Source organism: Exiguobacterium sp. ERU653 (genome assembly GCF_018617775.1).
Taxonomy (GTDB): domain Bacteria; phylum Bacillota; class Bacilli; order Exiguobacteriales; family Exiguobacteriaceae; genus Exiguobacterium; species Exiguobacterium marinum.
In genome coordinates, this window is record NZ_JACSKV010000001.1 from 1,437,925 (window position 1) to 1,495,595 (window position 57,671).

Sequence of the window (57,671 nt, forward strand, 5' to 3'; positions counted from 1 at the left end):
GGTCCGTACTGTTCGTCACCATCGGCGAAAGGTCAAGACGTGCCGCCACTTCTTCCGCGACAGCGCTACAAACGAGCCCTTTCCCTTCCGTAATCAAAAAGTTCATCGTCTCAGGTGTCATCTTGTCTCCTAGTACGACAAAATCTCCTTCATTCTCGCGGTCCTCGTCATCCACGACGATGATGGGACGTCCTCGTCTCAATTCCTCAAGCGCCCGTTCAATCGAATCAAACATTACCATCCCGCCTTTCCATATCCTTGTTCCGCCAACGACTCGAGTGTCATCTTCGACTGCCCGATTACTTTTTCCATATATTTTGCTAACAGATCACATTCTAAATTGACCAAATCACCAGTTTGTTTCGTTCCTAGAACGGTCTCGCTATACGTATGGGGAATTAACGATAGTGTGAATCCTCGCTCCGACACGTCAAACACGGTCAAGCTCGTTCCGTCTACGGAAATCGAGCCTTTCGGTACGATGTAGGAGAGAAGCGTACGTTCACATCGGATGTCGACATACACCGCATTCGCGAGCTGTCGTTTCTTCGTGATTCGTCCGACCCCGTCGACATGGCCGGATACGAAATGCCCGCCGAATCGTCCGTTCGCCGGCATCGCCCGCTCGAGATTGACACGTGTTCCCGGTTTGACCCCATCTAAACTAGAGGCTTTCAATGTCTCCGGCATGACGTCGACAGAGAACGTCGCGGCATCGAACGTCGTCACCGTGAGACAGATCCCATTCACGGCGATACTGTCCCCGAGCTTCACATCATCGAGCACTTTCTCAGCTGACAAGACGAGTCGTAAAGATGGCCCGTTGCGCTTGACCGTTTTGACCGACCCGATTTCTTCTACGATTCCCGTGAACATCAGAACGCCCCCTTTCGAAGGACGACTTTCAAGTCGGGTCCGACCGTTTCGACCTGATGAATCATAAAACGGGAGATGTCCTCAATCGAACCAACCTGTTGTGAGCGATAGACGCCATGTTTCCCGCCGAACACTCGTGGTGATTGATAGGCGACCCATTCATCCACGTAGCCTCCGTCAAGGAGTGATGTGACGAGCGTCGGACCGGCCTCAATCAATACACGCCCGATTCCATTCGCGTATAGTGTTTCGAGGACCATACCGAGCGACGTATAATCGAATAATTCGACGCCGACAGCTTGAGCTCGTTCACGTCGCTCTGCTTCATCAGACGAAGTGAAGAGGAGCACCGGGACGTCTTCTGCGGTCCGGGCCAGCGTACTGGCGAACGGTAATCGTAGGTCACGGTCGAGCACGACCCGTTTCGGTTGACGCGTCTCATGACCCAATCGAACCGTGAGCGACGGATCATCCGCAAGCACCGTGCCAATCCCGGTCAAAATTGCATCGACGGTGGCACGTAGTTCATGCACATCACGACGGGCTTCCGGGCTTGTCACCCATTGACTCTCTCCCGTCTCCAAGGCGACTTTCCCATCGAGGCTCGTCGCCGTCTTCAAGATGACATACGGTCGTTTCGTCTCAAGCGACCGCAAGAACGCGGGATTCAATGCCCGCGCCTCCTCCTCAAGCAGACCGACTTCGACCTCGATACCGGCCGTTTGAAGACGAATGATCCCATTGCCTGCAACGAGCGGGTTCGGATCCTTCATGGCGACGATGACACGTTTGATGCCCGATTCCACGATCAGATTTGCGCACGGCGGCGTCTTGCCTTGATGCGAGCACGGTTCGAGCGTGACATATAATGTCGCCCCGTATGCAGCGGGACCAGCCATCCGGATGGCATGGACCTCTGCATGTGGTTCGCCCGCCTTGAGATGGGCACCCATTCCGACGATGCGTCCGTCTTTGACGAGCACGGCGCCGACGAGCGGATTGACACCGGTTTGACCATCGGCTGATTTGGCCAATTGAATGGCCTGTTCCATGTACTGTTTCATCTTTCTCCCTCCTTTTTCCGTACAAACAAAAGACCCTAAGGAAAGGTCCTTAGGGTCTTGGTGGGAGGGTTCCGTCGCTTTTGGGCAAGCCAAATAAACGTTTTCTATACAGAAAAGCGTACGACGAAGCACAGGTCACGCGGACCTGTTTTTTGTTCCTTCTCCCATCCAGACTATACTGTCGGCTCTAGAGTCTCACTAGATCCACCGTTCGCACACGTGCGCCCGGGTCACGGACTTAGGGCATGGGCCCATCACCGCCGGTTGGGAATTTCACCCGACCCCGAAGGAATATTTGTTTGTACAGATTTACTGTATCGCAATTATTTTTATTACGCAAAACAAAAAACGCCACTCGTGAGAGTAGCGTCCCGATTATGCGAGAAAGAGGACGACGAGAAGTCCAACAATCCAGCAATAATATGAGAAATATTTCAATTCGCCTTTCGCCATGATGTGTTGGAACCACTTCAACGAAATGGCCGTCAACACGTAAGATGCGATGAATGCCAGGATGAGCGGACCGAACAAGTCACGCGTCTCCGGATTCGTAAAGAGCGTCGGACCATCCAAAATCATCGTCCCGAGACTGATTGGGATGAACAGGAAGAACGAGAAACGAAGTGCCGATTCTTGCTTGATGCCGAGTAACATCGCCATGACGATCGTCGCCCCGGACCGACTGATTCCGGGAATGAGTGCCACGGCTTGCGCGAGCCCGATCAATACGGCGTCACGAAGCGTGATGCCACCGTCTCCTTTGTTCCCTCGCATGTTTCGGATGAACCAAAGGGCGAGTCCCGTAATGATGAGCGTATACCCGACTGTCGCCACGCCACCGAGCACTTCTCCGATCCAGTCCCCGAAAAGGACACCAAGGACACCGGCTGGCACCGTTGCAACGAGTAGTAATCCGATGAACTTCACATCGACCATCGTCTCGTCCGTTCGGTCTTTTTTGAATAAGAAGGTCCACAAACTCACGATGAGGCGAACAACATCTTTTCGATAAATCGTTAAGACAGCGAGAAGCGAAGCGAAGTTTACGAAAACTTCAAATGACAATCCCGGCAAGTCAATGTTAAATAGTTCTTGGAAGATAACGAGATGTCCACTCGATGAAATCGGAATCGGCTCAGTGAAACCTTGAATCAATCCAAGCAACGTATAAAATAACCAAACTGTCATAGTGATGATCCTCTTTTCTGTTTTTCACTCAATGCGGCTATTTTAGCAGAATCGGACTTTCATTGACCAGTCGTTTAATTTTTTTTGAACTAATTTCATAATTCGATTGATTAGTCTGAAAATTAAATTTATTATAGAAGGGTACTCATCTGGAGCGAAGGCGATGACCCCAACTCTCCAGTTGGGTACTTTTTTATAAAATATGACAATTTTGGATGATTAAAACTTTATGTTTACATTTCTCACGATATTCGATTTAATTTGTAATAGAGCTGTTACCATTTTTTGAAATTATCAACAGAGTCTTTAGTCCTACCTAATTCTTAGGAATTGTTTAAAAAATTTCAAATTCACGTTAATAAATCCGAAAAACAATCCGATAGTATGATTGTAGAAGCATTTTTTTCATCTTTGTCGGTTCAGATTTGAGTCCACGGAAGGAGGAACCATCATTGAATCAAACGCTATCCACTAAATCCCATCACTTGTCCACCGAACAGCAAAGGATGATCCATTGCATCCGCCTTCTCGGGGACTTGCTGAAGGAACGTCCACGCCGGTCTGTCTACCGTCGCTTCGCGATGGAACAGAAATGGCCATCCCCTGAATCCATCATTCGTCAGTTCGGGTCATGGGCTGAGGCACTTGCCATCGCAGGCTATGAATGGCATGGAGAATCTACTGTCGAATTGCCAGACAAAATGCCGAAGTATACACGTGAGGACATCGTCGAGACGCTCGCACTTTATTCGCGAGACATGGGCTCGATTATCACCTTGAAGAAGTATCAGCAATGGCGAAAGCTCCATCCGAAGGCACCGAGCCATTATCATATCGTCAAAACGTTCGGTTCGTGGCATGATGCCTGTGCCGAAGCGGGCCTTGAGGCGAGTGTGACCTATTCGAAAACAGAACTATCCGATGCTCTTCGTGAAGCCATTCAAGAAATGGGATTTTCGCTTTCATTCGAAGCGTATCGTGAATGGGCGAAGCGGAATAACAAACCTTCAACAAAAGCCATTTTACATCGCTATGGCTCCTGGTCAGCCGCTGTTCATGCGGTTGAATCTGAACTTTATAATACGAACTCATAATCATTTCATACAAAAGGAGGATCCCCGTGCGGAGGTCCTCCTTTTATCTGACTTCTGTCGATAGGTCGCGATAGTGGGCGACCCGGTCACGTCCATTGAATTTTGCCCCGACATACATAGCCCTGTCCGCATGCCTCAATACCGTATCGAGGTCTTCATACTCATGAATCGTTTCAATCCCAATACTCGCCGTCACGGTGATTCGCATTCCTTCTGTCCCAAAATCATGCTGTTTCAAGGTTTCCCGTATCTTCTCACCGACTAGATGGGCTGCCTCCTCATCCATTCTCGGGAAGACGAACACGAATTCTTCTCCTCCGTATCGTGTCACCAAATCCGTCGCCCGGACATTTCGTGTGAAGAGTTGACTTGCTTCAATCAACACCTCATCTCCGAACGCATGTCCATACGTATCGTTGATTGACTTGAAGTGATCTAAATCGATGAGGAAGAGCGAGAGTGGATAAGAGGCGACATCGTTTAATCGTTCTTTTGTCCAACTCCGTAATGCCCGCTGATTATGTAATCCAGTCAGTGGGTCCGTCAAACTCTCCTGTTGCAAACGATTGCGTTCGTCGATTCGCTCGATTGACCACGATAACGTTTTAAGGAGCCTGTTCACTTCGACGGCAATCGGTGTCTCGTATGCCCCGTTGGCTGTCGTCGATACCATGCAGCTGACAGCCGTTTCTGCTCCCCAAACCGGTGGAATGACAAGCGCCGAGTGATGCAATTCCTGTTGTTGTCGTTGCAGCTCAGGATGCCATTCATGTAACGAGTCGTAGACGAAACACGACTCATCTACATCTTGATAGCGCTCGATTATAAATGCGTCCGGCACACTAGGGATGATGCGACCCATCATGTCATAAAACGTCCGTTCCCCTTTTCTGTTGACTTGAAGCCAACCACGCTCTACTTCAACAATGTCACGTAGTCCGTTCCAAAATTTCTCAATCAACAGCTGCTCGCTATTTACTCGATATAACTGTTCCTTCAAACGTTCGACCTGGTCGACTTTGGATTTCGTCTCTTCCGTCTCCGTCGCTTTTGACATTGTCATTTTTAAAATGGACAAGACGAAGAACGTGACGATAAAGCCGACATAATCGAACAATAAATATGCCTCAATCGCAATCATCGTAAATAACAATTCGAGCGATACGACAAGCCAGTCGAAACGAATCAGACGGAACATGATCGGTAGCGGGATTCGTTCCCCGACCATAAAGTAAGACAGGGCAAAACTCATCGTGAGCATGAAAAAGAGCATTCCTAAAAATGCGAGCATCGCTACGCCTTGTTGAATCAAGTGAACAGATTCTCCGATTCGTCCTCCAAGTCCAATATAGGTGAGTCCCGGTAACAAGACGAGGAGACTTTCAATCACCGTGTTGAGCGGATAAAAATGCAAGAATCGTCTGCGTCCGACCTTGTGATTGAAGGCCCGTGCCTGAAATGTAAGAAGGAGTAACTGCCCCATCAGGAGAGCTGGAGCAAGTCCATACAGGAAAAAAGTGATGAAGACGAACATCTCATGAAACGTGAAATGCAAATGTCTACGTTTGAGCGGGTTCATGACAAACAACGCACCAAGCGTATAAATAAACCAAAACAACGGCCAATCGAACGAATCAAGGTGTTGGATGGTCAAATAAGTCACACCCGTGAAGACGAGCATCCACGCGAGCCAGCTCCGAACCAGATACTTCCGAAATCGCATCGTCTCCCCCCTCTTCTCGTTCATTTTTTCTAGTATGACCCGTAATGCAAAAACATTCCAGCAATTGTTTGAAAGTTGAGACAATGAAATATTGAAAAGATTCCCAATTCAATGTTTCGCTAATATTGATGTCGGCAACAACCTTTATAAAAGGGGGCTAACCATGGACTTTTCTCTATTCCTGATTACGTTTTTGTTCATCTATTCGCTTACCATCACATTTCTCTATTTACGGAAACAGAAGAATACGTAGAAAGGGCGGCCCTCACAGAAGGACCGCCCTTAACCATTACTTCGCTTTAACATAAGAAATTCCGATTGACCCGGAGCCCGTATGCGCCCCGAGAAGTGGTGCGAGCGTATCGACTCGGATCGGAATCGTGTCACCGAGTCGTTGTTTCCACTCCTCAGCAAGTTCAGGGACGTTCCCGTGAAAAATCGAAACGTCTTGACACTCGCCGCACTCGATTGCCGCACGCAACACTTCGAACAAGTGAGCCTGTGCTTTCTTGTATGTGCGAACCGTTTGATACGGAACGATCAACCCATCCTCAAATCGTAGTACCGGTTTCAATTGAAGCATGTTCCCGATGAGCGCCTTCGATTTGGAGATTCGTCCGCCTTTTTGCATTTGCGTCAAATTTTGAATTGTCAATTCGATGCGGACGTCCTCGACGCGCACCTTCATGTAGGCTTCTACGTCTTCGAGCGCATCGCCTCGTTCGACCCGTTCAATCAACTCCTCAAGCATGAGTCCCATCGTGTAGATGCCTGCCCGTGAATCGATGGCGAGTAATTTAAAGTTCGCAATCTCGGCCCCTTGTACAGATGCCGAATACGTCCCGCTTAAGTCCGATGACAAGTGAATCGCGATTCCCATGTCATACTCTTCTTTCAATTTTTCATAGAGCGTGACAAATTCTCCGATTGCAGGCTGACTCGTCGACACGCGCTCCCCCGCATCGATCCACTCGTATACGGTTGTCGCATCGACTTCGATTCCGTCTTTATACGGTTGATCCCCTTTGACGACGTAAAGTGGAACGATATGGATGTCAGGATGTTTCGTTAAAGCATCCGGAAGGACAATTGTGCTGTCTGTAATATAGGCAATCTTCATGAAAAGTTCTCCCTTTAAAAAGTTTATTAGTACCTGGTTATATTATTTTATCACAGGTGAAGCGGTTTCACTATTTTTTCAAAACATCCTATGTGCTTGATGACCAATCTTTTCTCGAAAAGGGTACAGTATGTATAACGAATGAAGGAGGTGTGTTTAATATGATTCAACTACAGAACGTCAATAAAATCTATAAGACAGGCGATGTGGAAACAGCCGCCTTGAAAGACATCGACCTCACCATCCGTGATGGCGCGTTCGTCGTGATTCTTGGTCCGAGCGGAAGTGGGAAAAGTACACTACTCAATGTCATCAGTGGGCTCGACACCGTCACATCCGGCAAAATCACGTTCGGGGACACCATCCTGACTGATTTGTCTACTGAGCAGATGACGTCATTTCGACGCGATCACCTCGGCTTTATCTTTCAACAATACAACCTCCTTCAAAACTTGACCGTCTATGAGAACGTGCAACTCGGATCCGATCTATCGAAAGACCCACTCTCGATCGATGACCTGCTCGAACAGGTCGGACTCGCGGCAGCACGTGATAAATACCCGTATCAATTGTCCGGTGGCGAACAGCAACGCGTCTCGGTCGCCCGTAGCCTTGCTAAAAATCCGGCCCTCGTCTTTTGTGACGAACCGACGGGGTCGCTCGACGAAGAAAATTCGAAAAAGGTGCTTGAGCTGTTAGAGCGTTTGAACGAGACATACCAAAAAACAATTGTCGTCATCACGCACAACAATGGCATCAGTGAGATGGCAGACGATGTCATCAAGATGAACTCCGGTCGAATCACTGAAGTGACCCACCATGACATCCGGGTCGCGGCACGGGACATCCATTGGGGATAAGGAGGTGGTGATATGCTTTATAAAAATGTGTGGAAGACATTAAGTAAAAAATGGATGCAACTCCTTGCCATTGCTATCATCATCGTCATGAGTTCGCTCACATACACGATGATGTTTTACGGCATCAGCGGAATCGAGGTCCCGACCGAAGAATATCTAGAGCAATCGAACCAAGAAGATTTCGCCATTGAGATGCTCAACCGGGTAACGGAAGAAGAGCTGCGTGACCCCGATGTCGCCGCCCTAGCAAGTACAGGTACTTTCACCTTATCCGACATCAAACGAGCCGATGAGGGCGTCTTCAACCGTCTCATCACCTCACGAATTGATGCGGTCGAAAAAGAAATGCCGGATGCGACGATTGAACTGCGCGATTTGAAAGCCATCACGTACACACTCGATGGTGCCGAACATCGCGGACTGTTAATTAAAGAATCGGACACGATCAATCGCTCCTACCTTGAAGCAGGTGACAGACCGAACACGAACGACGAGGTCGCCCTCAATAAAAAATACGCAGAAGAGAATGGAATTGAAGTCGGGGACATGATCGATCTCGGTCGACCGTTCACAGTGAGCGGGTTTGTCCTCTTCCCCGACTACACGCTTCCACTCTTCGATGATAATTTATTCAATCTTGACCCGGGTTCGCAAACGCTTCTTCTCATGACGGATGAATCGTTCGAGTCAATTGTCGGACAAGAGTCATTCCGATTATCAGGTGTGACCGACCAAACGGTTGAGACCGACCTCGAACTACCTTTTGTCGTCTCGGTCATGGAAACCGAGAACATCATCCGAAGCGGCGCCATCTATAGTGAAATTTCATCCGGGAAGGCGATGGCCCTCGGACTCAGTTTGTTTATCGTTTCAATCGCCGTCATCATCGTCGCCATTCTAATCTCGAATATGCTCGAGGCCGAACGTGGTCAAATTGGACTGTTAAAAGCAATCGGATATAGTCGCCGTCAAATCGCCGCGCCTTATCTAGTGCTTATCTTAATTTTCGCTTTCTTCATGCTCATCATCGGTTATTTCCTCGGACTCTATTTCGCAAATCCATTAAAAGAACTGTATCTCGACTTTTATCTCTTGCCGTCCATCACGATTGCCCAAAGTCCGCTTGTCTTTTTGACGGCTGTATTTGCCCCACTGTTCTTCTTCGCGCTTGTCGCGGGCGGGGTCATCTATAAAATCATGGGAGAGAGCGCCCTCGCCCTCCTGTCACCGCGAGACAATGTCTCGCTCAATCGACTCAGCCGTCTCGTCAGTCGACTGTTGAAACAGGCGAGCGGCAAGACGAAATTTAAATATTTGTATGCGGTTAAGAGCACGGGGAGCTTCTTGATTTTCTTCCTCGGCATCTTGTTCTCAACAATCCTCATCATCTTCGCCCTCATGATGAACGGTGCCGTCGACCGAATGACCGTGGGAGGATTGAACGATGCCGTCTATGAATATGAAGCCTATACGGATTCGACACCGACTGTAGAAGAGGGTCAAGAGCCGTTCCTCACCTACCCGTTCGCCTTTGTCGAAGACAAACTCATCACTTTGAAAGGGTTGAGTGACGACAACACATTGTTTCCGCTTCAGAATGAGGACGGGGACAAGTTGGTACCGGAATCCGGTGGGTTGATCGTCTCTTCCTCGCTTGCCCTGAAACTTGGTCTTGAGACCGGACAAGAAATTGACGTTGACCTCGACGGAGACACGCTGACGTACCCGATCATTGGCATCGCCGATGAATTTTCCGGAGACTTCGCCTACCTGCCCCGAACAGAATTGAGTGAACTGTTAAGTGACGGAGTGACAGATAGCCTGTTCAACGGGATTTATGCGACGGAGCGTCCGAATGAGTCGGATTATCCGACCATTTTGTCCCGCCAAGGATTGATTGAACAGTCCGAGTCGATCAATCAATATATGAACTTCATGATGAACGTCTTAATCGGCGGAGCATCCCTCATCGCCTTCAGTATCCTGTTCGTTCTGACGGCGCTCACGGTCGAGAAGAACTACTACGTGATCTCGCTTTTAAAAGTGATGGGGTATCAGAAACGAGAAGTCCGCTCGATGATTTTGAACAGCTACTTCATCTACGCACTCGTCTCTGCTCTCTTGAGTATTCCGATTGCCCTGTTGACACTCCGAGTCATCATCGTCGTTTTCGCAGAAGATTACGGGCTCGTTCTTCCGCTTGAATTCGAATGGATTTATATCGTCTACACGCTTGGCGCGGTCGCTCTCCTCTTCTTCATGAGTACGTTCGTCAGCCGACGGAAGATCGATCAAATCCCACTTCAGGAAGTATTAAAGTCATATCAAGAATAATTTATGCCAAAATAGGGCATAATAGAGGATAGACCAGACCTCTCTTGAGGAGGGGTCTGACTTTTTGCAGAAAAGGATGATTGACATGAATCGTACACAAGTTATGCTCGCCATTCCCGGAAACTGGTCTTCCGTAGAAGGCGTAAGCGAACAAATCAGTTTACATAGTGAAGGCTACACAATGGCCGGTCTGCTGTTGCTTGAAGACGAAACAGGAAAAGCGTTCACCGTAGAAGCCGTAGAACGTGACCCTGCTCTAGCCGAGGCAATGATTCACGCGAGCTCCGGCGGGTTCACACCGAAAATCGCGAAAGGACTCGCACGTCACACACACGTCGTCTACTTGATTGTCGACGTCAACGATTTGACAGACGTCGCTGCGGCACGTCGAGCCGCGAACGCCGTATTAAACGCAGGCGGGCTCGGTGTCATGGTCGAATCGGCCGGCGTCGCCTACTCAAAAGAAGAATGGCAGGAGTCAAAAGAAGCAGATCTCGCGCTCGACTATTCACTCCTCACCGCAATCACAGAAGAAGAGAACGCCTATATGTCATGGGGAATGAAAGCGTTCGGTCATGCAGATGTGGCCGTGCCGATGACACTCGATATTGAAGATGCCATCCACGTGATTCACTCGTTCAACTTCCATCTCATCTCAGGAGGAACGATGTTCGGTGATGGTGACCGATTCGCTTTCGAAGACGGTCGTGCCTTCACGGTCGAAATGGGCGAAGACGAGCGGACGACGATTGACAACTTGTTGCATAACCCGTTCGGCTTGATTTACCTCGTGCCGCAAGCAGCAGAATAACCTGTCGGAGTGCCGTTAACGGTGCTCCGTTTTTAATTTTCAATATTTTCACCTCACTAAAAAACCTTCATCCGATGAATGGATGAAGGTTCATGTTCATGCTTGTCTCATTTCTTGCATACGTTCGAGTTGATGCGTCAGTTCACCGATTGGGACAAATCGTGCCCGGCGCAGCATCTCTTTCCCATTGATGAAAAAGAGGACGACCGGTACGGTGAAAATGGAGAAAGTTCCTGCTATTTCAGGGACTTCGTCCGAATCCACCGCGACTGATTCGATTTCAGGGAACTGTTGGAGCATCTCTTCGATTTGAGGTTTCAGCGCATGACAGACACTGCACCCTGGATGAGAGACATAGACGAGCAGTTGTTCCACGCCCGCAATCCGTTCATTCAATCCAGTCAAGGTTGTCATTGCTTCCATCCTGCATTCCTCCTATTTGTTAAGCGTCGAGCCACAAGACACCGACAGTTTCAAAGCCGGCATGTACCGCGATGGATGGACAGAATCGTGTCCGTACCACTTCGAGACCCGATAATTTCGACTCGATGAGCGCGACAAAGTCGTCTTGCATCTTTGGTGAGAGTGCCGTCTGGACGAATACACGATTGTCTTTCACACCGTTCTCCGCATGACGACGTTCGAGTTCGCCGACCATCTCCGCATACGCCTTCTTCAACGAACGTGCCTTTTTAAACGGAATGACTTTTCCTGTCTCATCGAGCGTGATAATCGGTTTGATGTTCAAGATGTTCGCAAGGAACATCTCTCCGGAAGAAACTCGACCGCCCCGGCGCATCGTTTCCATGTTGCCGATAATCATGAAGAAGTTCTTCTTGTCGCGCCATGCCTCGAGCAGTGCGACGATCTCTTCGACCGACTTGCCTTCTTGTTCGGCGGCCTTACCGATTCGGACGAGTTCTTGTTGCGCTTCGAGCGCAGCATGCGAGTCGATCGTATATACTTTGAAGTCAGCCGCTTCTGCCGCTGCTTTTGAGTTTTTCGCTGTGCTGCTCAATCCGTTCGAACAATGGACGGCGATGGCACAATCGTACCCTTCCTCTTTTAAGCGCTCATAGCGCCCGATGAAATCTCCGAAAATCGGTTGTGACGTCTTCGCTTCTTTCTTTTGGTCAATCATATACCGATGTAAGTCTTCAAGCGAGAGATTTGTTTCACTATAGCCGTTACCGTCCACAATCAACTGAATCGGAACGATATCTACACCGAGTCGTGCTGCTTCTTCTTGGGAGAAGTTGGCCATGCTGTCGGTAATCCATGCGATTTTTGTCATAACTAAAGATCCTCCAATGGTCGTTCATTTTTGTCCAATCTCATTATACCTTATTTTTTGCCCCTATTCCTAGCCGACTGAATGAGACGAAAAAACAGAGCGACACGCGGTCGCCCTGCCTCTCTTCACTTCGTCGAAATCAATTTCGTATGGGCGAATTCGTCATGCGGCAACTCGAGGTCCTTGTTTGACTTCATCTGTTGGAGTGCCCGAATTAAGGGAATCCCGAGCGTCGCCGGATAGACGACATCTTTATACAGCGTCCGTTTGATGACTTGTTCAAAGGAAAGCGGTCGTCCATCTGCACTCACGACCTTGATTCCAACGATACGGTCACCTAGTGTCTGACCGTTTCGATACAGCATACAGTAGACTTCTCCGGCCATCGTCACAACGGTCGGGAAGTAGTACCGTTTTATTTCTTTGTCCGGCCATACTTTTTTACGGATGGCCTTTTCAATCAGCTTGGCCGGTGTCTGAAAGACGACTTGGTCGATTTGACCGGCAACGGCTCGTTTCCAAAGCGGGACTGCCACAGTAATCATCCTTTCTCTCGCGGTTCTAGCCTTTCAATTCCTCTTTTATCGGCTGACGAAACCCTGAGAAGGGACATCCGCTTCTCGCAAACAAGTTCGGTGTTTTGATAACGTCATCATAATGCTCGTGGAAGACGTGCGTCGTCGCTGGGGATAAAGGCGGGATGAGCCAACTCCATTGTCCGGTGACGTCACGCCCCGCTTCTAGCTCATTTTTTTCGAACCGTTTGAACTGTTTAGCGGCGGTATGATGATCGACGATCGTAACACCCGCTCGTTCAAACGATTGCAGGACGGCGATATTCAATTCAACGAGAGCCCGGTCACGCCAAAGTGAGCGTTCTTTTGTCGTCTCAAGCCCGAGCGACCGTCCGACAAGTGGCAACAAGTCATAGCGGTCCGTGTCTGCTAAATTGCGCGCCCCGATTTCCGTCTCCATATACCAACCGTTGAATGGGATCGACGTAAACCGAAGCCCACCGATCTCAAGCTCCATATCGGTGATTGCCGGAAGAGCATGCCATTTGATCGCTCGCCCGTCAAACAAGTCAACGTCTTCATGTTCGATGTCCACCTCGAGCACTGCCTCACTTGGCAATTCGTAGAGACGAACATCCTGACCATCTGTGATCATGAGCGGAAGAACATCAAACGGAGTCCCGGAACCGACCCATCCAAGTTGTTCGGCCCGTTTCGTCATCGTGACAGACATCGGGTCTCCGATAATCCCGTCTGGCGTCTCATATCCCGCGTATCGAATCAGTTGTGCATTTAACAATTGGAACTCGTTCGGAAGGACCGTCATCGTCGAACGGATTTTCCCCTCGTTCGTGGCGAAATGAAGGTGATCGACCAGTCGAGCGTAGACATCGTCAAACGTATCGGCATCACGGGCGTCAATCACATGAAGCGTCTGCCAAAACAAACGTCCGATGCAACGATTCGAGTTTCGCCACGCCATCTTGGCCCCTTCCGACAACTCTTCTGTCGTCAACGTGTAAGTACCTGTTCGCTCAATTTCATCTTTTATTTGTCTTAGGCGTTCAGAAGGGTCGTCATGCCATTGTCGCATCCAGTCGCTCGCTTGGTCGTATAGGTTCATCTCATAAGTCTCCTCACTCATTCTCTTTTTCTCCATCTTAGAGAAAAGAAGACCCTTGTTTCAACTATCTATTCTTTCGCGTGACAGTCTCGATCTGTATGACCGTCTTTTTTTGAGCGCAATGTAAAACATCCTTCATCTTGTGTCGGTCCCCTAGTGAACTTGCATATCCAAAAAACCCCACTCGTTAAAAGTGGGGTCAACGTTTACTTGCGTTCTAAAACAAACGTTTTATAGGCTGGAACACGAATCTTACCTGATACGTGCTTGATTGTTTTCGTTCCGGCACGGTTACCATCGACAATCACGTTCCACTTCCCTTTCGGAAGCGTGATTCGGACATTTGTCGGGTTGGCGTTATGCGTGATGAACAAGTCATTCTTTTGACCAGGTGCATCTTCATCAATCGTGTACGTGATGACGTTCGCTTCCGCTTTATGGAACCTCAAGAATTGTTTCACGTCGCTCGCTTTCGTCATCCGGAGACCAGGGTTTGCCTTACGCATCTCAATCAACCCTTTCATGTACTGGACGTCCGCCTTGCGGTCTGCTGCCCGTTTCCAATCGAGTTGGTTGATCGAGTCCGGTGATTTGTACGAGTTGTGATCCCCTTCCTTCGTGCGCATGAATTCTTGCCCAGCGTGAAGGAATGTCGTCCCTTGACTCGTTAGTAGGATACTTGATGCGAGCCGATGCATCTTCGTTTTATTGAATTCAGATGCGATCGGGTTCGTCAACTCCAACTTATCCCAAAGGGTGTGATTATCGTGGGCTTCGACGTATGTGATGGCTTGCGTCGGTTCTTTTGTGAATCCTTTAATCGTGTCGCTATAAGCGATTTCTCCGACGATTCCCGTCTTCACGCGATTTTCCATGCCTTCTTTTCCGTTGACGAAACCTTTGTCCTCATCGTAGAAGACGCTCCCCTTCAAGCCGTCACGGATATTGTCGTTGAAGTGTGCGACTCCCGGCATGTCGTAGGCGTTCTTTTGATTTGCTTTTAATTCGGCATCGAGTGGTGTGCCGAGGTCCCATCCTTCTCCGAAGACGAGGATTGACTTGTCGACTCGATTCAACTCCGAACGAACTTTGTTCATCGTCTCGACGTCATGTATGCCCATCAAGTCGAAACGGAATCCGTCCCAATGGTATTCTTTCGCCCAATAGACGACCGAGTCGACGATGAGTTTTTGCATCATCGCTCGTTCGGACGCGGTATCGTTCCCGACACCCGTCCCGTTGGCGAAGTCCCCACCTTCTGTATAACGATAGTAGTAACCCGGTACGATTTTGTGCAAGTTCGACGCTTGGGCATCAAACATATGGTTATATACCACGTCCATGACACCACGTAGGTTGTTGTCATGTAAACCTTGAATCATCTGTTTCATTTCCGTGATGCGTACTTTTGCATCGTAAGGGTCCGTTGAATACGACCCTTCTGGCGCATTATAGTTTTTCGGGTCGTATCCCCAGTTATATGTCGCCATCGGATTCGTCTCATCGACCGATGCCGTGTTGAAGTCATAGACAGGAATGAACTGGACATGAGTCACGCCAAGGTCTTTGACGTGGTCGAGTCCTGTTTTCGTCGCCGTCTTTTTACCGTCGATGAGGAGACGTGTTCCTGGTTCGATGACACCGAGGTATTTCCCTTTGTTTTTGATGCCTGAGTCATACTTATCCGTCTTCACATCAAAGATTGAAAGGTCACGGACGTGTGTCTCATAGATAATCGCATCCGTTGACTGCTTCAACTTCGGCTTCATCGAGTTCCATCGTTTCGGGTCCGTTTCTTTCAAATCGACGACGACGCCTTGATCACCGTTCACACCGACAGCCGTCGCATACGGATCGACCGCACGAACCTTACCTGTCGCATGTGTCACTTGGTACGTATAGCCGATGCCGTCAAGGTCACCGCGTACTTCCGTCACCCACGTGCCACGCTCACCGCGTTTCATCTTGATGGCTTTTTTCATATCTTTATCGTTCGTTGGTCGGTCTGTCGGCATATTCCAAAGCTCGAGCTCGACTTGTTGAGCCGTCGGTGCCCAAAGAACAAACTTCGTTTTCGATTTTTGGTACGTGATGCCGAGTTTACCATCGTACGCATATTTCGCGTCGAATTCTTTCGAGCGAAGCACCTTGCCGGCTTGGAGTGTCTGTTCGCCGTATTCCGGATGCGACGCTTGAATAATCTTCGCTAAATCGATGTCTTCTGTAAATTGAATCGTGACCGACTTGTCTCCGGTCTTTTCAATCGACTCAACCGTTGCACCGTCTACGCTCAATTCATCGATGAACGCGTCCGTAATGGCACGGTTCGTCGTGAGTGTCGCTTGTCGGAACGTATCCGCCGAGAACGCGACGAGTTTAGGGGAACGGTCGATTTGTGGCTCTGAATAATAGATGGTCGAATCTCCTTCAACGAGCCAAATCTCTTTCGCTGTACCGAGAACAAAACGGTCTTCGCCGTCCTTTTCCGTCCATTCTCCTTTTTTCGTGATTAAACCCATCAATTTTTTCGATTCCGGGTTGGCGAGTTTCACGTTCGCGATGGCGCCGAATGCATCGGTCTCATCGAACGTGATGTTCTGTCCGTCCCCGCCGTCCGGCCAAGCCCACAGACCCCAGTCCGTGTATGTATTATCGTAACGGAAATAGTGAACTTTCATGTCGATTTCCGTTGAGACCGTCTCCCCGTCCGGGTTTGACGTATAAATCGTCGGGTCGCCTGACTTGATCCAAACTTCCGCGACACCGTCTTGGATCATATCGTTCGTGATGAAGCGGTCATTCTCCGACCCTTTATCTTTGTCCCAATTGTCCGTTCGGACGATGAGACCGATTTTTTCAGGTGAGTCGACCGGGAATTCATAAGCCGCCACCTTTCCAAATGAATCTCCCCCATTAAACGTGAAGCCTTTATTCGGGAAGTAATCTGGGCCATTTGCCCAAAGCCATAAGTTCCAATCCTTTTCATTATCCGGCGCCTCTTGATAATGGACGACGACTAAAGTCGACTCCCCTTTATCTAAAGCGGACGCCGGCATCGGAAACATTGACAGAATTAGTGCAAACGTTAGCACAACTGCCCATACGGGTTTCCATTGTTTTTTGACCATGAGGGTCCCTCCTTGTAGCACTATTTTAAGAAAACGCTTACACAAAAATTGTAAACGGTTTCCTTTAACGAAGCAATGTTATTTTAGAAAAGAGTCAATTGGCATCAGTTGACGGGAATGTCACCTGAGGAATATGGACTAAAGAGAGTTCTGTTCACAAAAAAGACGTCCGCATGATGACTCGGACGTCTTCTTGTTTAGTTCCCGTACTTTTTGAATAACTGATAGTTTTTGTTACCGCCCGACAAGTTGTACACGTCGGTGAATCCGAGGTTACGGAGCACGTTCTGTGCCGCGTTCCCCGTCACTCCACCGTTACAGTAGACGACGGTCGGTTTGTTTTTGTCCATGTCATTCGCCGCTTCCCGGAGATTACCGAGCGGGACGTTGACCGCACAATCGACACATGCCTTCTCGAACTGTGCTGCTTTACGCGTATCGATGATTTGCATGTCTTCGCCTGCGTCGATCCGTGTCTGAAGCTCGGCCGGTGTGATGAGTCGTGCCGCCTTGTCGATGCTGTTCGAAAGGACCATCCCCGTATACATGACCGGATCTTTCGTCGTCGAGAACGGTGGTGCGTAGGCAAGGTCGAGGTGGAACAAATCATCTACTTTTGCCTTGAGCGTGATCGCCGTGACGAAGACGTCGATTCGCTTGTCGACCCCTTCGAATCCGACAATTTGGACGCCGAGCAGTTGACGTGTCGCACGGTCCGCGACTGCTTTAATCGTCATATCTTTTCCACCCATGTAGGCTGGTTTATCCGGTTTCGTATTATGAAGCACCTCAATATCGTACCCGAGTTCACGCGCTTCTTTTTCGGCGAGACCCGTCTGCGCCACGGCAAGTCCGAACACTTTGAAGATGCCCGTACCGAGGATGCCGCGATGTTCGAGATGTCCTCCCGTGATGACGTCTCCTGCGGTCCGCCCCATCTTATTCGCTGTCGAACCGAGCGGGCGCCAGATTGGTTTACCTGTCACGATGGAGAAGCTCTCCGCGACGTCACCGGCGGCATACACGTCTGAGACGTTCGTCTCCATCCACTCATTGACAGCAATCGCACCCGTTTCACCCAATTTGACACCCATTTGCATAGCGAGTTCGACGTTCGGACGGACCCCGACCGATAGGATGACGAAATCTGTCTCAATCGTCTTCCCACTCTCGGTGACGACACGCTCCACATGACCGTCACCAATGAGTTCCGTCACCGTCTCACCGAGCATGAGCTCAATCCCGTTCTGTTCGAGATGCTCCTCGACGCGGCATGCCATGTCCTTGTCGAGTGGGGGCATGACTTGCGTCACGCGCTCGATGATAGTGACCTCCACACCGCGAAGTTTCAACTGTTCGGCCATCTCAAGACCGATGAAGCCGGCCCCGATAATCGTCGCATGTTTTGGGTCTGTCGAATCCACGAACGAACGTGTAGCTTCCGCGTGTTGGATGTTTCGAATCGGGAAGACGTTGTCCGATTTCACTCCAGGAATCGGTGGGACGATGCTTGTCGCCCCTGTCGCGAGGACGAGGACGTCATACGAGTCCGTGAACGTCTCACCGGTATCTAAGTTTTCAACCGTCACCGTTTTCGCATCCTTGTCGACCGCTGTCACGTTATGTCGTGTCATGACGTCGATGTTATACCGCTTCTTAAAGAAGGCGGCGTCACGCGGCGTCAAGTCATCACGTGATTCGACTTCTCCACCGACATAGTAAGGAATCCCACATCCCGAATACGAGATATCGTAATCCCGGTCGTAAATCGTAATCTGTGCATCTTCGTTGTTACGACGTGCCTTTGCTGCAACGGATGTCCCCGCTGCGACCGAACCGATAATCACTAATTTCATAAAAACAACTCCTTAATAAAGTAATAAGCTGATATACAGACCAAATAGTGTAATGGCGAGTGTAGGAATCGTCAGGATGATCCCGACTTTAAAATATTCACCCCATCCAATTCTCAACCCTTTTGTCCGAAGTACGTGGAGCCATAATAATGTCGCGAGCGACCCGATCGGCGTAATCTTTGGACCTAAGTCTGAGCCGATGACATTCGCATAAATGAGCGCTTCCCGAATCTGGCCGGTCGTATTCGTCAAGTCGATGGCGAGCGCATCAATCATGACGGTCGGCATGTTATTCATGACTGAGGACAAGACGGCAGCCAAAAATCCCATTCCGAACGTCGCACTGAAAGCATTCACCGCAAACCAGTCGATAAAGTTCGCAAGCACTTGTGTGAGTCCGGCGTTCTGTAATCCATAAACAACGACGTACATGCCGAGCGAGAAGAAGACGATGGCCCACGGTGCTCCTTTGACGACTTGTGTCGTCTCTACCGCAGCTGAACGGTTCGCCATCACCAAGAAAAATAGGGCGATGACAGCGGCGACGAGTGAGACCGGGATGCCAATCAAGTCACTCGTAAAGTAACCGATGACGAGTAACGCGAGCACGACCCACGATAAGCGGAACATCGTATGGTCTTTGATGACTGACGCAGGTTTAGCCAATTGAGATGCATCATACTGTTTCGGGATGTCTTTTCTGAAGTACAAATACAATACGAGTAGACTGCCCGCAACCGCAAAGACGTTGACGAACACCATCCGTGCCGCATACTCGGCGAACCCGATTCCGAAGAAGTCGGCCGAGACGATATTGACCAGGTTCGACACGATGAACGGCAAACTCGCTGTATCGGCGATAAATCCAGAGGCCATGACGTACGCCAAGACGACCGCATCCGGCAGTTTGAGAGCCCGGACCATCGCTAAGACGATCGGCGTCAAGATGAGCGCCGCCCCGTCGTTTGCAAATAGTGCCGCAACGAGCGCACCGAGTAGCGTGATGTAGACGAATAACTTCACTCCACCACCTTTTGCGATTCGGGCCATATGTAATGCGGCCCATTCGAAAAATCCAATCTCGTCTAAAATGAGCGAAATGATGATAATCGCGATGAATGTGAACGTCGCGTTCCAAATGATACCCCATACTGTTCCGACATCATCAAAATTGACGACGCCCAAAATGAGGGCAATGACGGCCATCCCCATCGCCGAGTAACCGATGCCGAGGCCTTTCGGTTGCTTAATGATGAGGAAAAGCGTCACCACAAATATAAGACTAGCAATCCATTCCAAAACGTTTCCCTCCAACTTTTCAATTCATCAAGTGTCACATGAGACATCACACGTACACGCCACTTCAGTCAGTTCCACTTGTTTCAATAGGTCGACGACGAGCGGATAAAACGGGCTCGTCTCGTTCAATCGATAGTGAATCCACTGTTTGTCCCGGCGCTCTAATAAAAGTCCCGCCTGACGCAACATTTTCAAGTGACGGCTGATCGCCGGTTGCGAGATGTCGAAACGATCGACGAAGCTACAGGCACACTGTTCGCCTGCTTCCATCTGTTTCAACATCGTCAACCGGGTCGGGTCACCGAGCACCTTGAGTACTTTACTCAGTTCATCTACAGCGTACATATTTGTTCCCCACCTCTCATATAACTCTTCCGTTATATAACCTGTACGTTATGAAAATAACATAGTTTTTAACACGAAGCAATTGTCATTTCGGGTTGAATTCGGTATGATGAAACACGTTGAAAATGTCAGAATCCATTATTTTGATTTTCGTGAGACTCGAAAATCAAATCATCATATTATAAAGAGAAAGGTGTGTTCTTTTGGAAAGATTGAATACGTTGAAACACGAATGGCTCGGAAATGTCCGAGCCGACATTTTAGCCGGGATTGTCGTCGCCCTAGCGCTCATCCCGGAAGCCATCGCCTTCTCCCTCATCGCGGGAGTCAACCCGATGGTCGGACTGTATGCCTCATTCATTATCGCTATGGTCATCTCAATCGCCGGAGGCCGTCCTGCGATGATTTCGGCTGCAACTGGTGCGATGGCGCTCGTCATCGTTTCACTCGTCGCCGACCATGGTCTCCAGTACTTGCTCGCCGCTGGTATTTTGACCGGGATCATTCAAATCGTTCTCGGCTACTTCGGCATCGCCCGGTTGATGAAATTCATTCCGCGCGCCGTCATGGTCGGTTTCGTCAATGCGCTCGCCATTTTGATTTTCCAGGCACAATTGTCAAACTTTGAAGGCGAAAGCTGGATCATCTGGGCGATTGTCGCCGCATCACTCGCCATCATCTTCTTGTTCCCACGTGTCACGAAAGCGATCCCGGCTCCGCTCATCGCGATTGTCGTCATGACCATTCTCGCGATTACATTCGGACTTGATACGAAAAATATTGGAGATATGGGGACGATTTCAGCTACGCTTCCAGACTTCTTGTTCCCGGATGTGCCGTTCACGCTCGAGACACTTATGATAATCTTGCCGTACTCGATTTCGCTCGCCTTTGTCGGATTGATTGAATCGCTCTTGACGGCGCAAATCGTCGATGACATGACGGGTACAGATTCCAACAAAAACCGCGAATCACGCGGACAAGGAATTTCGAACATCATCGCCGGATTCTTCGGTGGGATGCCAGGATGTGCGATGATCGGTCAATCTGTCATCAACGTTTCGTCAGGTGCGCGTGGTCGTCTGTCGACGTTCACAGCCGGACTTGCACTCTTCATCATGATCATGACGATGAGTGATGTACTCATGCTCATCCCGGTCGGTGCGCTCGTCGGAGTCATGTTCTTCGTATCGTATGCAACATTTGACTGGGGCTCGCTCAAAGCGATGCGCACCGCTCAAAAGTCGGATACGGTCGTCATGCTCGTCACGGTCCTCGTTACCGTCTTCACACATGATCTGTCCCTCGGGGTACTCGGTGGAATCTTGACGGCTGCGATTTTATTCGCCGCCAAAATTTCAAAGATCGACCTCGGTCGCCAAGTTACTTCAAACCGCGTAGATTATACAGTCAACGGACAGCTGTTCTTCGCTTCGACGTCTGAATTTGTCAACCAGTTCGATATTACAGAAGATATCGACGTAGGAATCAACACAGTCACAATCGACTTTGCGAACACGCATCTTTGGGATGATTCGGCCATCGGTGCCATCGATAAGGTCGTCTTTAAATACCGAGAAGTCGGAATCGAACCGGAACTTCTTAACTTGAACAAAGACTCGGAAAAACTGCTCAACACTCTCGCGCTTCACTTGAAGCAACAAGATACGAACGCCGGTCACTGATTCGTCATTTCCCCTGTTCGGCAAATCACCTATACTAAAAGTAGAACGTGCGAAAGAGGAGGAGTTTTCATGGGAAAGGTATTTTTAGCGGCAGATGGTTCTGCCCACTCGAAACGTGCGCTTGAAAAAGCGATTCAACTTGCAAAGGCGTCGAATGCGTCAATCGATATCGTTCACGTCATCAGTGCGAAAGAATCGAAGGAAGCGGCTCTCAATTCGACAGGTAAAATCGATTTGGAGACGAAGCGTAAACAGATGCTCAAGCCATTGTTTGACTTGGCGGAAGCGGAAGGAATCCATTACGAATATATTGAGCTCCGAGGCGAACCGGACGTTGAACTCGTCAAATATGCGAATCACGAGCCTTATGAATATGTCGTTGTCGGCTCGCGCGGCTTAAATACGTTCCAAGAGTTCGTGCTCGGTAGCGTGAGTCATAAACTCGCCAAACGCGCGCTCGCTCCTGTCATCATCGTCAAATGATCCGTTTTCCCCATCTCCATGCGAGATGGGGATTTTTTGTGTCACATACAGGGGACCTTTCGTTCGTGTAGAATGAGTTAAAGATCGTTTACTTCAAAAGGAGGTTCTCGCTATGGATATCACAAACGACCCGAATACACTTTTACTCATCCTACTCCCTGTCTTGATTTTGCAACTCATCCTGCTCGTTGTCGCTTTGATCGACCTATTCAAACGCGACGTGACGAACGGCCCGAAATGGGTATGGCTTCTCGTCATCGTCTTCATTAACATTCTTGGACCGATTGTTTACTTCTTATGGGGACGGGCAAAACGATGAAGGTCACACACATTTCGAAACACTTCGGATCGTTCAAAGCACTCGATGATGTCAGTTTTGAGTTGCGCCCTGGATGCACGTCCTTACTCGGTGAGAACGGAGCGGGTAAGACGACGCTTTTAAACCTGCTCGCCCGTGTCACGAACCCTACAAGTGGTGACGTGAGCGGTCACGTACAAACACGCATCGGTTATTCGCCGCAACGTCCGGCCCTCTACCCGTCTTTGACTCCCGTCGAGACGATTCGATATGCCGCCGAGTTGACAGGTACAAAGCACGTCGACCCCGTCAAACTGTTAAAACGTGTCGGTCTCGAACCGGTCGACCGACCGGCTGCAAACCTATCCGGAGGGATGCGCCAACGACTCGGCATCGCACAGGCGCTCGTGCATGACCCGGAATTATTGCTGCTCGATGAACCCGTCTCCGCACTCGACCCTCGCGGTCGTCGGGAAGTGCTCGATTTATTGAGCGATTTGAAACGGGAGCGAATGATTCTCTACTCTACGCACGTTCTCCCGGATGCCGAAGAAGCGAGCGACTGGGTGCTGCTGCTTCGACAAGGCAAATTGCTCATGGAAGGCACCGTGACCGACCTGCTCGGTTCGAAATCGACCATCGAGTTACGACTCTTCGACGACGAAACGAGTGGAGCGGACTGGAACCAACTAGAAGGTGTGACTCAGACAATCCAACACGGTTCAACGTGGGTATTCGAATCATCGGACCGAAAGCTCGCCGAGCGAGCGATTTTGCGACGCGTCTTGGAACTGAACGTCGTCATCCAATCGCTACACGTCGGGCATCCGTCTCTTGAGTCCTTATTTTTGGAGGTGAACGCCTGATGCGTACAGCAATCTTCAAACAAGAATGGCGCGAAGCATGGTCGAACAAACGACTCATTTGGATTCCCGTCGCCCTTATGCTCCTCGCCTCGATGCAGCCGATCACACTCTACTTCTTACCGGATATCCTCGCTTCCGGTGGGAATTTCCCTGATGGAACCATCATCGAGATCCCGATCCCAACTCCGGAGGAAGTCTTAATCTCAGTGAGTGAACAGCTTCGTCAAATCGGACTCCTCATCGTCTTATTGTCGGCGATGCATACGTTCAGCCATGAACGGACGAATGGGACACTCGCATGGCTCAAGTCATTACAAATCCCGACATCACGTATTGTCATCAGCAAATGGGCCCATTATGCCTTATTGACGGTCGGCGGTATTTTGCTCGCACAAACGGCAGCAGCATACTATACAGTGATTCTATTTGATGCATTTGACTCGGTCGATTTTCTCGTGTCGACGGCACTTCTCGTCTGTCATTTCATCGTACAACTATCTATCTTCTTTTTCATCGCGGCACTTTTAGAGAGCGGCGTGGTTGCGGTCGTCTTGACGCTCGGACTCCACTTCGTCATGTCCCTCTTAATTGGTTGGGTCGACCTTGATTGGATGCCATGGATGCTCGGACCGCTATCGAGCGAGGTGTTACTGACAGAGGTGGATCTCGTTTGGCCGCTCCTGACAGGAATCCTCGTTGTCGTCCTCTCGCTTTATGTGGCGTCGAAACGTCTTCGCTTCATGAGTCATTCGGCGTAAACGTCTGACCTTGTAAATGATTCATTTGCCACTATCTTCCCTTGGATAAAAATGGTTATATTATTTTATATAGGATTTTTTGAAAATCGGGAGGCATAACAATATGAACTGGAAGACGACTACAATGTTCAGTTTAATTGCTGGAACCCTCTTTACCTCTCCTCTATCGACTCATGCTGAAGGGTCATTTCAACAGACGGACGACGGCATCGTCTACACCTCGAGTGACGGGACGGTGTTGACGGGTTGGCAAGAAATTGAGGGTCATACGTACTATCTGAACGATGACGGAACGCTCCTTACAGGTTGGCAAGAAATCGAAGACGCTACATATTATTTTGAGGCAGACGGCCGACTCATCACCGGCCCTTACACTGTCGACGGCACGACATATACATTTGACGAGAACGGGAAGCTGCTCATCGGATGGCAGGAACGGGATGGTCTCGTCTATTATTACGATAAAACCGGTCAACCGGTTACCGGTTTCCAGACAATCTCAGGCAAGCGGTACTACTTCACCGAGGAAGGGGTCCGTCTCTCGGGATGGCAACAGCTTGGTGACGCCAAACATTACTTCTTCCCGGACGGCACAATCCATACGGGCATGTACACAATAGACGGAAAAAAGTACTATTTGATGGAGCATGGCGAAATGGCGACTGGTTGGAAAACGATCGGCACGCGTCGCTACTACTTCGGGGATGACGGCAAACGTCGTCAAGGACTCGCCCGCATCGGCGAGAAAATGTATGGCTTCCATCCGTATTATGGATATCGTCTCGAGGGACTTCATCGTATCAACAACCGGCACTATCTGTTCGGAAAATACGGTGACCGTAAGTACGGTCTCCAACGCATTGACGGTGTCATGTACGGCTTTCACCCGACCTACGGCTATCGTCTTGAAGGAATCCATAAATTAAACTCACGTTATTATTCGTTCGACTACTACGGTCGACGCGAATATGGATTCCAGACGGTTGATGGGAAGAAGGTCGGGTTCCATCCGACATACGGTTATCGGCTGCAAGGGAAATTCCGATTGGATGGAAAAACGTATCATTTCCACTCGACCGGCGTCCCCGAAAAAGGCTGGAAATTGACGACCCAGTACGAATATTTCGCACCTGCCTTAACGAAAAAGACGGACTGGCAAGCCATTAACGGGAAGTGGCATTACTTCGACACGTTCGGAAAAATGTATCAAAACCGCCGCGTCGGTAACGCCTCGTTCGATGCGCGGGGCGTCTATTCTCAAGCGCTGTCCATCTATAAAATGAGCGTCCCACTCTATCGTCAGTTCCCGATGGGGTACCCGTCTGGCTGTGAGTTCTTCTCCCTCAAGATGGCACTTGAAGAGAAAGGCCGTGCCGTCGGCGCATCCACCTTATACAACGAGATGCCAAAGAGTATGTGGAACGCTCGCTACGAGAACAGACTATACCGTTGGGTCGACCCGAACGTCATGTTCACCGGTGACCCGAAACGGACGCTCGGCAAATATAAAAACTATGGGATTTATCCAAAAGGTATGATCGGATTTGCCAGCAAATATCGTCCTGTGAAAGACTTGTCCAACCAAGGACTCGGTTCGATTGAACGGGAATTGTCGATGGGCAACCCGGTCATCGTCTGGGCGAGCGTTGACTTCAACAAGCCGTACGGCTACTTCAACTGGTACACCGCCTCGAACAAGAAGTTCACCGGCTACGTCAACTATCACGTCATGTTGGCGACCGGCTATGACAAGTCAAACTTATACATTAACGACCCGTATCGCGGTCGCTTGGTCATCCCGAAATCAAAAGTGAGCGCCGTCATGGGCGCGACGGGATGGAAGGCGCTAGCGGTCAGGTAGTCACGAAAGGATGGGCTCACGAAGAGTCTTTTTGTAATGAAATGGTAAAACTAAAAATCAGCCGTACAATATAGAATATAAGGAGTCCCACAAAAGGAGTCGATCAGTTGAAAAAATACATACCTCTACTACTCACGATGATTCTGACCCTCGGTATCATCGAATCACCGCTCGGTACGAATCGGGTGCACGCTTATTACGAGACGTCGATCAACACGACGGGTTACGTGACAAAAATCAGTCAACTCAATGTCCGACAATCCCCTTCATTGAGCGCGAAGCGTCTTGCACTCATCCCACGGGACGGATCGATGCGTGTCCGTACTTCGTTTCAATTGGACGGCGTACGTTGGTATAAGATTCAATGGGGCAGCGGCTACGCCTATTTGCCGGCAAAGTATGTCCGGTTGTCCACTGCCGAGGTGAAGTTCACGAAACCGACGTATGTCAAACCGTCGAGCGTCTACTTAAAGTCACGTCCGTTGACGACATCCTCGAACGTCAAATTCGTTCGTCAAGGCACCGAACTCGAGACCGTCTCTTACCGTTATACCGGTACGACACGATGGTATAAGGTACGTTACGGAACGTACACGGGGTATATCCTCGCCAAACACGTCCGTTTCACATCGCCCGTCAACGTATTGACCGAGACGAATAAAGAGCGGGATGTTGCCGGCCTCTCTCTTCTCGCTGCTTCGAGCGAGGCGAATCGTGTCGCCCAAGTCCGGGCGGAGGAGATGGCACGTACCGATCAATTCTCGCACACGCTCAACGAGAACGGCACACCAGGCGATACGTTAGACGCTTACGGCGTCTCGTACCGTGGCTGGGGCGAGAACATCTATAAAGGGTCAAGCGATCCGGCCCGTGCGGTCGATGCTTGGATGAACAGTAGCGGACATCGCGCGAACATCTTGAAGGCGAATTACACCCATCTAGGAATCGGCAAAGCGACCGATGCCCAAGGGTCTACCATCCATGTCCAAATCTTTTTGACGAAATAACCGATGAAGGGACAGTCACCTCGTGGCTGTCTTTTTTTAGCCAAACAAAAAGAGCGGATTCTCATCCGCTCCGAACGATACGATTCTCACACCTCATGCTCCTTCACAAGCACACGAAAACGCGGTCGGACGGTTAACTCGATTGACGTCACGGTCCGCTTCCGGTCTTCCGCGAGTACGATCAACAACTCCGCATGGTCCCGCCGGTCTTCTAAAATCTCGACTTTGCTGACCGTTCGAAGCAGTTGATAATAGACCAATTCCCCATCCTGATTCTTGACACTGATTTCAAACTCGTGATAGCTCGGGGATATTTTAAAGTAGAACGTCTCTTCTTTATTCGTGAATCGAAAAATCGACTCGTCATAGTAAAACGGTAACGTCGAATCCATCCGTTTCGGTTCGACTGTACAAAACGCGGAAAGCACAACTTCGTCTGGGAACAATGCCCCCTCTTGTTTATTGAATTGCCATCCTTTCATCCCAATCCCTCATTTCAACACAATAATTATCTGAATACTTAGATTATTACATATTTCGATGAATCCGGACAGGTAAATTCATGACAATCAGCGAAAACCATTGGGTAGCATATTGAGAATTATTTTATATAAGAAAGGAGTACACACATGCCAATCATCTCGCTCGACCATGTCACGAAACGATTCGGGGACACGACAGCATTAAATGACCTCAGTCTCCAAGTCGAAGAAGGTGAACTATTCGGCCTGCTCGGTCCGAACGGTGCCGGTAAGACGACCGCCATCTCTGTCATGTTAAATCTGTACGAGGCAGATTCCGGGTCGATTCATATATTCGGACAATCGATGCCAAAAGACGAACTGGCCATTAAACGCCGTGTCGGCATTGTGCCACAACACGTCTCTGTCTATGATCAGCTAACTGTCTATGAAAACATCCAATTCTTCGCCGAACTGTATGGATTCAGTCCAAAAGAAGCGAAACAAAAGACCGAGTCCGCCATTGCCTTCGTCGAACTCGATGCTCACCAAAAGAAACGTCCACCTGAATTATCCGGTGGTCTACTCCGCCGCCTCAATATCGCCTGTGGAATCGTTCATGAACCTGAGCTCATCTTCATGGATGAACCGACCGTCGCCATCGACCCGCAGTCGCGTAACACGATTTTAGAGAATATCCGTGAACTGAATCGTCGCGGGGCCACCATCATCTACACCTCCCACTATATGGAAGAGGTCGAGCTCCTTTGCGACCGAATCGCCATAGTCGATGAGGGGAAAATCATTGCCGAAGGGACGCAAGACGAGTTGAAAGACCGTGTGATGACACTCGAGACGGCCCGAATCAAAGTCGATGCGCTTACTCCACACTTGCTCGAACGACTTGACGCACTCGAACATGTTCAAAAAGTGGAGTACGCAGAACCGTACATCGAAGTTTCATTAGATAAAGATACCCCGCTCGCACCGCTCCTTGAGACGCTACATCATGAACATGTACACTTCACATCCATCACGGTCGACCGTCCTTCCCTCAATACCGTCTTTTTGGCATTGACCGGGAAGACGCTTCGAGAATAGGAGGGCTTCTCATGTGGACTTTCATCAAATACGATGTGAAACAGCGACTAAGGGACCGCACCACGATCTTTTGGATGCTCATCTTCCCACTCATTCTCATCTTCGGCCTCGGGACGATGCTCTCGGCCGTCTTCAGTGACACGTTCAAATTGCCGGTCACGAATGTCGCCTACGTCGAATCGTCGACCGATCAGTACCGCGAGCCGCTCGAGAACTTTTTAAACGAAGAGGATATTCAGGCGTTCATCCGTCTCGTCCCATACGAAGACATCAAGTCTGCCGAACGTGGCGTGAACGACGGGGATGCAGATGTCATCTTACAGCTCGACAGGAGGGACATCACGCTCTTTTATGAAGAACCGACGACTGTTGAGTTCGACGTCTTAGATGCCATCCTCGGGCAATATACGGCAATTGCCAATCAACAGATTACGCTTGCAGAAGCAGGTGTATCGGCCCCGTACGAGAATGAAACGTGGCTTGATACGGAGAGTGTCGACTTAGCTGGACGCACCCCGACCTCGCTTGAATATTTCACCGTCACCATCTCCATCATGACGGCTCTATTCGGATCGTTCTATATCACGGCGATGGCACGAGAAGAACAGCCAAACACCGGAAGTTATTTACGCATTCAGGCGGCACCTGTCCGCACAGTTCAATATCGGCTCGCGCGGACGTTCAGCCGCTATGTCATCATTTTGCTACAACTCATCCTCCTGTTTTGGTTCAGTCATTTCGTCTATCGGACCTTTGATTTAGAAAACGTTCAATTCGGATATTTGATCCTCTCCTGGTTTGGGTTGACCGCATACGGGGTCACCATTGGATTTGTCATCGTCAACCTTCCGAAGTTGAGCACGACGACGAAAGATGCGATCGTCAACGGCTTCGTCGCCATCATCATGATCTTATCAGGCGGCTACGTCCCCGGCTTTGATCAGGTGACGCTGAACTATGCACCGTGGACCGCTTATGTGTTCATGCCGATCTTTATGCGGGACGGGATGCTGCCCGTACTACTTCGCGAAGGTGACATGAGTATGTACTGGCAGAGCCTCGGACTGCTCGGAATTCATTTACTCGTCTTGATTGCGGTCAGCTATATTCTCTCGAAAGGGGTGAAACGTCATGGTGCTCATTAGACACGTAGCCAAACGAATGCTAAGGAAGAAAGGACTATGGGTATTCACATTCGTGTCAATGTTCGGTTTCGCACTCATCTTGTCCTTTGTCGGGGGAACGTCAAGCCTGAACGCATCCATCGGTGTCGTCGACCAAGACGGCGGAATCCTTGCCGAGCGTCTGATCGAGGAAGCCGAACGGTTCGGTCGAGTCACCTTGCTTGAAACGAATGAAGAGGACGTTCTGTTAGAGGGGGAAGACATCGTCCTCCTCATCCCTGAGAACTTTACAGAACGTGCCTTCGCTGGCGATATGCCCCGGCTTTCCTTCTCCGCGATTGCCGGGAGTGACGCATCTTTGATTGAACAGGCTTTGAACGGTCACTTGTCGCGCGAACGTCAACTGCTTGAAGCGAGTGAGTATGATGAAACCACGTTCGAACAACTTGCGTCACAAGAAACGACGAACGGCTACACACTCTCGAATGAACCATTCCAAGACAGTGTCGCCACGACCGCCCGTACCCAAGCCTTTTTCGGTCTGTTGTCATTCATCATGATGTCAACATTTCTCCAATTCATCCCGATGTTTGTCGCAGACGACCGGGACGAGAAGATTTATGCGCGTTTGTTCGCTACACCTGTGACACCTCGGGGCTATTTCGCATCCCTTCTCCTCGCCTTTTATCTCGTCGGCTTCGTCTATGTGATGCTGTTGATTGGTGTGAGTCTCGCCCTATATGGCCAGGACGTATGGACGCATCTCCCGACCATATTCGCATTGTTCGCATCCTATCTGCTCGTCTGTCTGGCGTTCGGTGGTCTCATCGCTGTATTTGCGACGAATCGGGAGAAGGCGAATATCTTTCAAATCTCCGTCACGATGGCATCCGCCATCACCGGCGGGGCATTTATTAGCCTTTTGTGGCTACCGGATTCATTGAAGCTGGTCGGTCGTTTCTTACCGACGTATTGGTTGAACAACGGCGTCATCACGATGTACGAGGGGCAGTTCCCCTTCCTCTCCATCCTCGTCATGATTGGTATGACCGGACTTGTTTTCCTGTTCACCATCCTTGTGTTGAAAAAACGACCACTCACCATCTAAAAAAGCGAGGTCTCCTATTCATCTGGAGACCTCGCTTTGCTTTATTGTTGGAGCGTCGGAACGACTTTTTCAAAGAAGACATCGACGAGTGAAGGGTCAAACTGCTTGCCCGCCTCTTCAAGGATGACAGCGAGCGCCTCATCAATCGTCTTCGCTTGCCGGTAAGGTCGGCCTGTCACCATCACATCGAATGTATCAGCGATGGAGATGATGCGGGAAGCGAGCGGGATTTCATATTCACTCAATCCTTTCGGGTACCCCTCCCCGTCCCATCGTTCATGGTGCGCCAAAACGATTTCAGACAAGGCGATGTATTCAGGTACTGTACTTAAAATGTTGTAACTGATCTCGGGATGACGTTTGATTTCATGCCACTCGGATTCGGTCAACGCACCTGATTTGTCCAAAATATCGTTGCTGATCGCCACTTTCCCGATGTCATGCAAAATGGCGGCCGTTCGAATCTCATTCACCTCGGCACTCGTGAACCCCATCGCCTCGGCGAGTTGTCCCGCTAAATTGGCGACACGTTGAGAATGTGCCTCCTCCCGTGGAATCTTCTCGTATAATGTTCGCATGATAATCTGAATGGAATGGTGGCGTCGACTCTGCTTTTCAGAAACCTTATGGTGGTACATCCGATCTTCTGCTAAGTTAAACACCTCGGTCAATTCGATACTCATATCGTGTTTGACCGCTTCACCGAATGAGGCGGAGATTGGTAACCCTTCCACAGTCTTGTCGAGGAAGAGACGATCGAGACGGTCCGACAGTTGTTTCGCCTCATCGAGCGTCGTATTTGGAGAGATGACGACAAATTCGTCACCACCTACACGTGCCACTTCATCTTTTGATCGCAGTTCATTACGTAAAATGTTCGCTGCTTCGACAAGTAACTGGTCGCCGACTAAGTGCCCAAACGCATCATTCGTGAGCTTTAACCCATTAATATCGATGACGATGAGGGAGAGTGGATAGTACTGCTCATCATCATAACGCTCCAACGCCTCTTCAAAGTAACGTCGGTTTTTGATACCCGTCAACTGATCGTGATAACTGAGGTATTCAATCTCTTTCTCGTATGTTTTCTTCTCCGTGACATCCCCGATATAGCCGTGCCACAACACATGCCCGTCTGCAATTTTCTCCGGCCGGGATGACCCTAAAATCCAAATCGACCGACCATCCTCGGTCAACACACGAAACTCTGCATCCCAGATTGTCAAATTACGGTAAGATTCATCGATTGATTGCATGACATTCGGATAATCATCCGGATGCATTCGTCGAAACACTAGACTCGCATCTGCCCGTACCGCATCTGCCGAAATCCCTATCATATCTTCAAATCCTTTGCTGAAAAACGGGAAGTTGAAACTACCATCAGGCAACAACTCGAACTGATAGATGGCACCCGGGACTTGATTGGATAGCTCCGTCAACAGACGATCTCGTTCGGCTAATTTTTCTTCTAACTGAACCCGATCCGTCACGTCTTTAGCGACCGCATAAATATAATCCCCTTGAAGTTTGCAGTGCCACTCAATGGAACGATACGTGTCATCAATCGTCCGGAAGCGATTGACAAAACGGAACAACTCTCCCCGTTCCTCCAGTTCCGCAAACGCAGCATCCGTGATGACGTCATCGTCCGGATGAATCAGACTAAGAAATTCGATGTTCTCCAACTCATCAAGCGAATATCCTAAAACTCGCTCCCATGAGTCATTTAAATGGAGTGCTTGTCGCGTATTGAATGCCATGATGCATTCCAAGTCGAGAGTGGCGAACCCATCGAACATCGACTTTTTCGTCTCACCCACTTGATGATCCGCTTTTACTAACTGTTCTAGGACATGGACGAGATACAATTCGACAAGTCCTAGGCGGTTCGCCACTTTTCCTTCTTGCATCACAATCGTCAAGTCACCATATAGAACTCCATCTTTTTCAATTTTGAATAGAACGACCTCTCCGAGCGAGAAAATCCGAAGCAAGTTTTTGACGAGGCGTTTTGGAAGCGCACCGTCAATCAACGGATCGATTCCATCAAATACAAGCGGATTTGGACGATTGAACAGTTCTCGCCGTTTCTCGGTCATCGGCCACTTCTTCCCGACCGGGTGGAAACCGAGTACATCGAGACTTCTCTCTAACATTTCATCCATACCCGATAAGGCGACCGTTGTGTACGACACTCCATCTTTCTCAATCAAATTGAGCGCGACCGCTTTCGCACCTGTGAAATCGCGAATCTGGTCGAGAAATTGTTGATTCATCAATAAATCACTACCAGTCGAGACGAACCGATGGGACACGTTCACAAGTTGCTTGAGCGCATTGTTTTCCTGGACGTGGGGCGTGATATCATGAAACATGACGGACACAAAGCCTTCACGTTCACTAAATACGGACATTTCGAACCATGATTTATTTCGTCGAGAGAAATGTTCAAACGTCACCGTTCCACCTTCGCTAACGACATGTGCCACTTGAATCATCCATTCACGTTCGCTATATTCAAAGTCTTTTAGGGCGCTAGACACTTTTTTTCCGATAAAGTGTTTCCGTTTTGCTTTCATAATCTTCTCAAAGGCAGGATTCACTTCAAAGAACTCATAGTCAGTCGGTTCCGAAGCATTGTCGTAAATCACTTTAAACTCGACATAGCCTTGGGGCATATGGCGCAACAATGTATCGTATGAAGAATGAATAGGTTTTGTCACGTCACTTCCTCCTCAGCAATTAAAATCTCTCCCTTAGTTTATCTCATTTGTGATACTTTCCCTATTTTTCACGAAGTCATTCCCAACTATCCATTTTTAATTTTTTGTAAACTGCACGTCGTTCCCTTGCCTCTCTCTAACACGTTTGATAGACTGATTTCGAAAACCGATATCGAATTTCGATAACAAGGAGTTGATACGTATGGAAGACCGCGTCCTACGGAAGTTATTTCTCGGATTCATCCATATCCATATTTTGCACCACGCCGCGGAACATCCCGTATACGGGGCATGGATGGTCGATGAACTACGCGAACATGGATATGAGATTAGTGCCGGTACGCTCTATCCGATTTTACACGGGATGGAGAAAGAGGGACTCTTGATTCGTGAAATTGAGACGGTCGATGGACACGTCCGCAAAAATTACATGACGACAGAAAAAGGGCTCTCCGTATTACAAGAAGCCCGTCAAAAAGCATACGAGTTATTCAAAGAAATCAAGGAGTGAAGATATGACGACACAACGTGTGACGTTCAAAACGATACTAGAAATTTTATTCGTTTCGACTCGGCTCGGCCTGACCTCGTTCGGTGGCCCGGTCGCCCACCTCGGTTATTTCCATGAGGAGTACGTAAGAAGACGGAAATGGATGGACGAGAAAGCATATGCCGACCTCGTCGCTTTGTGTCAATTTTTACCGGGACCGGCGAGTTCACAAGTCGGAATTGGAATTGGGATCGTCCGTGGGGGTATTTTAGGTGGAATCACCTCGTTCATCGGATTCACGACCCCGTCGGTGATCGTCCTCATGCTGTTCGCCTTACTGTTGTCGGGACTAGACGTCTCCGATGCAGGATGGCTATACGGCTTGAAAATCGTCGCCGTCGCGATTGTCGCCCACGCCATCTTAGGAATGGCGAGCAAATTGACACCAGATACGAAGACACGGACAATCGCTTTTTTTGCCCTAGCCGGTGTTTTGCTTTGGCAGACGACATTCAGTCAGGTGCTGTTCATTCTCCTCGCGGCACTTGCAGGATTCCTTTTATTCAAGCCGGACCGTCTCGACGCAAAATCGAGTATGTTCCCGATCTCGAAACGACTCGGGGCCATTTTATTGTCGGTATTCGGAGCACTTCTCGTCATCTTGCCGATTTTACGGGAGACGTTCGAGAATCAGACCATCGCCTTGTTTGACAGTTTTTACCGGGCCGGAGCTCTCGTCTTCGGTGGCGGTCACGTCGTCTTGCCATTACTCGAACGTGAACTTGTCCCAGCTGGCTTCCTCAGTGAAGAAGCCTTTCTAGCGGGATACGGTGCAGCTCAAGCCGTCCCTGGACCGCTCTTCACGTTCGCTTCTTATCTAGGAACGGTAATTAACGGCGTACCGGGTGGAATCCTCGCGACGTTCGCCATTTTCCTGCCGGCATTCTTGCTCATCCTTGGGGCACTCCCGTTCTGGGACGCGCTTCGTCACAACCCGAAAGTCGCCGGCGCCCTCATCGGGGTCAATGCGGCAGTAGTCGGAATCTTGATTGCGGCGTTTTACAGCCCGATTTTCACGAGTACCGTCAACGATACGATCGACTTCGTCTTTGCCGCCTTCTTGTTCGTGATGATTGCCTATTGGAAGTTACCACCGTGGGCTCTCGTGATTGCCGGGGTGCTTGGTGGAACGTTGATTAACATGATGTAGTGACAAAGGGACCTTGTGTCCCTTTTTTCAATGGATATGACGTTACTTGATTGTTAATCTTTTGAAACCATTCCCTCTCCCCCACTCGTTATACTGAAGAATGGATTCTAAAAAAAGGGAAATGTCCGCTTTAAACTAGAAAGGAAGTGGGGGCATGAAACCACTCAAACATACAACGTATATGCCTGGTCTCGACGGCTTGCGCACGTTCGCCGTTCTGGCTGTGATTTTATATCATTTAAATGTACCTTACATATCCGGGGGATTCCTCGGTGTCGATGTCTTCTTCGTCCTATCCGGTTATTTGATCACCGGTATCTTGATTCGTGAATGGACGAAGACCGGCACGATTGACTTAAAAAAGTTTTACATCGCACGTTTTCGCCGTCTGTTGCCGGCACTCATTTTGATGCTGTCGCTCGTGATGACGTATGTCACGCTCTTTGACCGTTCCTTACTCGATACCGTGCGACAAGATTCACTGGCCGCGCTCGCTTATGTGAATAACTGGTGGTATATCTTCCATGAAGTCTCGTACTTCGAGAGCTTCGGTAAGCCGTCACCGCTCCAAAATTTATGGTCTCTTTCAATAGAAGAACAGTTTTATGCGGTCTGGCCGTTACTATTACTCGTCGGCCTCACATTCCGAAAACGGTTGCTTCAACTGCTTGCCGCGCTTCTATTCGTCTCCGCTGCCTGGATGGCGTTCCGCTATGTACCGGACGCAGACCCGAGCCGCGTCTACTACGGGACAGACACACGGTTATTCGGTCTTCTCATGGGAGCCATTCTCGCATTCGGTTGGAGACCGAATACATTTAAAGAAGTGATTCCGAACATCGGACGGCACATTTTAAACGTAGTCGGTGCAATCTCATTGATCGCAATCATCGGGATCATCGTCAACGTAAACGCCTACGACACGTTCCTCTATTATGGTGGATTCTTACTTGTCGCGTTCTTATCCGCCCTTTTGATTGCCGCTGTCGCTCATCCGGCGACGATCTGGTCACGGTTATTTGGAAGCGCTTGGCTTCGTATCATCGGTACGCGGACGTATGGAATTTACTTATGGCACTATCCGGTCATCATCTTGTCCACACCACTGGAGCGACTCGGAACGTTTTCGCCACTACTCGCGGCTGGGCAAATCGCACTCACACTCTTGATTGCCGAATTATCGTACCGCTTCATCGAAACACCGATTCGCCGGAATGGATTCATCGCTTCGTTCCGTCAACTCGTATCGACACCGACGCATCCGAGTGCTCGCTTCGCTGCCACAGCCTGTGCGACCGCGCTCTCGCTTGTCCTCGTCGGAAATCTGACTATTTTGGCGTTCTCTGAATCAAAACCGGCTCAAGATGAGATTCCGGTCGTGAAAGTGCCGATGCCAAAAGACGAGACCCCGGACGTTCCAAAAGAACCGGAATCCGAAGACGCGAAAGAAGTACCGTCAGAAGATGAACCAACAGAAGAGAACAAGCCGTCACCTGAAGCACCGGACGAACGGACATGTCCACCGGCCCTCGCGATTGGCGACTCGGTCATGCTCGGGTTGAACGAATATTTGGCAGATGCCTTCCCGAACATGAAAATCGACGCTGAAATCGGACGACAAGTTCGAGATGCGATTCCGCTCGCGTCCGAGTATCAATCGTATAACGCCCCTGGTCATGTTGTGTTCCTTCACCTCGGGACGAACGGCGCGTTCAAAATGGAGCAGCTCGACACACTGCTCAAGCAGTTCGAGCGAGCAGATGAAATCTATTTGATCAACACACGCGTCCCTCGTCCATGGGAGAGCGAGGTTAACGAAAAACTTGCCCGGGCAAGTGAACTTCATGATAATGTTGCCCTCATCGATTGGCATCAGAAGTCAATCGGAAAAGAAGCTTATTTCGAAAGTGACGGGGTCCACTTGAATATTAAAGGGGCCGAGGCGTTCGGTCACGTGCTGAACGAAAAAATCGGCTGTCAATCCAACTAGGCTCTTGCGGGTGCAAGGGCCTAGTTTTTGATTGACTCAAATACATAATCTCTCGTTTCAGAACCATCGTAAAAGAGGTAAAATAATACTAAAAAATGGAAAGAGTGATTTGAATGAATAAATGTACAGCATGCGGTGCGACGCTAAAACGGGGACAATCTCACTGTTCGCAATGCGGAACAAAAATAGAGGCCGCAACATCCGGCCGCCCTTCTCTTTGGAAATGGGGAATACCAATCGCACTAGTCGTATTGATTGGAGTCGGTGTGTGGATCTGGTCGGAGTGGAATGAGCCTCTCACGTCGAAGGAAGCAACAACGGCTAAAGACGTACAACAATCATTTTCCGCTTCGACGGAGGAAGAAGAGTCCGAAGCGGCACCTGAAGTCGAGGAAGAAGCCTCCTTACCGGATACGGATACAGAAACCGGCGTGTTTTATGACCCTATTTCTTATGGAGATGTCGACCTATTCATGTATTCTTTTATTGATGCATTCACAAGTGCGACCTATTCAAAAGACACATCCGAAGTAGAATCATTTCTTGCTGAGGGGTCGACGTTCCAAGCACAAACACTCGATTACTTGAACAACACGCTCTTCGCCAAAGGAATCGAGGAGGACCAACTAAATACGGAGGTCATCTCGATCAAAGTAAACGGAGAGAACCGCGACTCCATCGAAGATGATGAAACTGCGACGGTCACCACCAATGAAGAGTATCGCATCATCAAAGATGACTCTAGTGTGAGAGCGACGTTTGAAACGACGTATGCGGTCCGATATGAGGACGGGAAAATGAAGATTGTGAAAAACCTAGGTTCCAAAGAGTTATCCCGTGAAGAAGAGTACTAAAAACAAGCACGGACATGAAACTGTCCGTGCTTCAGGCTGTTGACTAACATGAATAATATCGCTCGCCTTTCCGGCGCCCACGCTTTCCGCAGGCAATCCCGGAGCCGCATCGCGACTTGGGTCGCTGCTGGGTCTCCGTTGGATTGCTTTCCTGCAGGAGTCGGGGCGCCGTCGGGCGAGCAACGCAAACGGTCGTCATCTGGCGGCCGTTTGTCTTTTTCTGAGGCCTCGACGGCCGAAGAAAAAGCCCGGTACATACTTCGAATCGGTCCAAAAGGGGAAAGGGACGGTAAACGCCGAGCCCACCCGTCATCAAAAGGAGGAATCCGATATGTACCGCGCCCATCCCGAGAAACGACATGAAGCGATCCAGACGAAGACCACGTTGGACCAGCTGGTCCCGCAGGATCATCTCGTCCGAAAACTTGACCGCCACATCGACTTCTCGATCGTCCACCGCCTCTGCGCCCCGCTCTATTCGAACACCGGGACGCCCGGCATCGATCCCGAAATCATCATCAAGATCATTCTCCTCGGGCCGCTGTTCAACATCCGTTCCGTGCGTCAGACCGTGAAGGAGGTTCAGACGAACCTCGCCTATCGTTGGTTCCTCGGTCTCGGCATCGACGAGAAGGTGCCCGACCATTCGACGATCAGCCAGGCCTACCGGCGTCGTTTTCACGACAACGACGTGTTCCAGGAAATCTTCGAGGATATCGTGCGGCAGGCTGATGCGCTCGGCTTCATCTCCGGTCGGATCCTGATCACGGACTCGACGCACATCCGGGCGAACGCGAACAAGAGGAAGTTCGACAAGGTCGAGGTCGAGCGGGTCGTCGGCGAAATCGAGGAGGAGCTCCTTCCGAGGGTGAACGAGGAGCGTGCCGAGCGCGGAAAAAAGCACTGAAGCCCAAAGGGGCCGGGAAAGAGCGTCGGCTTGTCAAAGTGAGCCGGACCGACCCGGAATCGGGATACATGTATCGTGACCAGAAGCCGGAAGGCTTTTTCTGGCTTTCGCATCGGACGGTCGATGCCAAGCACAACTTCATCGTCGACGTCCACGTCACGCCCGGTAACGTCTCCGACAGCACGGTCTACCTCGACCGAATCACCCATATCCTCGATCGCTTCGACTTCCCGCTCGAGGCGGTCGCGCTAGATGCCGGGTATTACACGACCGAGATCGCGAAGGCGCTGACCGAACGCGGCATATTCGCCGTCATCGCCCGCCGGCGCTTCGGCGGGAAGAAGGGGATGTTCCGCAAGTCACGGTACACCTACGTCCCGGAAGAGGATGTGTACATCTGTCCGGCGCGTCAGCGCCTCACCTACCAGACGACGGACCGACACGGCTACCATCACTACGTCTCAGACCCCGCCGTCTGCCGGAACTGCCCGCTCCTTTCGAAATGTACATCCAGCAAGTCACACCGTCGCGACATCACCCGACACATCGATGAACCCTACCGCGAAGCGTTGAACGCGAATCGCCTCTCGGTTTCCGGACAATACCTCTATCGGCTCCGTCCACAGACGGTCGAGCGCTCGTTCGCCGACGGGAAGGAGCTCCACGGGCTCCGCTTCACGTTTTACAGGGGAATCAAGAAGGTCCAGCGCGCCAATCTGGTGGCAGCCACCGCACAAAACATGAAGAAACTGGCCAACCTGTTGGCCAGAAAGGACAGTCTACATAGCATTTATTCAATTTTTTGGGGCAGAACGCCTCAAGAAACCGGGAACCACAAAAAAGGACGAACCAGGTCGCAAGATGCGACCTGGTTCGTCAACAAGCTGAAGCACGGACATGAAACTGTCCGTGCTTGTTTTTTTAATGAATGTTCAGTTTTTTCATTCCCCAACCGAGGAGTGCTCCAATCGTGATTAAGACGAGCGCGATGAACGTTCCCGCGATACTCAATCCGTCCGTGGCAACACCAAGAATCGGGATGTCGCTCAATTCAACGAACATGCCGTTCTTCAAGAACCACTGCCAGACAATAAAACCAATTATAGCCGGAGCGATGAACCAAATCCCTGATTTCCAAGAATGGATATGTCCCTTCGCAAACATGGCATAAATCACAATGTTCAAGACTAACAAAATCAGTAACCACGAAAAGACACCTTCTTGATACAATGCATCATAGCGTGCGTCATCATTTGCGAGTTCTGCCTCATACATCTCTGTCAACGTGCCAAAAATCATTGGTGAGACAGTCAACATATCAGCAGATTTACCAATTGAATTCACCGGTCCCTCATCGTTTGAAAACGATTGCCACAAGACGTCTTCTACCCCACCAAATCCTTCGCTTACCGTCTCAATCGAATTCGTGATTTTTTGTGGGGCCGTATCCCCAAACAGAGACATCCCAATTTCATAGGAACCTAATGGGGACTGGAGCATTAAAGACTGTTCTCCCCCATGCCCAATCGTTTGCCAGTTCATGCTTGCGGCTTGTCCGGTCAAATACAACATTTCTTCACTATCGACAAACTCAAGACGCTCACCTTCGTCAATTTTACTGAGCTGGAATCCAAAGTAACCGATTCCGACAAATGTGGATACGAGCGTGACCGTTAACAAAGCACGAACGCCTTGTTGTGCAATCTTCCACTCTCCCTGAAACGGCATCGTAATCAAATAGGCCAATCCAAGTGTGAAGAGAAGCATCAAAAATGTTGAACTAATCGTTTTAAACCACGCCACCTCGAATAGCGGCGGATGAAAAGCAAATGCATAAACCAACCCATATCCAACGAGCACCGTCACAATGAATCCTGCCATCCGACTGAGCACATCACTCATGGTCGATGTATGTCGAATCAAGAAAAACACAATGGTAATCATGAGGAATATTCCGCCATACATCATAAAATAGTTCCCGAACTGGGCATCCACAGATCCTTCGATTCTCAAGAAATCTCCGATGCCTGCACCGAGACTTGCGATAAATTGATTCACTTGTTCTGTCGTGACAGACCAATACACTTTCGCCCCGATGAGAAAAGCGAGGAACATCGTCGCATTAAATGAAGAGATGTTAATCTCGAGTTCATCCGCAAGCGATGGAATGGTCTCTGCCGGTAGCATCGCGACCAAACTTCCTGCAATCAACAGGAGAATGAGTAAAAATCCAATACCAAAGAGTGACCCACGGACAACATCCGTCTGATTCATACGTAACGAGCGGAACGATTCGGTTGAAAATGAAAGTTTCGTTGCGCCGTCTCGTTTTCCGGCCACTCTTCTCAACTGCGACATCACTTGTGTTCCGGTCGCGGCGACTGTGCGAAGTGACTCCTCCACACGATTGACACTCGTCGCTGGTTCTAATGCCGTTTGCCCGCAGGCATGACAATACAGTTCATGTGATGCTCGGGCAGTGCCGCAACTCGTGCAAAATTGACCGGTTGATACATCGAAACGATAGGTCGTATCTGTTACTTCCAGTTGGACACCATCCCGCTCACAATATTGATTGTGGTCTTCATTCGCATGACCACATTGGTGACAGTACCTCATGCGGTCACCTCCATCTTCCCTCCACAGCATGCACAGTACGAGGCATCAAGTGGTTGTGGGGAACCGCAGGCATTACATGCTTGTTTCGGACGGACATCCGGTTGAGGGACCGGCGTGCCACACGATCCACAGAATTTCGCGTCCTTTTCAAGCGGAGCATCACACGATGTGCATCGGTGTGGTTTTAGTGCTTCCTGCATGTCTCGGATGCGACGACTTGCCTCGTAGATGAGCACGTCCTGTTCCATAATCTGAGCTACTTCTTCCGCACGTCCTTGCTGCATCAACTGACGATACTGCTGTTGCCCGAGCTCAAGAAGCAATTGCCCCCGAGCCTTCTTTGATTTTTCCATGCGCGCCTGTAAGTCCTTAATACTCTCCGCAGCATCTAATAGTGCTGACTGTTGTTGCCACATCGTCATGTTCATCTCTCCTATTCTAAGTATGTCGCTTCCACGATATGATATGTCCCGTCGTCAAACGGCTCGGTAATGACATAGCGAAATCTCGATTTGACCAAGCGTTGCGGCGCATCCTCTTCACCATCCGTCATGAATTGACTGTTGATGCCAACGACCGCTTCCGTTTCAATCGCCATTTTCTTATTCCACTTTGTGAGCTTCGTTTTTTGGTTGATGACTTCGACTCCATCGAATGAGCCGTACCATTCTTGGTTTTCCGCCTGCATGATGTCGTATGTTTTTCTTTGTTTGGCCAAGTATGTTTCATCCGTCACAACCGTCAATGCACTCAAGTCCTCGTAATACATGAAATTCACCCACTCCTCGGCGTGGCGAGTAATGATATTCTCGGTGAAGGCAATCGTGTCTGCATCGACTTTCGGTTCAAATTTGACCGGTTTGCCACCAGGTTTGGCAAGTACTTGTTTAGACTCGACCATCCCCCATGGCATCTCAATGTACGTGCTCAAAGAAACCCCTTGTTTCGGCACCGGTCCGTACGTCTTCCATTCTCCGACCGTCTTACCTGAGTCTTCTCCATTCACAAACAACGGTGCATCATTGTACGTTTGGTCCAATTCGACACTAAGTCCTTCGAACGCGACCATGAACGGCTCGTCTTGGTTCGATGATTCAAGACTGTTGAATGTTTTAACTGCTTGATCCTCACCATATTGCCCATCGTATTTCACAGATACTTCGACCATTCCAGGAAAAGCATCACGAATAACGACTTGGTCTCCTTCAGACTCCAGTTTTTCTTTCCCATACGGGTCTGGTAAAGAGACCGTGATGGCATCAAAGTTACTCGATACATACATCGTCTGAGGAATCAACTCAAGACCATATCGCTTGAACACTCCATACGTTTTGCCAATCTCCCGTAAACGAAGCGGAAGACCCTCATTCGATGCTCCGATGGAACGACTGGCACGATCTAGATAACCCACTGTCGCTTCTGTCAATTCGGCTTGGCTCAACCCTGTCAATAAGACCGCCGCCTGTGCCTCCGTCACTTTTCCTTCTTTCAATCGCAATAATGGGGCGAGGGCTTTTGCATCTTCACTCGTGACAGCGGTGCGAATCTGTTCGATTTGTTTTTCTGGGGTATACATGAATTGATAAAATCCAAAATACGTCGCACCTGCGATCAATAGCAAAGATAATGCCGTTACCATTAACCCTTTTCCGACTCGTTTTTTGGAAGGTGGTGCCTTCGATTCAACGGGTGATGTCGGTTTCGTTGCTTCCATTGAAGCAACTGGTTCCACTTTCGTGCCGCAATTTGGGCAGAACTGTTGTGTGGCACTCAATTCTTTTGAACAATTAGGACAGTCCATAACTCACCTCTCTATAGCATAATAAGAATTATTTTACCATATTTTATATAAATATTTCGGTTCTTATTTACAATAAAAGTAAATGAAAAAAGAGTGGAATCATCCACCCTTTCCTCGTTCATGTTCGATTGAATACATAACGACCAAGTAACTTCACATACGCCAGTCCTTCACGGATTATATATCTCCCTTTTGCCAGTGGCGGAGTCGGTGCATAAAGGGCATCGCTCTCGAGCTGGAAATAGAGCTTGGCAATGAGACGAGCACGTGGGACATGAAAATCATTCGTCACGATCGTCACGCCCGCTTCTCCCTCCCAAAATGGACGAGTGTGCTCAAAGTTCTCAACTGTCGAAGTGGATGTGGTTTCGATACAGATCCTAGCCGGGTCAACCCCTTTTGCTATCAGTTCCCGTTCGATTACGAGCGCCTCTGCCATCCCTTCGTCCGGTCCTTGTCCACCTGTCGCTATCAATTCCACGTGGGGATGTGCCTTCGCATACGCAGCGGCCACGTCAATCCGATGTTGGAGGGCTCGGGACGGTCTTGTCCCATTCACTTTCGCACCTAGAATGATGACGAACCGATATGTCCCTATCGCGTTCTTTCTCATGTTGTCACCTCTTACTTAAGCATTCTCTTCTAACCATACTCAAAGACAGACTCGAATGCACGAATCCGCCCTTTTACAAATTAAAGTAATTATTTTGTCATTAATATGAAATCGCCATTCCAAATAACCAAAAATTGTTTTATGATGAGAGAGGTAAGACTTCTTGAGGGAGGACTGGTGACCCATGACAGATTCAGATAAATGGTTATCCACCCGCTTCTCGTATACACGCGACGCACGACTGTTTGCAGAGATTGAAGTCATCGAGCTCGACCCGTCTCACTATAAGTTCGTGATTCATCCGATGCCGCTTGGCGCTGGAGAATCGCCTTACATGCGACAAGGTCCCCTCGATTCAGGTCATCTCCCCTCTGCATTTGCCGACGTGAGCAGTGTCTATACGAGACAGCTTGATTGCTTACGTGCCGCGACACGTCTTGTCTCTTCGATTGGACCGGCTCGCTTCACGACCCATTAACTAAAATAGCGGAGCCACTTGCTGGCTCCGCTATTTTTTATTTACTCTCATCTGACCATCGTTGAAGTTTTATTCGTAGCCTGTTGATTTCAGAAGACTGTTCCTCGTTCGTCGACCGAAGTTGTTCAAGCTTTTGCTTGGTCGCCTCCAATTCATCACGCATCGCTTCAAGTCGTTGCTCCCGATCTGTCAACTTCCATGTACAGATCCGATTCGAGCGACGAGCATGAAGTTGATCGTAACGAATGAATGGATAGCGCTCGATTAGATCCATCTCTGACGTGCCCTCTTTCACCACTTGCTCGAGCACATCGAGAAGACGTTGTTGCGACTGTTCATCCCGGAAATGTTCATCGACGAGCGCGGACGAGAACCGAGCAAGGTCCCGTCTCGTTGCCTCATCCATCAATTCGAGAATCGAATCCCCGATTTGTCCCGAGGTGTATCCGTCGTACTTCGTCCCGATACCGCCAAAGTTCGTGCTCGCGATATCTGTCCACGTCGAAGGCGTGACCAGACCTTGATAGCTTTTGCTCCCGACGGCAATGGTCGGTTTGCCGACCGCCATCCCTTCGAGCGCAGAACGCCCTGGGCCGATAACGAAATCGGCGCGATGCATCGCATCAGGGAGGTCGCTTTGGTCTAACCAACCGAGCCATTTGATTGTCTGGTCAGTCCCTTCAAGCGCTTCCTCATAGCGAGATGCATACTTTTCTCGTTGCGTCCCGTCTCCGACGATGAGCCAGTCGATTGGTAAACGCTGAACTCGCTCGTCTTCCAACGCGTCAAGAAACACATCAAGGATAAACAATTTGTCGGCATCTAGCCGCGAGGTGAATAAGCCCGTGACACGCTCTGACGAAGGTCGCGCCTCCATCGAAATGAACGCGGCATCGACCCCGTTCGGAATGACGATGAGTTTCGATTCGACTGCGGGACAATGGTCGGTAAGATGGGTCGCGATTTGTTCCGAGACAGCGACCACGCGTGTGACGCTAGAATGGTACTGCTCGATCTCATCCACATACATGCCATGAATGACGAGAACGAACGGGATGGCGTTCGCCTCTGCCACCGCGATACCGAGTTGACGCGAATCGAAAGGATGCGCATACACGACATCGAACGGTTGTGTCCGCACCTCATCAATCACACGTTTGATGTCCTCGTTGGAATAGTCTGTTCGGATGACCTGACCGCCGAGCGCCTCTATCTCTTCGGCAAAAGGACCTGGCTTACAGACGACGGTCACCTCATGCCCCTCTCGGATGAGCACTTTCACAGATGATAAGATGTGCCGATGAAGCCCACCCATCGCGGAGTGAAAGAAGACTGGAAGTAATATGTTCACTACGAGCACCTGCCTTTTCTAAAGGTCGGTTCAATCATAGACCTTCTTGATACATCGAACCGAGCCCTGTGATTCGGTCGTTGTGTAAGAACAGAACCGCGTCGACATCGTTCTCTTCCGCATATTCCGCAATGCTGACATCGTAGTCATCAAAATAGCGGACATCGAGTGCCGATACCGTTCCGAACGACTCGCCGAGATAGCCGAGCATCGGGTTCGCATAAGAGTCTTTCAGTACGAGGAGATGATCGTCATTTTTCGGATTGTCCTGCGTGATTTTTGCAAGGGCATAGTTGTCACCCATGAACAAGTTGTAGTAGTTCGTGAAGTCGTCTGTGTTTTTTAAGACGTCCTTGTCGAGGACACCGTGTCCACAGTCGTCACCGTTTCGACAGACCGTCGTCGTGAATCCGTCTTTCGGTTCGAGATACGTGAACGTGTCCGCCGATTCGACGTACGGCATCGAGATTTCCCGGGCATGTGAGCCGTAGAACGTCCCGTCAACCGTCTTCACGTCCATATCTTCTGCTGTCAACACCGGTGCGCCCGGGAACTGTTCGCCTAGACGGTCCATGATTTGGCCGTATGCGAGGAATGCTCCTTCTGCTCGCCAATGGTGATCGGTTTTGAAATAGATATCCTCACCCGGTTTGTCACCGAGTGTATCCTCTAAATCGATTAGCGGGATGCCGTTCTCTTCGATCCGTTCGTGTAACTCGTCACGATTTTCCGCATCCGCCGACTCGATATAAGCCGGGAAGATGTTTTGTCGTGTCGCATAGACCGGCTTACTTGGTGCCGAGGCGAAGTAAGATGGGATGCCGGCATCGTCCATCTCTTTTTTGAATTCTTTGAAGAATACACCGAGCGAAGAATACTGACTTTCGTTCGCATCCGGACCGTATAAGAATCCATCGATACTGATGACGCCGTTATTCATCTGTTGTTGCAACACGTTCAGTTGAACCCACGCCTGTGTCTCGATCCACAGGTTTCGCTCAAACACCTGGTCGTTCGCCGCTGCCTCGAACTCTTCCATGTACGACCCATCTAAGACGGTGTCGACAGAAGCTTCCGGGCGTTGGGCCAACATGCGTCCCTCGGTGGCCGAGCGTTCCTGCTCGTTACCGAAGGCATAGACGACCAGTCCATAAAAGATGGTGCCAAGGAAGCCGAGCAAGAGGATACTGTTGACCATCCAAGAGAGGCGCCGCCCTTTCGAACGGACTTGATCGCTTTTGGTTTGTTGTTCCATTGTCAGCCCTCCTTAGAACCGGAAATAAATAAACGGATTGAATGTACTCGAGACGACATATGAAATCGAAATGCCGAAAATGAGCAAGATATAAGCTGCTCGAGCAAGACCTGCGCTCGCGGCAAGAACCGGACGTTCCGAATCTACCTCGTGGCGCAAGAAATGAGCGACGAGCATTTTCGGAAGCGGTGTCGCTGCGACCGTCGCCAACAGAAGGGCCGTTCCGTATTGAACGAGATAGAAGTATGCCGTTTGATCGAACACTTCACCGCCATGTAAGCCGAACATAACTTGAAGATAATCAATTGCGTACGTGAAGTTATCGGCGCGGAAGAATACCCAACCGATGACGACGACGAACAACGTGAACGCATGAGCGAGCCACGCCGGCCATGCTGCGATCCATTTCCCAAGAAATGCCCGTTCGAACATGATGAAGACCCCATAGTAGAGACCCCAAGCGATGAATGTCCAACTCGCCCCGTGCCATACGCCGGTCAATAACCAGACGATCGTCAAGTTGCGATACGTCTTCCATGGTCCTTGGCGATTCCCGCCGAGTGGAATATACACGTAGTCTCGGAACCAGCTTCCGAGCGAGATGTGCCAACGACGCCAAAATTCAGACACCGATTTTGAAATGTACGGATAATTGAAGTTCTCAAGGAAATGGAACCCAAACATCCGTCCGAGACCGATGGCCATATCCGAATAACCTGAGAAATCAAAATAAATTTGGAGCGAGTAGGCGATGATTCCGATCCAGGCGAGTGTCGTCGACAGGTCCCCGGCCGATTGACTGAACACTTGGTCCGCCACATACCCACAACTGTTCGCCAAAATCATCTTCTTCCCTAAACCGATGACGAAACGTTGGATCCCAGAGACGAAGTCATCGACCGTCTCACGGCGATCCACGATCTCATCGGCGACCGTTTGATAACGAACGATCGGTCCGGCAATCAACTGCGGGAAGAACGATACATAGAGCGCCAAATCAAACAAGTTCTTCTGTAAGCGTCCATCGTTCCGATATACGTCGATGACGTAACTCATCGCTTGGAACGTGAAGAACGAGATTCCAAGCGGAAGTGGAATGTCCGGGTCATTCAGCGAGAAGCCGAATACCGAGTTGACGTTCTCGACGAAGAAGCTCGCATATTTGAAGACACCGAGCATCCCGAGGTTACCGAGAAGCATGAGCGTCATCGTCCATTTGATCTTCTTCGCATCTTCACGATACTTGTCGACCATGAAGCCGAACGCATAGTTCATGACGATCGATGCGAGCATGATGAGGACGAATCGTGGTTCTCCCCATGCATAGAAGAATAAACTCGAAATGAGTAAGATTGTATTCTTCAGCCAGCGTGGTGATACGAAGTAAAGCAATAGTACGACCGGCAAGAAATAAAATAGAAATACCGTGGAACTAAATAACATACCGAATGGTCCCTTTCTCCCTTAAGACTTGCTACGTTCAGCGGAACGTTACATAGAGGTCATCGAAGCGTACTGTGGTCGGTTCGAGCGTCTCGACGATGTATTTGTACGACATCTTGAAATACTTGGACCCTTCCATCTGTTTTACGACTTCTTCAATCGGATTATTCCCCGGATTCAATGTGAGTGAAAAGCGTTTGTTTGAAAGACGCTCTTCGTCTGAATACTGCATCACATATAGTTCAAATCGAACGGTGCGATCGCCTTCGACATAAACCGATGTCTGCACTTCCATTTCTTCGCCTTCATCCATTTTAGCGTCTGCTAAAAAGATTTTAGACGGTGGAATCTCAAACTTTAAATCAAACAATTGGACGTAAATGGAGTCCGATAACGCTTGTGGTAAAAATGTGACTTCTGTCTTGTACTCTTCTTCACGCATCGTTAAATGATTTTTTTGCGTCCCGCGTGGATAGTAATGATAAATCGCCGGACGAATTCGTTTCGTTGACATACAAGCACCTCCGAATCATTAGAATGATGATATAGAAAAGAGTTGCTGTGCTGGGCACAAAACAACTCTATTCGCTTTCATTTAGTTGGCAAGGATAGCATCGACGATTCGACGTGACGCCTCACCATCACCGTAAGGGTTTGATGCTTGTGACATCGCTTTGTATGCCGCTTCGTCCGACAAGAGCTCGTCCGCAAGTGAGAAGATATTCTCTTCTTCAATCCCTGCGAGTTTGAGCGTTCCTGCCGCCACACCTTCTGGGCGTTCTGTCGTGTCACGAAGAACGAGGACAGGGACACCGAGAGATGGTGCTTCTTCTTGTACACCACCTGAATCTGTCAAGATCAAGTGCGACGTCGCCGCGTAGTTATGGAAGTCGAAGACGTCGAGTGGTTCGATCAAGTGGACACGTTCGACATCGTGAAGGATCTCGTTGGCGAGTTCACGGACGACCGGGTTCATATGCACGGGATACACGACTTCGATATCGTCATATTTTTCGATTAAACGACGTACCGCGCGGAACATGTTGCGCATCGGCTCGCCCAAGTTTTCACGACGGTGTGCCGTCAGCATGACGAGACGACGACCTTGCGAACGGATGCTGTCGAGCAGTTCGCTCGCATAGTCATCGCGTACTGTCGTCTTGAGTGCATCGATCGCCGTATTACCTGTGACGAAGATCATCTCTTCATTTTTGCCTTCACGAAGGAGGTTGTCACGCGACGTATCCGTCGGTGCGAAATGAAGGTCAGCCATGACACCCGTCAATTGGCGGTTCATCTCTTCCGGGAATGGTGAATATTTGTTGTGTGTGCGCAGGCCAGCCTCAACGTGACCGACTGCGACTTGGTTGTAGAAGGCTGCAAGTGACGCCGCGAATGTCGTCGTCGTGTCCCCATGGACTAAGACGATGTCTGGCTTCGTTTCAGCGATGACTTCGCCCATCCCTTTCAATACACGTGACGTGACATCGTAAAGCGTCTGCTTGTCTTTCATGATGTCAAGGTCGTAGTCCGGTTTGATTTCGAACAGCTCGAGCACTTGGTCAAGCATTTGACGGTGCTGTGCTGTCACGACGACAATCGGTTCTACCCCTTCACGTTTTTTCAACTCAAGTACGAGTGGTGCCATTTTGATGGCTTCTGGTCGCGTCCCAAAGACGGTCATGACTTTTTTCATAGGTCGTTTCGCACGGTCTGACTTCACCGTGCTTCCTCCTCCCAATTGCTCACGCTTCGCTCGATACAGCGACCGACGAATGACGTGTTTGTAGTTGTTCTTCTGTCAAAGGTGGCAAGATATACGTCTCCCCGAGCTCCGTCGCATCGACGACCGTCGTACGACGTTTGAGCTTGTCGGCTTTGAACGAATCCTGCTGTTCTTTTGACAAGTTGCGGAACCATTTCAAAAACTTGTTGTATTCCCCAACGACTTCATTGACCGGTCCATACTCGCGCACTTCTCCGAACTCGAGCCAGAGGCCGAGCGTACAGAATTGGCGGACTTGTGAGACCGAGTGACTGATGAAGAAGATGGTCTTCCCTTGATCTTTAAACTCATTCATCTTGGCGAGGCACTTGTCGGTGAACGTTTGGTCCCCGACTGAGAGCGCCTCATCGATGACGAGAATGTCCGGGTCGACATTGATTGAGATGGCGAATCCAAGGCGGGACTTCATCCCACTCGAATACGTTTTGACCGGTTGACTGATAAAGTCACCGATATCGGCGAATTCAATGATGGCCGGTGTCAAATCGATAATCTCTTGTTTCGTCATCCCGAGCATCAACCCTTTGAGCTCGATGTTCTCGAGCCCCGTCAAGTTGCCGTTCAATCCTGAAGAAATGGCAATCAGCGCTGTCTTTCCATGAAGTTCGATTTTCCCGTGGGTCGGTGGCATCACATCAGCTAGCAAGTTCGACATCGTCGACTTGCCTGACCCGTTAATGCCGATGATCCCGACCACTTCTCCAGGAGGGACTTCAAACGTGACATTGCGAAGTGCGTAAAACTGTTTGCCACTTGCTTTACTGAAGAAAATCTCCTTCAGCTTATCAGATGGCTTGTTATAGAGCGTATATCGTTTCGATACGTTTTCAAATTTAACCTGGTACATAAGGTCCTCCTCAAATGTAATCGATGAAGTGTCGACGGAAACGTAAATGAATCATCGACCCGGCGAAGAAGAGAACGAGGACGATGGCCCAGTAATAGAGACCGTACGCCCAGTTAGTCGCCAACCAGTCGCTTCCGAGGAACATCGACCGATACCCTTCGACTAAATAATAGAGCGGATTGATTTGTAGGATACTCGCGAGATTCGCCGGCGGTACCCAAAAAATCGGCGTCAAATACATCAACATCCGCATCATCGATTGAAGAAGGTTTTGAAGATCGCGCACGATCGTCGTGAGCGCGGACGTAATCAAGGCGAGTGAATAAAGAAGCGCGAGTGCACTGAACGCCAAGTAGATAAACCATAAAGAATGCAGCCCCATCGGGAATCCGAATGCCCACATTAAGATAAACGATACACCGACTAACGCCACGTGGCGATAGAAGAGTGCGAGCAAGACGTATGCCGGAATCGTCGAGATTGGGAAGCTCATTTTGGAGACCATGCCGATTTTTGAATAGACGGACCGGGCCGTCGAGGTGATGGCCGAGGCGATAAAGAACCAGACGACAATCCCCGCGACCAACCATGGCAGAAACGGCACGCCATCAATCGGCCTGCCGCTTCGAATACCAAATCCAAATACGAACCAGTAAACTCCAATCTGCAATAACGGTGTCACGAACTCCCATAAAAATCCGAGGTACTGCATCGAGTTGTTGCTTCGCGTCTCATATGTCGCGAGACGGAAAATCAAATACAAGCTCGATTTTAGCTCTGAAAGAATAGCTTTCGCGGATTTAAACATGTTCATTCACCTGAATCAAAGAACGAGATTCGTTTCCTTTGTATATTTGTAGAGGTTGCCGTAGTTGACGACCGCTACGTCTTCACCGTTTGGTTTCACGATGTTACGTGTGTCGAAGATCATCGGACGACGCATTGATGCGTTGAGTTCTGCAAAGTCGAGGACTTTGAACTCATTGTGGTCAACGAGGACGAGGACGAGGTCCGCGTCTTTGAGTGCTTCTTCTTTTGAAACGAGCTCAAAACGGCTTGACGTTGATTTTTCAACGTGTGAATCGTGAACCGAAATGTTTACGCCACGGTCAAGCAAGATTTCAGCGATTTCAACCGCTGGGCTCTCACGCATGTCGTCGACGTTTCCTTTGTATGTCACACCAAAGACTGCGACTTTCGCGTCTTCGATTCCAGCTGTCAACTTCTGAACGTTGTCTGCGACGTAGTGTGGCATCGAGACGTTCGTCTCACGTGACAAGTTGATGATTTTCGCAAGATCCGGTGATTTCGCGACGATGAAGTACGGGTCGACCGCGAGGCAGTGTCCACCGACACCAGGACCTGGGCTGTGCAAGTTGACACGTGGGTGCTTGTTCGCCATCTCGATGACGTCAAGAACGTTGATGTCTAGGTCGTTACATACTTTCGCGAGTTCGTTCGCGAGTGCGATGTTGACGTCACGGAACGTGTTTTCCATGAGTTTTGACATTTCTGCCGTCTTCGCATCCGTTTTCACGATTTCACCTTCAACGAATGTACCGTAGACGCGTGCGCCTGCTTCTGCACATTCAGTCGTGATCCCACCGACGATCCGGTTGTTGTGCACGAGCTCATCAAGGATTTGTCCAGGCAATACGCGCTCTGGGCAGTGTACGAGGAAGATGTCCTCACCGACAGTGAATCCAGCTTCTTCGACGAGTGGTTTGACGAAATCGTCCATCGTACGTGGCGCGATTGTCGATTCGACGATGATGACGTTGCCTTTTTCAACGAATGGCAACACTTTACGTGTCGCATCCAAGACGTACGTCAAGTCACATGATTTGTGCTCGTCGTCGTTGTTTGGTGTTGGTACGGCGATGATGAAGGCATCAGCTTTCTCTGGTGAGAGTGATGCGCGGAATTTCCCTTTTGCCACGACGTCTGCGACCATTTCGCCGAGACCTGGCTCTTCAATGTGGATTTCTCCACGGTTCAATTTATCAACAACATGTTGTGAGATATCGACTCCGACGACGTCGACGCCATAGTTCGCAAAGACAGCCGATGTCGGTAATCCGATATATCCAAGACCTACTGTACATACTTTCATTGTGTGGTAACCTCCAAATGTTTTGACGCGCTTTTTAAATAGCGCATTGTCCATCATTTTATTTCACATTCGATAATAAAACAATACTCATTATACTCTTGAACAATTCTTTGGTGCAATTACATTTTCATGACAATGTCGTCGCAAATTGTTCGTGTGTTTTGCCTAGAATGATTTGTTCCATCTCTCGATAGAGACGATCGAGCGCAAAATGTTTACGGGCGTATACTTGATAGACTTTCGCGTCCGTCATCAGCTTCTCGGTATCTTCTTTATAAGAGAGGATCGTATCGACAAATTTCGACGTATCCGTGACGAGCAGTTCGTCCGGATAAATCGTCTCCGCACCCGTCCAGTGACGGATGAGCGGGTACGCCCCCGATGCCATCGCTTCGGCCGGTGCGAGATGGAAGCTCTCCAAATCACTCGTCGAGAAGACGAAACCGATCGATTGGAGCCATGTGTCGACGTCATTGCCATGTCCATCGAAGTGGACGTGGTCACGCAGTTCCGACTCCTCGATCCGTTTCAATAACGCTTCGTAGTACGCACTCTCTTCTTCCCGTTTGCCAATCCAATAGACGTCTTTCGGATGGTGCCCTTTGAAGTGGAGCTGATACCGTTTGTCCGTCTTCAACAGTTCTTCGAGGACGTCGAGTGCGAGGTCCGGACGCTTCAGTTTCGGGTTCATGCCGATCATGCCGAGACGGAACGTCAAATCGTCCGCTTGTTTCGGCTTGTCGAATTTGTCCGCATCGACGGCGTTGTAGATGACCGTCATCTGGTGACGCGGGATCCCGAAGAGACGGTGCATCTCTTCTAACATATACGGCGAGACGAGGATGATCCGATTGATATTATCGAGCGCATATTCACGAGGAAACGGTGTCTCTTTCTCCTGACGGTGAATCCGGACGATGAGACGCTGGTGCGGCAGTTTATGTTGCGAGTACCAGACGGCGTTGCCGAGTCCCCACTCACAGAAAATGACATCTGCCTGCGCGAGACATGCCTTACTGTGATTCACATCATGAATCTTGTGTCCGTCCCACTCGTCGACAAGGATCCGATAGTTCGGGTCAGCCTCGAAACGTTCCATGAACATGCGAATGAATTTCAAATCATGACCGGCGAAGAGGATCGTCGTCTTTTGCATCTCCCAAATCGAGTCGCGGAGACGCTCGAACGTGCTCGCGAACGTATAGTGCTTCGCCATGTTGTAAAGACGTTCCGCCGCATCCTTATAGATGGCCGGATGCGTGAAGGCGAGCTCGACTTTTTCGACGAACTCGTCTTCCGAGTTGACGAAGAGCGGATAGCTCGACCCGAGTAACATCTCGTGCATCTTGTTGCGGTTGAGGAGGACCGGCTTCCCGAGCGCCCCATATTCTAATAGCTTCGTCGACAATTCGAGACTGTCGTCGAGGTCCGGGTGGCGCCACGAGATGCCGATGTCGCTCTCTTCGATGAGCGTCTCGACGTCCGCACGCGGGATGCCTTTCAACCAGTGAACGCCCGCATCCGTTTGGAGGCGATGTGTCACTTCTTTACGGAAATTCGGGTTGTTCGGGTCTTGGTTGAACTTGTCCCCCGCTACTTTCAATTCGACGTCCGGCATCCGGACCCGTACTTTCTCGAGTGCGTCGAGAATCTCGGCCGAGTACCAGAGCGGCGCGAATTTACCCGTATAGACGAGACGTTTCGCCTGACGCTTGAACGCAGGCGTTGCCTCGCGCATGTTCGGGATCATCGGGTTCAAGATGAGGAACGGCTTCGGCGTCTGTAAAAACGTCTCGAAGTACGCCTTCATCTCTGCTGTCTGACAAAGCATGCGTGCCGAGCGGTCCGCAATCTTCTTCAGACGCGTCAATTCTTCTTGTGACGCGGCCGACGAGTCATGCGTGAAGTCTGTGAGATACGTCCACGTCTTTTTCATTGTATGTTCATAATCCGAGAGCGCATAGGCGAGCTGGAATCCGCGGATGAACGTCATGTCGTACTGCTTCGTCTCGACGAGCTCGTGGATGAGTTGGGCCGCCTCTTCCGGCTGGAGCACCTTCTTCTCATAATACGGCTCGTCTTTCTTCGTCGAGTCTTCCGTGAAGACGTCGATGAAGTTGACACGGTCAAGCTGTTTGATCGACGCCGTCACTTCCGGCTTCACGATCGAACGCTTCAAGAGCACGTCGACCTCGATGTTCGGGTCTTGGTTCAACATATGCACGACCGACGTGAGCCAGATGGCCGATCCGTCGATCAAGTTCAAATTGACGTCCCCGTATACGAGGATCCGTAGCGGTTGCTTCGTCATAACGTCACCTCCTGGCGGTCCGCTTCATCCATGGCGGCACCGGCTTTCACATATTGATATGGGTCGACACTGAAGATGCGCTTGCCGGAACGGGCAAGTTCGTTCAAGCTCTCGTCCGCTTCAAAGATGTGGAGGGCCTCCTCGACCGTATAGAAACGGAGGGCCGACGGCTGCACGAGCGAGCGGGACGGGGTCGCGTCAAACACGTAGCGATACGACTCATCGTGATCTTGTTTGACGAGCTTGCCGTCATACGTATAGTAATCCTCTTTCGTGAGAATGTCCGCTTCCGCATAGCGTGCCGCGAGCAGATAATCGCTCAAGTAGTTCGGGCCGTAATAATCATCCGACTTCAAGTGAGCGACCCAAGCGTACGACTCGACCATCTCCGTGAACGACGTGTAGTGCGTCAAGTAGCTACGCATATACGTCGAAACCGACGGTGTATTGTACGTATTGTATACGTCGATGTGGTCCTCGAACTTATCAAGGAACATCATGAGGTGTTTATGCTCGTAGTTCTGTGCCTCGAACTGACTGACGACACGCTCTGCCTCTTCGCGCGACTTGATGAAGGCGACGACGGCAATCTTCTCGTGGTCGACACGGTACGGGATGCCGACGTCTTGGACGATTTTCGCCAGACGCTGCGTGTACGTGTGATACGTCAACACGTGACGCATACCGCGCATCGCGATGTCCTCGTAGAACGAGTCATCCGTCATCAAACGGCGGAACGTCTCGTCTAGGTCCGATTCGCCGTCGTCGAGGAAGACGTAATCCCCAAGCATGGCGTCGACCCCGACCGAACGGGTGCTGACGACCGGTGTCGCACAGGCGAGTCCTTCGAAGACACGACGCGAGAACATCGTCGGTGAATCGTTGACCGAGTTGACGTTCAACATGACTTTATACCCTTTATACGCTTTGGCAATCTGGTTATATTTCAAACTGCCGCGAATCGAGTGGCGGAACTGTTCTGGGAATTGGAGCTGGTCGCTCTCCCCGCGTTGATTGATCGCATAGTTGCGGTCGTAAATCGCAAGACCGTACTTGTCTGCCGCCGCGAATAGGCGGTCCATGTCGGCTTTACGCGATTCGTGACGGTTCGCATAATACGAACCGGCGAAACACGCGTAAGGCTCGCGAGTCCCCGGTAAGCGGATCGGGTTATGTTCTTTCGGCTGGGCCGCGAACGGTAACGCATCGACCCGGTCATGACCACAATCTTCTTTATAGTTCGGGACGCGGTTCATGTCTGTCGTATACACATAGTCGAATCGCTTCGCCGTCTCGATGAAACGGTCATAGTGAATCGGGTCTTCTTTATTCCAGAAGACGGTCGGGATATTGTGATAACGGCACCAAGCGAGAAGCGCGTCGAGCTCTTCCCATGTGTTCGTACCGTATTTGACGATTTTCTTCTCCCAAGCGCCGGCGTTCCCTTTCCACGCCGATTCGACGACAAGGACGTCCGGTTGCTCATCGAGGAGTA

Annotated in this window: 50 protein-coding genes, 1 pseudogene and 1 riboswitch (2 of these 52 only partly in view); of the genes and pseudogenes, 21 read left to right on the forward strand and 30 right to left on the reverse strand. The window is 49.9% G+C overall.

The window, feature by feature from the left end:
• The 4 genes from ribB to KNO95_RS07400 all read right to left on the reverse strand — a co-directional run.
• A protein-coding gene (gene ribB / locus KNO95_RS07385) for a 3,4-dihydroxy-2-butanone-4-phosphate synthase (RefSeq protein ID WP_026825329.1) crosses the window boundary here: on the reverse strand, positions 1-235 show its 5' portion. The gene continues 941 nt to the left of window position 1, outside the view; the window shows 235 of its 1,176 coding nt (coding positions 1-235); the start codon lies at positions 233-235; its stop codon lies off the left edge, out of view.
• Positions 235-876: a riboflavin synthase gene (gene ribE, locus KNO95_RS07390; protein WP_214878575.1), complete on the reverse strand. Its 642-nt coding sequence runs from the start codon at positions 874-876 to the stop codon at positions 235-237. Before ribE ends, ribB begins: the two co-directional genes overlap by 1 nt.
• Positions 876-1,940, reverse strand: a complete 1,065-nt coding sequence (ribD, locus tag KNO95_RS07395; RefSeq protein ID WP_026825327.1) for a bifunctional diaminohydroxyphosphoribosylaminopyrimidine deaminase/5-amino-6-(5-phosphoribosylamino)uracil reductase RibD — start codon at positions 1,938-1,940, stop codon at positions 876-878. Before ribD ends, ribE begins: the two co-directional genes overlap by 1 nt.
• A 152-nt stretch (positions 1,941-2,092) precedes the next feature.
• Positions 2,093-2,235: riboswitch (FMN riboswitch) on the reverse strand.
• 80 nt (positions 2,236-2,315) lie between these two features.
• Positions 2,316-3,128 carry an undecaprenyl-diphosphate phosphatase gene (locus KNO95_RS07400; RefSeq protein ID WP_214699698.1) on the reverse strand — a complete coding sequence of 271 codons (813 nt, stop codon included), beginning with the start codon at positions 3,126-3,128 and terminating at the stop codon, positions 2,316-2,318.
• A 452-nt stretch (positions 3,129-3,580) separates the two neighbouring features.
• Between KNO95_RS07400 and KNO95_RS07405 the strand changes: the two genes are divergently transcribed.
• Positions 3,581-4,222, forward strand: a complete 642-nt coding sequence (locus KNO95_RS07405) for a homing endonuclease associated repeat-containing protein (RefSeq protein ID WP_214878577.1) — start codon at positions 3,581-3,583, stop codon at positions 4,220-4,222.
• Between the two features lie 43 nt (positions 4,223-4,265).
• On the opposite strand, the gene KNO95_RS07410 is transcribed toward KNO95_RS07405, so the two are convergent.
• The gene (locus tag KNO95_RS07410) at positions 4,266-5,945 is read right to left on the reverse strand and encodes a sensor domain-containing diguanylate cyclase (RefSeq protein ID WP_214703339.1); all 1,680 of its coding nucleotides are present in this window, start codon (positions 5,943-5,945) and stop codon (positions 4,266-4,268) included.
• Positions 5,946-6,234: 289 nt separating this feature from the next.
• The gene (locus KNO95_RS07415) at positions 6,235-7,065 is read right to left on the reverse strand and encodes a DegV family protein (protein ID WP_214878579.1); all 831 of its coding nucleotides are present in this window, start codon (positions 7,063-7,065) and stop codon (positions 6,235-6,237) included.
• A 161-nt stretch (positions 7,066-7,226) separates the two neighbouring features.
• Here KNO95_RS07415 and KNO95_RS07420 point away from each other — a divergent pair, with 161 nt between their 5' ends.
• From KNO95_RS07420 to KNO95_RS07430, 3 genes are all read left to right on the forward strand, one after another.
• Positions 7,227-7,925, forward strand: coding sequence for an ABC transporter ATP-binding protein (locus KNO95_RS07420; protein ID WP_214878582.1), 699 nt, complete (start codon positions 7,227-7,229; stop codon positions 7,923-7,925).
• Positions 7,926-7,937: 12 nt separating this feature from the next.
• Entirely contained in the window at positions 7,938-10,259 is a 2,322-nt protein-coding gene (locus KNO95_RS07425) for an ABC transporter permease (protein ID WP_214878585.1), read from the forward strand.
• A gap of 85 nt (positions 10,260-10,344) precedes the next feature.
• A complete protein-coding gene (locus KNO95_RS07430) occupies positions 10,345-11,070 on the forward strand; it encodes a DUF4261 domain-containing protein (RefSeq protein WP_214703336.1) in 726 nt (241 codons plus the stop codon).
• A 96-nt stretch (positions 11,071-11,166) separates the two neighbouring features.
• Here KNO95_RS07430 and KNO95_RS07435 read toward each other — a convergent pair whose 3' ends face one another.
• The 8 genes from KNO95_RS07435 to KNO95_RS07470 form a co-directional block, all read right to left on the reverse strand.
• Positions 11,167-11,493 (reverse strand): thioredoxin family protein, encoded by a 327-nt coding sequence (locus KNO95_RS07435; protein ID WP_026825319.1) that lies wholly within the window; start codon positions 11,491-11,493, stop codon positions 11,167-11,169.
• A gap of 19 nt (positions 11,494-11,512) precedes the next feature.
• A complete protein-coding gene (locus tag KNO95_RS07440) occupies positions 11,513-12,364 on the reverse strand; it encodes a DegV family protein (RefSeq protein WP_214878587.1) in 852 nt (283 codons plus the stop codon).
• A gap of 125 nt (positions 12,365-12,489) precedes the next feature.
• Positions 12,490-12,909 carry an RDD family protein gene (locus tag KNO95_RS07445; RefSeq protein WP_214703335.1) on the reverse strand — a complete coding sequence of 140 codons (420 nt, stop codon included), beginning with the start codon at positions 12,907-12,909 and terminating at the stop codon, positions 12,490-12,492.
• Positions 12,910-12,925: 16 nt separating this feature from the next.
• Entirely contained in the window at positions 12,926-14,002 is a 1,077-nt protein-coding gene (locus KNO95_RS07450) for a nitric oxide synthase oxygenase (protein ID WP_214703514.1), read from the reverse strand.
• A 206-nt stretch (positions 14,003-14,208) separates the two neighbouring features.
• Positions 14,209-17,130, reverse strand: coding sequence for a type I pullulanase (pulA, locus tag KNO95_RS07455; RefSeq protein ID WP_214878589.1), 2,922 nt, complete (start codon positions 17,128-17,130; stop codon positions 14,209-14,211).
• Between the two features lie 197 nt (positions 17,131-17,327).
• Positions 17,328-18,986 (reverse strand): FAD-dependent oxidoreductase, encoded by a 1,659-nt coding sequence (locus KNO95_RS07460; RefSeq protein ID WP_214878592.1) that lies wholly within the window; start codon positions 18,984-18,986, stop codon positions 17,328-17,330.
• Between the two features lie 12 nt (positions 18,987-18,998).
• Positions 18,999-20,285: an arsenic transporter gene (locus tag KNO95_RS07465; RefSeq protein ID WP_214703332.1), complete on the reverse strand. Its 1,287-nt coding sequence runs from the start codon at positions 20,283-20,285 to the stop codon at positions 18,999-19,001.
• A gap of 27 nt (positions 20,286-20,312) precedes the next feature.
• Positions 20,313-20,630, reverse strand: a complete 318-nt coding sequence (locus KNO95_RS07470) for an ArsR/SmtB family transcription factor (RefSeq protein ID WP_026825313.1) — start codon at positions 20,628-20,630, stop codon at positions 20,313-20,315.
• 203 nt (positions 20,631-20,833) lie between these two features.
• On the opposite strand from KNO95_RS07470, the gene KNO95_RS07475 reads away from it, so the two are divergent.
• From KNO95_RS07475 to KNO95_RS07505, 7 genes are all read left to right on the forward strand, one after another.
• Positions 20,834-22,315: a SulP family inorganic anion transporter gene (locus KNO95_RS07475; protein WP_214703330.1), complete on the forward strand. Its 1,482-nt coding sequence runs from the start codon at positions 20,834-20,836 to the stop codon at positions 22,313-22,315.
• 69 nt (positions 22,316-22,384) lie between these two features.
• The gene (locus KNO95_RS07480) at positions 22,385-22,798 is read left to right on the forward strand and encodes a universal stress protein (protein ID WP_026825311.1); all 414 of its coding nucleotides are present in this window, start codon (positions 22,385-22,387) and stop codon (positions 22,796-22,798) included.
• A gap of 112 nt (positions 22,799-22,910) precedes the next feature.
• Complete coding sequence (locus KNO95_RS07485; protein WP_026825310.1) at positions 22,911-23,117, forward strand: PLD nuclease N-terminal domain-containing protein; 207 nt, start codon at positions 22,911-22,913, stop codon at positions 23,115-23,117.
• On the forward strand, positions 23,114-23,962 hold the full coding sequence (locus KNO95_RS07490; RefSeq protein WP_214878594.1) for an ABC transporter ATP-binding protein: 849 nt from the start codon (positions 23,114-23,116) through the stop codon (positions 23,960-23,962). The genes KNO95_RS07485 and KNO95_RS07490 overlap by 4 nt, the downstream gene beginning before the upstream one ends.
• Positions 23,962-24,720: an ABC transporter permease gene (locus tag KNO95_RS07495; protein ID WP_214703328.1), complete on the forward strand. Its 759-nt coding sequence runs from the start codon at positions 23,962-23,964 to the stop codon at positions 24,718-24,720. Before KNO95_RS07490 ends, KNO95_RS07495 begins: the two co-directional genes overlap by 1 nt.
• Before the next feature lie 103 nt (positions 24,721-24,823).
• Complete coding sequence (locus KNO95_RS07500) at positions 24,824-26,581, forward strand: C39 family peptidase (RefSeq protein WP_214878596.1); 1,758 nt, start codon at positions 24,824-24,826, stop codon at positions 26,579-26,581.
• 107 nt (positions 26,582-26,688) lie between these two features.
• Complete coding sequence (locus KNO95_RS07505) at positions 26,689-27,588, forward strand: CAP domain-containing protein (protein ID WP_214703326.1); 900 nt, start codon at positions 26,689-26,691, stop codon at positions 27,586-27,588.
• A gap of 86 nt (positions 27,589-27,674) precedes the next feature.
• On the opposite strand, the gene KNO95_RS07510 is transcribed toward KNO95_RS07505, so the two are convergent.
• Entirely contained in the window at positions 27,675-28,070 is a 396-nt protein-coding gene (locus KNO95_RS07510) for a hypothetical protein (RefSeq protein ID WP_026825305.1), read from the reverse strand.
• A gap of 147 nt (positions 28,071-28,217) precedes the next feature.
• On the opposite strand from KNO95_RS07510, the gene KNO95_RS07515 reads away from it, so the two are divergent.
• From KNO95_RS07515 to KNO95_RS07525, 3 genes are read left to right on the forward strand one after another with little or no spacing between them, the layout of a single operon-like run.
• Positions 28,218-29,150 (forward strand): ABC transporter ATP-binding protein, encoded by a 933-nt coding sequence (locus KNO95_RS07515; RefSeq protein WP_214878599.1) that lies wholly within the window; start codon positions 28,218-28,220, stop codon positions 29,148-29,150.
• An 11-nt stretch (positions 29,151-29,161) separates the two neighbouring features.
• Positions 29,162-30,295, forward strand: a complete 1,134-nt coding sequence (locus KNO95_RS07520) for an ABC transporter permease (RefSeq protein ID WP_214703324.1) — start codon at positions 29,162-29,164, stop codon at positions 30,293-30,295.
• A complete protein-coding gene (locus tag KNO95_RS07525; protein ID WP_214703323.1) occupies positions 30,282-31,382 on the forward strand; it encodes an ABC transporter permease in 1,101 nt (366 codons plus the stop codon). The genes KNO95_RS07520 and KNO95_RS07525 overlap by 14 nt, the downstream gene beginning before the upstream one ends.
• A gap of 41 nt (positions 31,383-31,423) precedes the next feature.
• Here KNO95_RS07525 and KNO95_RS07530 read toward each other — a convergent pair whose 3' ends face one another.
• A complete protein-coding gene (locus KNO95_RS07530) occupies positions 31,424-34,108 on the reverse strand; it encodes an HD domain-containing phosphohydrolase (RefSeq protein WP_353047586.1) in 2,685 nt (894 codons plus the stop codon).
• A 202-nt stretch (positions 34,109-34,310) separates the two neighbouring features.
• Here KNO95_RS07530 and KNO95_RS07535 point away from each other — a divergent pair, with 202 nt between their 5' ends.
• The 6 genes and pseudogenes from KNO95_RS07535 to KNO95_RS07560 form a co-directional block, all read left to right on the forward strand.
• Entirely contained in the window at positions 34,311-34,619 is a 309-nt protein-coding gene (locus KNO95_RS07535) for a PadR family transcriptional regulator (protein ID WP_214699754.1), read from the forward strand.
• 4 nt (positions 34,620-34,623) lie between these two features.
• On the forward strand, positions 34,624-35,808 hold the full coding sequence (gene chrA / locus KNO95_RS07540) for a chromate efflux transporter (protein WP_214878603.1): 1,185 nt from the start codon (positions 34,624-34,626) through the stop codon (positions 35,806-35,808).
• Positions 35,809-35,962: 154 nt separating this feature from the next.
• Entirely contained in the window at positions 35,963-37,798 is a 1,836-nt protein-coding gene (locus KNO95_RS07545) for an acyltransferase family protein (protein ID WP_214878605.1), read from the forward strand.
• 113 nt (positions 37,799-37,911) lie between these two features.
• Positions 37,912-38,652: a zinc ribbon domain-containing protein gene (locus KNO95_RS07550; protein ID WP_152538875.1), complete on the forward strand. Its 741-nt coding sequence runs from the start codon at positions 37,912-37,914 to the stop codon at positions 38,650-38,652.
• Positions 38,653-38,700: 48 nt separating this feature from the next.
• Positions 38,701-39,015 (forward strand): hypothetical protein, encoded by a 315-nt coding sequence (locus KNO95_RS07555; RefSeq protein WP_214878607.1) that lies wholly within the window; start codon positions 38,701-38,703, stop codon positions 39,013-39,015.
• Positions 38,984-40,329 (forward strand): annotated as a pseudogene (locus KNO95_RS07560) (IS1182 family transposase); the annotation flags it as partial. The gene KNO95_RS07555 and the pseudogene KNO95_RS07560, both read left to right, overlap by 32 nt.
• 151 nt (positions 40,330-40,480) lie before the next feature.
• Here the strand turns inward: KNO95_RS07560 and KNO95_RS07565 are convergent.
• From KNO95_RS07565 to KNO95_RS07580, 4 genes are all read right to left on the reverse strand, one after another.
• The gene (locus tag KNO95_RS07565) at positions 40,481-42,178 is read right to left on the reverse strand and encodes a zinc ribbon domain-containing protein (RefSeq protein ID WP_026825295.1); all 1,698 of its coding nucleotides are present in this window, start codon (positions 42,176-42,178) and stop codon (positions 40,481-40,483) included.
• Positions 42,175-42,600 (reverse strand): zinc ribbon domain-containing protein, encoded by a 426-nt coding sequence (locus KNO95_RS07570; RefSeq protein WP_026825294.1) that lies wholly within the window; start codon positions 42,598-42,600, stop codon positions 42,175-42,177. The genes KNO95_RS07565 and KNO95_RS07570 overlap by 4 nt, the downstream gene beginning before the upstream one ends.
• Before the next feature lie 11 nt (positions 42,601-42,611).
• Positions 42,612-43,979: a TcaA 3rd/4th domain-containing protein gene (locus tag KNO95_RS07575; RefSeq protein ID WP_152538873.1), complete on the reverse strand. Its 1,368-nt coding sequence runs from the start codon at positions 43,977-43,979 to the stop codon at positions 42,612-42,614.
• Positions 43,980-44,097: 118 nt separating this feature from the next.
• Positions 44,098-44,592: a YdcF family protein gene (locus tag KNO95_RS07580; protein WP_026825292.1), complete on the reverse strand. Its 495-nt coding sequence runs from the start codon at positions 44,590-44,592 to the stop codon at positions 44,098-44,100.
• A gap of 184 nt (positions 44,593-44,776) precedes the next feature.
• On the opposite strand from KNO95_RS07580, the gene KNO95_RS07585 reads away from it, so the two are divergent.
• On the forward strand, positions 44,777-45,070 hold the full coding sequence (locus tag KNO95_RS07585; protein WP_026825291.1) for a hypothetical protein: 294 nt from the start codon (positions 44,777-44,779) through the stop codon (positions 45,068-45,070).
• Between the two features lie 37 nt (positions 45,071-45,107).
• On the opposite strand, the gene KNO95_RS07590 is transcribed toward KNO95_RS07585, so the two are convergent.
• The 10 genes from KNO95_RS07590 to KNO95_RS07635 all read right to left on the reverse strand — a co-directional run.
• Entirely contained in the window at positions 45,108-46,421 is a 1,314-nt protein-coding gene (locus tag KNO95_RS07590) for a glycosyltransferase (protein WP_026825290.1), read from the reverse strand.
• A 34-nt stretch (positions 46,422-46,455) separates the two neighbouring features.
• Positions 46,456-47,676, reverse strand: coding sequence for a DHHW family protein (locus KNO95_RS07595; protein WP_214878609.1), 1,221 nt, complete (start codon positions 47,674-47,676; stop codon positions 46,456-46,458).
• A gap of 12 nt (positions 47,677-47,688) precedes the next feature.
• Entirely contained in the window at positions 47,689-49,119 is a 1,431-nt protein-coding gene (locus KNO95_RS07600; protein ID WP_026825288.1) for an MBOAT family O-acyltransferase, read from the reverse strand.
• A gap of 37 nt (positions 49,120-49,156) precedes the next feature.
• Positions 49,157-49,633: a hypothetical protein gene (locus KNO95_RS07605; RefSeq protein ID WP_026825287.1), complete on the reverse strand. Its 477-nt coding sequence runs from the start codon at positions 49,631-49,633 to the stop codon at positions 49,157-49,159.
• A gap of 81 nt (positions 49,634-49,714) precedes the next feature.
• Complete coding sequence (gene wecB, locus KNO95_RS07610; protein ID WP_026825286.1) at positions 49,715-50,815, reverse strand: non-hydrolyzing UDP-N-acetylglucosamine 2-epimerase; 1,101 nt, start codon at positions 50,813-50,815, stop codon at positions 49,715-49,717.
• Between the two features lie 49 nt (positions 50,816-50,864).
• Positions 50,865-51,752: a teichoic acids export ABC transporter ATP-binding subunit TagH gene (gene tagH / locus KNO95_RS07615; RefSeq protein WP_034770888.1), complete on the reverse strand. Its 888-nt coding sequence runs from the start codon at positions 51,750-51,752 to the stop codon at positions 50,865-50,867.
• 10 nt (positions 51,753-51,762) lie between these two features.
• Positions 51,763-52,560 carry an ABC transporter permease gene (locus KNO95_RS07620; RefSeq protein WP_026825285.1) on the reverse strand — a complete coding sequence of 266 codons (798 nt, stop codon included), beginning with the start codon at positions 52,558-52,560 and terminating at the stop codon, positions 51,763-51,765.
• Positions 52,561-52,575: 15 nt separating this feature from the next.
• On the reverse strand, positions 52,576-53,865 hold the full coding sequence (locus KNO95_RS07625) for a nucleotide sugar dehydrogenase (RefSeq protein WP_026825284.1): 1,290 nt from the start codon (positions 53,863-53,865) through the stop codon (positions 52,576-52,578).
• Positions 53,866-53,992: 127 nt separating this feature from the next.
• Positions 53,993-56,176: a glycosyltransferase gene (locus KNO95_RS07630; RefSeq protein ID WP_026825283.1), complete on the reverse strand. Its 2,184-nt coding sequence runs from the start codon at positions 56,174-56,176 to the stop codon at positions 53,993-53,995.
• A protein-coding gene (locus tag KNO95_RS07635) for a CgeB family protein (RefSeq protein WP_026825282.1) crosses the window boundary here: on the reverse strand, positions 56,173-57,671 show its 3' end. Its footprint extends 1,564 nt past the window's final position; only the last 1,499 of its 3,063 coding nucleotides appear in the window; the start codon falls outside the window, past its right edge; it ends in the stop codon at positions 56,173-56,175. Before KNO95_RS07635 ends, KNO95_RS07630 begins: the two co-directional genes overlap by 4 nt.

Bases quoted from the DNA above. Each gene is read 5' to 3' on its own strand.
- ribE (WP_214878575.1), bottom strand. From the start codon at position 876: ATGTTCACGGGAATCGTAGAAGAAATCGGGTCGGTCAAAACGGTCAAG.
- ribD (WP_026825327.1), bottom strand. From the start codon at position 1,940: ATGAAACAGTACATGGAACAGGCCATTCAATTGGCCAAATCAGCCGAT.
- KNO95_RS07400 (WP_214699698.1), bottom strand. From the start codon at position 3,128: ATGACAGTTTGGTTATTTTATACGTTGCTTGGATTGATTCAAGGTTTC.
- KNO95_RS07410 (WP_214703339.1), bottom strand. From the start codon at position 5,945: ATGCGATTTCGGAAGTATCTGGTTCGGAGCTGGCTCGCGTGGATGCTC.
- KNO95_RS07415 (WP_214878579.1), bottom strand. From the start codon at position 7,065: ATGAAGATTGCCTATATTACAGACAGCACAATTGTCCTTCCGGATGCT.
- KNO95_RS07420 (WP_214878582.1), top strand. From the start codon at position 7,227: ATGATTCAACTACAGAACGTCAATAAAATCTATAAGACAGGCGATGTG.
- KNO95_RS07425 (WP_214878585.1), top strand. From the start codon at position 7,938: ATGCTTTATAAAAATGTGTGGAAGACATTAAGTAAAAAATGGATGCAA.
- KNO95_RS07430 (WP_214703336.1), top strand. From the start codon at position 10,345: ATGAATCGTACACAAGTTATGCTCGCCATTCCCGGAAACTGGTCTTCC.
- KNO95_RS07435 (WP_026825319.1), bottom strand. From the start codon at position 11,493: ATGGAAGCAATGACAACCTTGACTGGATTGAATGAACGGATTGCGGGC.
- KNO95_RS07440 (WP_214878587.1), bottom strand. From the start codon at position 12,364: ATGACAAAAATCGCATGGATTACCGACAGCATGGCCAACTTCTCCCAA.
- KNO95_RS07445 (WP_214703335.1), bottom strand. From the start codon at position 12,909: ATGATTACTGTGGCAGTCCCGCTTTGGAAACGAGCCGTTGCCGGTCAA.
- KNO95_RS07450 (WP_214703514.1), bottom strand. From the start codon at position 14,002: ATGAACCTATACGACCAAGCGAGCGACTGGATGCGACAATGGCATGAC.
- pulA (WP_214878589.1), bottom strand. From the start codon at position 17,130: ATGGTCAAAAAACAATGGAAACCCGTATGGGCAGTTGTGCTAACGTTT.
- KNO95_RS07460 (WP_214878592.1), bottom strand. From the start codon at position 18,986: ATGAAATTAGTGATTATCGGTTCGGTCGCAGCGGGGACATCCGTTGCA.
- KNO95_RS07470 (WP_026825313.1), bottom strand. From the start codon at position 20,630: ATGTACGCTGTAGATGAACTGAGTAAAGTACTCAAGGTGCTCGGTGAC.
- KNO95_RS07480 (WP_026825311.1), top strand. From the start codon at position 22,385: ATGGGAAAGGTATTTTTAGCGGCAGATGGTTCTGCCCACTCGAAACGT.
- KNO95_RS07485 (WP_026825310.1), top strand. From the start codon at position 22,911: ATGGATATCACAAACGACCCGAATACACTTTTACTCATCCTACTCCCT.
- KNO95_RS07490 (WP_214878594.1), top strand. From the start codon at position 23,114: ATGAAGGTCACACACATTTCGAAACACTTCGGATCGTTCAAAGCACTC.
- KNO95_RS07495 (WP_214703328.1), top strand. From the start codon at position 23,962: ATGCGTACAGCAATCTTCAAACAAGAATGGCGCGAAGCATGGTCGAAC.
- KNO95_RS07500 (WP_214878596.1), top strand. From the start codon at position 24,824: ATGAACTGGAAGACGACTACAATGTTCAGTTTAATTGCTGGAACCCTC.
- KNO95_RS07510 (WP_026825305.1), bottom strand. From the start codon at position 28,070: ATGAAAGGATGGCAATTCAATAAACAAGAGGGGGCATTGTTCCCAGAC.
- KNO95_RS07515 (WP_214878599.1), top strand. From the start codon at position 28,218: ATGCCAATCATCTCGCTCGACCATGTCACGAAACGATTCGGGGACACG.
- KNO95_RS07520 (WP_214703324.1), top strand. From the start codon at position 29,162: ATGTGGACTTTCATCAAATACGATGTGAAACAGCGACTAAGGGACCGC.
- KNO95_RS07525 (WP_214703323.1), top strand. From the start codon at position 30,282: ATGGTGCTCATTAGACACGTAGCCAAACGAATGCTAAGGAAGAAAGGA.
- KNO95_RS07535 (WP_214699754.1), top strand. From the start codon at position 34,311: ATGGAAGACCGCGTCCTACGGAAGTTATTTCTCGGATTCATCCATATC.
- chrA (WP_214878603.1), top strand. From the start codon at position 34,624: ATGACGACACAACGTGTGACGTTCAAAACGATACTAGAAATTTTATTC.
- KNO95_RS07545 (WP_214878605.1), top strand. From the start codon at position 35,963: ATGAAACCACTCAAACATACAACGTATATGCCTGGTCTCGACGGCTTG.
- KNO95_RS07550 (WP_152538875.1), top strand. From the start codon at position 37,912: ATGAATAAATGTACAGCATGCGGTGCGACGCTAAAACGGGGACAATCT.
- KNO95_RS07555 (WP_214878607.1), top strand. From the start codon at position 38,701: ATGAATAATATCGCTCGCCTTTCCGGCGCCCACGCTTTCCGCAGGCAA.
- KNO95_RS07565 (WP_026825295.1), bottom strand. From the start codon at position 42,178: ATGAGGTACTGTCACCAATGTGGTCATGCGAATGAAGACCACAATCAA.
- KNO95_RS07570 (WP_026825294.1), bottom strand. From the start codon at position 42,600: ATGACGATGTGGCAACAACAGTCAGCACTATTAGATGCTGCGGAGAGT.
- KNO95_RS07575 (WP_152538873.1), bottom strand. From the start codon at position 43,979: ATGGACTGTCCTAATTGTTCAAAAGAATTGAGTGCCACACAACAGTTC.
- KNO95_RS07580 (WP_026825292.1), bottom strand. From the start codon at position 44,592: ATGAGAAAGAACGCGATAGGGACATATCGGTTCGTCATCATTCTAGGT.
- KNO95_RS07585 (WP_026825291.1), top strand. From the start codon at position 44,777: ATGACAGATTCAGATAAATGGTTATCCACCCGCTTCTCGTATACACGC.
- KNO95_RS07595 (WP_214878609.1), bottom strand. From the start codon at position 47,676: ATGGAACAACAAACCAAAAGCGATCAAGTCCGTTCGAAAGGGCGGCGC.
- KNO95_RS07600 (WP_026825288.1), bottom strand. From the start codon at position 49,119: ATGTTATTTAGTTCCACGGTATTTCTATTTTATTTCTTGCCGGTCGTA.
- KNO95_RS07605 (WP_026825287.1), bottom strand. From the start codon at position 49,633: ATGTCAACGAAACGAATTCGTCCGGCGATTTATCATTACTATCCACGC.
- wecB (WP_026825286.1), bottom strand. From the start codon at position 50,815: ATGAAAAAAGTCATGACCGTCTTTGGGACGCGACCAGAAGCCATCAAA.
- tagH (WP_034770888.1), bottom strand. From the start codon at position 51,752: ATGTACCAGGTTAAATTTGAAAACGTATCGAAACGATATACGCTCTAT.
- KNO95_RS07620 (WP_026825285.1), bottom strand. From the start codon at position 52,560: ATGTTTAAATCCGCGAAAGCTATTCTTTCAGAGCTAAAATCGAGCTTG.
- KNO95_RS07625 (WP_026825284.1), bottom strand. From the start codon at position 53,865: ATGAAAGTATGTACAGTAGGTCTTGGATATATCGGATTACCGACATCG.
- KNO95_RS07630 (WP_026825283.1), bottom strand. From the start codon at position 56,176: ATGACGAAGCAACCGCTACGGATCCTCGTATACGGGGACGTCAATTTG.